At 66.0% G+C, this 57,081-nt stretch carries 47 protein-coding genes and 1 pseudogene; 24 read left to right on the forward strand and 24 right to left on the reverse strand.

Annotated elements, in window-relative coordinates:
- Nucleotides 1-188 precede the first annotated feature (188 nt).
- The 3 genes from I6F38_RS12365 to I6F38_RS12375 all read right to left on the reverse strand — a co-directional run bounded on the left by I6F38_RS12365 (nucleotide 189) and on the right by I6F38_RS12375 (nucleotide 2,549).
- A complete protein-coding gene (locus I6F38_RS12365; protein WP_225160512.1) occupies nucleotides 189-560 on the reverse strand; it encodes a LuxR C-terminal-related transcriptional regulator in 372 nt (123 codons plus the stop codon).
- A complete protein-coding gene (locus tag I6F38_RS12370) occupies nucleotides 557-1,423 on the reverse strand; it encodes a S1C family serine protease (RefSeq protein WP_225160513.1) in 867 nt (288 codons plus the stop codon). Before I6F38_RS12370 ends, I6F38_RS12365 begins: the two co-directional genes overlap by 4 nt.
- A gap of 97 nt (nucleotides 1,424-1,520) precedes the next feature.
- Nucleotides 1,521-2,549 (reverse strand): AraC family transcriptional regulator, encoded by a 1,029-nt coding sequence (locus tag I6F38_RS12375; protein ID WP_225160514.1) that lies wholly within the window; start codon nucleotides 2,547-2,549, stop codon nucleotides 1,521-1,523.
- Between the two features lie 263 nt (nucleotides 2,550-2,812).
- On the opposite strand from I6F38_RS12375, the gene I6F38_RS12380 reads away from it, so the two are divergent.
- Together I6F38_RS12380 and I6F38_RS12385 are read left to right on the forward strand one after the other, a co-directional pair.
- Nucleotides 2,813-3,262, forward strand: coding sequence for a cupin domain-containing protein (locus I6F38_RS12380; RefSeq protein ID WP_050386854.1), 450 nt, complete (start codon nucleotides 2,813-2,815; stop codon nucleotides 3,260-3,262).
- A gap of 121 nt (nucleotides 3,263-3,383) precedes the next feature.
- On the forward strand, nucleotides 3,384-4,877 hold the full coding sequence (locus I6F38_RS12385) for an NAD(P)/FAD-dependent oxidoreductase (protein ID WP_225160515.1): 1,494 nt from the start codon (nucleotides 3,384-3,386) through the stop codon (nucleotides 4,875-4,877).
- Between the two features lie 197 nt (nucleotides 4,878-5,074).
- Here I6F38_RS12385 and I6F38_RS12390 read toward each other — a convergent pair whose 3' ends face one another.
- Complete coding sequence (locus I6F38_RS12390) at nucleotides 5,075-5,800, reverse strand: alpha/beta hydrolase (RefSeq protein ID WP_225160516.1); 726 nt, start codon at nucleotides 5,798-5,800, stop codon at nucleotides 5,075-5,077.
- Between the two features lie 152 nt (nucleotides 5,801-5,952).
- Here I6F38_RS12390 and I6F38_RS12395 point away from each other — a divergent pair, with 152 nt between their 5' ends.
- Together I6F38_RS12395 and I6F38_RS12400 are read left to right on the forward strand one after the other, a co-directional pair.
- A complete protein-coding gene (locus I6F38_RS12395) occupies nucleotides 5,953-6,933 on the forward strand; it encodes a helix-turn-helix domain-containing protein (protein ID WP_225160517.1) in 981 nt (326 codons plus the stop codon).
- 20 nt (nucleotides 6,934-6,953) lie between these two features.
- Nucleotides 6,954-8,021 (forward strand): maleylacetate reductase, encoded by a 1,068-nt coding sequence (locus tag I6F38_RS12400; RefSeq protein WP_225160518.1) that lies wholly within the window; start codon nucleotides 6,954-6,956, stop codon nucleotides 8,019-8,021.
- Nucleotide 8,022: 1 nt separating this feature from the next.
- On the opposite strand, the gene I6F38_RS12405 is transcribed toward I6F38_RS12400, so the two are convergent.
- Nucleotides 8,023-9,477 carry a GH1 family beta-glucosidase gene (locus I6F38_RS12405; RefSeq protein WP_225160519.1) on the reverse strand — a complete coding sequence of 485 codons (1,455 nt, stop codon included), beginning with the start codon at nucleotides 9,475-9,477 and terminating at the stop codon, nucleotides 8,023-8,025.
- A gap of 250 nt (nucleotides 9,478-9,727) precedes the next feature.
- Here I6F38_RS12405 and I6F38_RS12410 point away from each other — a divergent pair, with 250 nt between their 5' ends.
- The 7 genes from I6F38_RS12410 to I6F38_RS12440 all read left to right on the forward strand — a co-directional run bounded on the left by I6F38_RS12410 (nucleotide 9,728) and on the right by I6F38_RS12440 (nucleotide 21,533).
- Nucleotides 9,728-12,394 (forward strand): M1 family metallopeptidase, encoded by a 2,667-nt coding sequence (locus I6F38_RS12410; protein ID WP_225160520.1) that lies wholly within the window; start codon nucleotides 9,728-9,730, stop codon nucleotides 12,392-12,394.
- Between the two features lie 78 nt (nucleotides 12,395-12,472).
- Nucleotides 12,473-14,125 carry an acetolactate synthase large subunit gene (locus I6F38_RS12415; RefSeq protein ID WP_225160521.1) on the forward strand — a complete coding sequence of 551 codons (1,653 nt, stop codon included), beginning with the start codon at nucleotides 12,473-12,475 and terminating at the stop codon, nucleotides 14,123-14,125.
- Between the two features lie 245 nt (nucleotides 14,126-14,370).
- Nucleotides 14,371-16,011 carry a phosphoglucomutase (alpha-D-glucose-1,6-bisphosphate-dependent) gene (pgm, locus tag I6F38_RS12420; protein ID WP_225160522.1) on the forward strand — a complete coding sequence of 547 codons (1,641 nt, stop codon included), beginning with the start codon at nucleotides 14,371-14,373 and terminating at the stop codon, nucleotides 16,009-16,011.
- A 23-nt stretch (nucleotides 16,012-16,034) separates the two neighbouring features.
- Nucleotides 16,035-16,991, forward strand: coding sequence for an NAD(P)-dependent oxidoreductase (locus I6F38_RS12425; protein WP_225160523.1), 957 nt, complete (start codon nucleotides 16,035-16,037; stop codon nucleotides 16,989-16,991).
- Nucleotides 16,984-17,859 (forward strand): dihydrodipicolinate synthase family protein, encoded by an 876-nt coding sequence (locus I6F38_RS12430; protein WP_225160524.1) that lies wholly within the window; start codon nucleotides 16,984-16,986, stop codon nucleotides 17,857-17,859. The genes I6F38_RS12425 and I6F38_RS12430 overlap by 8 nt, the downstream gene beginning before the upstream one ends.
- 98 nt (nucleotides 17,860-17,957) lie before the next feature.
- A complete protein-coding gene (locus tag I6F38_RS12435; protein WP_225160525.1) occupies nucleotides 17,958-19,046 on the forward strand; it encodes a trypsin-like peptidase domain-containing protein in 1,089 nt (362 codons plus the stop codon).
- A gap of 159 nt (nucleotides 19,047-19,205) precedes the next feature.
- Complete coding sequence (locus I6F38_RS12440; protein ID WP_225160526.1) at nucleotides 19,206-21,533, forward strand: xanthine dehydrogenase family protein molybdopterin-binding subunit; 2,328 nt, start codon at nucleotides 19,206-19,208, stop codon at nucleotides 21,531-21,533.
- Nucleotides 21,534-21,631: 98 nt separating this feature from the next.
- Here I6F38_RS12440 and I6F38_RS12445 read toward each other — a convergent pair whose 3' ends face one another.
- The 3 genes and pseudogenes from I6F38_RS12445 to I6F38_RS12455 form a co-directional block, all read right to left on the reverse strand.
- Nucleotides 21,632-22,828 carry an acyl-CoA dehydrogenase family protein gene (locus I6F38_RS12445; RefSeq protein WP_225160527.1) on the reverse strand — a complete coding sequence of 399 codons (1,197 nt, stop codon included), beginning with the start codon at nucleotides 22,826-22,828 and terminating at the stop codon, nucleotides 21,632-21,634.
- A 13-nt stretch (nucleotides 22,829-22,841) separates the two neighbouring features.
- A pseudogene (locus tag I6F38_RS12450) lies at nucleotides 22,842-23,986 on the reverse strand (acyl-CoA dehydrogenase).
- An 8-nt stretch (nucleotides 23,987-23,994) separates the two neighbouring features.
- Nucleotides 23,995-24,849, reverse strand: coding sequence for an enoyl-CoA hydratase (locus I6F38_RS12455; RefSeq protein ID WP_225160528.1), 855 nt, complete (start codon nucleotides 24,847-24,849; stop codon nucleotides 23,995-23,997).
- A 160-nt stretch (nucleotides 24,850-25,009) separates the two neighbouring features.
- On the opposite strand from I6F38_RS12455, the gene I6F38_RS12460 reads away from it, so the two are divergent.
- The 3 genes from I6F38_RS12460 to I6F38_RS12470 are packed head-to-tail and all read left to right on the forward strand — an operon-like array spanning nucleotide 25,010 to nucleotide 27,042.
- Complete coding sequence (locus I6F38_RS12460) at nucleotides 25,010-25,627, forward strand: LemA family protein (RefSeq protein WP_028334935.1); 618 nt, start codon at nucleotides 25,010-25,012, stop codon at nucleotides 25,625-25,627.
- A 21-nt stretch (nucleotides 25,628-25,648) separates the two neighbouring features.
- Nucleotides 25,649-26,545, forward strand: a complete 897-nt coding sequence (locus tag I6F38_RS12465) for a YgcG family protein (RefSeq protein ID WP_225160529.1) — start codon at nucleotides 25,649-25,651, stop codon at nucleotides 26,543-26,545.
- Between the two features lie 2 nt (nucleotides 26,546-26,547).
- Nucleotides 26,548-27,042 carry a TPM domain-containing protein gene (locus I6F38_RS12470; protein ID WP_225160530.1) on the forward strand — a complete coding sequence of 165 codons (495 nt, stop codon included), beginning with the start codon at nucleotides 26,548-26,550 and terminating at the stop codon, nucleotides 27,040-27,042.
- A gap of 132 nt (nucleotides 27,043-27,174) precedes the next feature.
- Here the strand turns inward: I6F38_RS12470 and I6F38_RS12475 are convergent, their stop codons facing one another.
- The 3 genes from I6F38_RS12475 to I6F38_RS12485 form a co-directional block, all read right to left on the reverse strand.
- On the reverse strand, nucleotides 27,175-27,789 hold the full coding sequence (locus I6F38_RS12475; RefSeq protein WP_225160531.1) for a glutathione S-transferase family protein: 615 nt from the start codon (nucleotides 27,787-27,789) through the stop codon (nucleotides 27,175-27,177).
- A gap of 138 nt (nucleotides 27,790-27,927) precedes the next feature.
- Nucleotides 27,928-28,737 (reverse strand): MBL fold metallo-hydrolase, encoded by an 810-nt coding sequence (locus tag I6F38_RS12480; RefSeq protein WP_028334939.1) that lies wholly within the window; start codon nucleotides 28,735-28,737, stop codon nucleotides 27,928-27,930.
- Complete coding sequence (locus I6F38_RS12485) at nucleotides 28,734-29,108, reverse strand: cyclic nucleotide-binding domain-containing protein (RefSeq protein ID WP_018273297.1); 375 nt, start codon at nucleotides 29,106-29,108, stop codon at nucleotides 28,734-28,736. Before I6F38_RS12485 ends, I6F38_RS12480 begins: the two co-directional genes overlap by 4 nt.
- A 204-nt stretch (nucleotides 29,109-29,312) precedes the next feature.
- Between I6F38_RS12485 and I6F38_RS12490 the strand changes: the two genes are divergently transcribed.
- From I6F38_RS12490 to I6F38_RS12500, 3 genes are all read left to right on the forward strand, one after another.
- A complete protein-coding gene (locus I6F38_RS12490; RefSeq protein ID WP_225160532.1) occupies nucleotides 29,313-30,386 on the forward strand; it encodes a hypothetical protein in 1,074 nt (357 codons plus the stop codon).
- A gap of 194 nt (nucleotides 30,387-30,580) precedes the next feature.
- Nucleotides 30,581-32,128, forward strand: coding sequence for a hypothetical protein (locus I6F38_RS12495; protein WP_225160533.1), 1,548 nt, complete (start codon nucleotides 30,581-30,583; stop codon nucleotides 32,126-32,128).
- 99 nt (nucleotides 32,129-32,227) lie between these two features.
- Nucleotides 32,228-32,392: a hypothetical protein gene (locus I6F38_RS12500; protein ID WP_225160534.1), complete on the forward strand. Its 165-nt coding sequence runs from the start codon at nucleotides 32,228-32,230 to the stop codon at nucleotides 32,390-32,392.
- Between the two features lie 26 nt (nucleotides 32,393-32,418).
- Here the strand turns inward: I6F38_RS12500 and I6F38_RS12505 are convergent, their stop codons facing one another.
- Nucleotides 32,419-33,624 carry a CoA transferase gene (locus tag I6F38_RS12505; protein ID WP_225160535.1) on the reverse strand — a complete coding sequence of 402 codons (1,206 nt, stop codon included), beginning with the start codon at nucleotides 33,622-33,624 and terminating at the stop codon, nucleotides 32,419-32,421.
- A 171-nt stretch (nucleotides 33,625-33,795) separates the two neighbouring features.
- A complete protein-coding gene (putA, locus tag I6F38_RS12510; RefSeq protein WP_225160536.1) occupies nucleotides 33,796-36,804 on the reverse strand; it encodes a bifunctional proline dehydrogenase/L-glutamate gamma-semialdehyde dehydrogenase PutA in 3,009 nt (1,002 codons plus the stop codon).
- Between the two features lie 114 nt (nucleotides 36,805-36,918).
- Here putA and I6F38_RS12515 point away from each other — a divergent pair, with 114 nt between their 5' ends.
- The 3 genes from I6F38_RS12515 (at nucleotide 36,919) to I6F38_RS12525 (ending at nucleotide 40,389) form a co-directional block, all read left to right on the forward strand.
- Complete coding sequence (locus tag I6F38_RS12515; protein ID WP_038386239.1) at nucleotides 36,919-37,380, forward strand: Lrp/AsnC ligand binding domain-containing protein; 462 nt, start codon at nucleotides 36,919-36,921, stop codon at nucleotides 37,378-37,380.
- 143 nt (nucleotides 37,381-37,523) lie between these two features.
- Nucleotides 37,524-38,108, forward strand: coding sequence for a hypothetical protein (locus I6F38_RS12520; protein WP_225160608.1), 585 nt, complete (start codon nucleotides 37,524-37,526; stop codon nucleotides 38,106-38,108).
- A gap of 205 nt (nucleotides 38,109-38,313) precedes the next feature.
- A complete protein-coding gene (locus tag I6F38_RS12525; RefSeq protein ID WP_225160537.1) occupies nucleotides 38,314-40,389 on the forward strand; it encodes a tetratricopeptide repeat protein in 2,076 nt (691 codons plus the stop codon).
- A 213-nt stretch (nucleotides 40,390-40,602) separates the two neighbouring features.
- Here I6F38_RS12525 and I6F38_RS12530 read toward each other — a convergent pair whose 3' ends face one another.
- The 5 genes from I6F38_RS12530 to I6F38_RS12550 form a co-directional block, all read right to left on the reverse strand.
- Nucleotides 40,603-40,803 (reverse strand): cold-shock protein, encoded by a 201-nt coding sequence (locus tag I6F38_RS12530; RefSeq protein ID WP_057019268.1) that lies wholly within the window; start codon nucleotides 40,801-40,803, stop codon nucleotides 40,603-40,605.
- A gap of 282 nt (nucleotides 40,804-41,085) precedes the next feature.
- Nucleotides 41,086-41,397 carry a cytochrome c gene (locus tag I6F38_RS12535; protein ID WP_225160538.1) on the reverse strand — a complete coding sequence of 104 codons (312 nt, stop codon included), beginning with the start codon at nucleotides 41,395-41,397 and terminating at the stop codon, nucleotides 41,086-41,088.
- Nucleotides 41,398-41,408: 11 nt separating this feature from the next.
- Entirely contained in the window at nucleotides 41,409-42,608 is a 1,200-nt protein-coding gene (locus tag I6F38_RS12540) for a molybdopterin-dependent oxidoreductase (RefSeq protein ID WP_225160539.1), read from the reverse strand.
- 208 nt (nucleotides 42,609-42,816) lie between these two features.
- A complete protein-coding gene (locus I6F38_RS12545) occupies nucleotides 42,817-43,044 on the reverse strand; it encodes a hypothetical protein (protein ID WP_225160540.1) in 228 nt (75 codons plus the stop codon).
- A 162-nt stretch (nucleotides 43,045-43,206) separates the two neighbouring features.
- Entirely contained in the window at nucleotides 43,207-44,943 is a 1,737-nt protein-coding gene (locus I6F38_RS12550; protein WP_225160609.1) for an adenylate/guanylate cyclase domain-containing protein, read from the reverse strand.
- A gap of 229 nt (nucleotides 44,944-45,172) precedes the next feature.
- On the opposite strand from I6F38_RS12550, the gene I6F38_RS12555 reads away from it, so the two are divergent.
- Complete coding sequence (locus I6F38_RS12555) at nucleotides 45,173-46,690, forward strand: glycosyltransferase family 39 protein (RefSeq protein ID WP_225160610.1); 1,518 nt, start codon at nucleotides 45,173-45,175, stop codon at nucleotides 46,688-46,690.
- A 114-nt stretch (nucleotides 46,691-46,804) separates the two neighbouring features.
- On the opposite strand, the gene I6F38_RS12560 is transcribed toward I6F38_RS12555, so the two are convergent.
- Nucleotides 46,805-47,836: a TIGR01620 family protein gene (locus I6F38_RS12560; RefSeq protein WP_225160541.1), complete on the reverse strand. Its 1,032-nt coding sequence runs from the start codon at nucleotides 47,834-47,836 to the stop codon at nucleotides 46,805-46,807.
- A complete protein-coding gene (locus I6F38_RS12565) occupies nucleotides 47,833-49,296 on the reverse strand; it encodes a YcjX family protein (RefSeq protein ID WP_225160542.1) in 1,464 nt (487 codons plus the stop codon). The genes I6F38_RS12560 and I6F38_RS12565 overlap by 4 nt, the downstream gene beginning before the upstream one ends.
- A gap of 193 nt (nucleotides 49,297-49,489) precedes the next feature.
- On the opposite strand from I6F38_RS12565, the gene I6F38_RS12570 reads away from it, so the two are divergent.
- Complete coding sequence (locus I6F38_RS12570) at nucleotides 49,490-50,185, forward strand: hemolysin III family protein (protein WP_028334953.1); 696 nt, start codon at nucleotides 49,490-49,492, stop codon at nucleotides 50,183-50,185.
- 253 nt (nucleotides 50,186-50,438) lie between these two features.
- Nucleotides 50,439-51,233: an SDR family oxidoreductase gene (locus I6F38_RS12575; protein WP_225160543.1), complete on the forward strand. Its 795-nt coding sequence runs from the start codon at nucleotides 50,439-50,441 to the stop codon at nucleotides 51,231-51,233.
- 113 nt (nucleotides 51,234-51,346) lie between these two features.
- Here the strand turns inward: I6F38_RS12575 and I6F38_RS12580 are convergent, their stop codons facing one another.
- Entirely contained in the window at nucleotides 51,347-51,961 is a 615-nt protein-coding gene (locus I6F38_RS12580) for a TetR/AcrR family transcriptional regulator (RefSeq protein ID WP_225160544.1), read from the reverse strand.
- Nucleotides 51,962-52,051: 90 nt separating this feature from the next.
- On the opposite strand from I6F38_RS12580, the gene I6F38_RS12585 reads away from it, so the two are divergent.
- Complete coding sequence (locus I6F38_RS12585; RefSeq protein ID WP_225160545.1) at nucleotides 52,052-53,596, forward strand: 4-hydroxyphenylacetate 3-hydroxylase N-terminal domain-containing protein; 1,545 nt, start codon at nucleotides 52,052-52,054, stop codon at nucleotides 53,594-53,596.
- 124 nt (nucleotides 53,597-53,720) lie between these two features.
- On the opposite strand, the gene mdlC is transcribed toward I6F38_RS12585, so the two are convergent.
- From mdlC to I6F38_RS12600, 3 genes are all read right to left on the reverse strand, one after another.
- Nucleotides 53,721-55,349: a benzoylformate decarboxylase gene (mdlC, locus tag I6F38_RS12590; RefSeq protein WP_225160546.1), complete on the reverse strand. Its 1,629-nt coding sequence runs from the start codon at nucleotides 55,347-55,349 to the stop codon at nucleotides 53,721-53,723.
- Nucleotides 55,350-55,613: 264 nt separating this feature from the next.
- Nucleotides 55,614-56,501, reverse strand: a complete 888-nt coding sequence (gene blaBJP, locus I6F38_RS12595) for a BJP family subclass B3 metallo-beta-lactamase (RefSeq protein ID WP_225160547.1) — start codon at nucleotides 56,499-56,501, stop codon at nucleotides 55,614-55,616.
- A gap of 128 nt (nucleotides 56,502-56,629) precedes the next feature.
- Entirely contained in the window at nucleotides 56,630-57,013 is a 384-nt protein-coding gene (locus I6F38_RS12600; protein ID WP_225160548.1) for a tautomerase family protein, read from the reverse strand.
- Nucleotides 57,014-57,081: the final 68 nt, after the last annotated feature.

A 57,081-nucleotide genomic window follows, 5' to 3' on the forward strand; every position in this document is an offset into this window, starting at 1 on the left:
GGCTGCATCGCTGGCGCTCCTTCGAATCAAAGCGCCAGTGAGAGAATCATACAACATGCTGCAGAGACGCCACTTCTTGCTGCACCGAGTCAATCTGTCGCGCCCCAAAACCGTGTAGACACGCTAGTGCTTTCGCAGGGACGACGAGAGATCTCAGCTCAGCGTCACTACAACAGACATTCCACCCATCACAAATTTATCACCCCGCGCCGTGCGGCATGGGCGACGGCGTCGGTGCGGCCGGTGGCGTCGAGCTTGTCGAGCAGCGAGCCGACATGAAACTTGGCGGTGTGGACGGAAATCCCGAGCCGCTGTGCGATCATCTTGTTGGACGCGCCTTCCGCCAGCAGCGCCAGCACGTCGAGCTCGCGCGGCGTCAGCTCGAAGTCGCCGCCCGCGGCCTCGCGGTTGCGTGCGACGACCGCAGCCGTGGCCTGTTCGCCCGGCGCGGCGAGCCGCAGGCCGGCGACGCTGCCGAGCAGGGTCGCCAGCCGGTCGGCGAGGACGGCGTCGTCGACCTCGAGCGCGATGACGATGTCGCTGGCCGGCTCACCGCTCACGTCTCAGGCCTCTCGCCGACCGTCACCTTGAAGTTCAGCGGCTCGCCGCCGCGATGCACGGTGAGCTCGACCACCGTGCCGACGCTCTGCGGTCCGAGGCCGCGCGACAGCGCCCGCACGCCGGACAGCTTCTCGCCATTCACGGCAATGATCACGTCGCCCTGCCGGATGCCGGCCGCGGCCGAGGGGCCGGCCTTGTCGACGTTCATCACCATCGCGCCGAGGCCGTCGTCGAGACGGACCGGCTGCAATCCGACGCCAAGATATCCGCGCGCGATGCGGCCGCTCTTCTCGAGCTGGCCTGCGACCCGCTCGATGGTCGTAGCCGGGATCGTCAGCACGCGGCGCGGGCCGAGCACGGCCATGCCGAACGGCTCGCCCGCGGCGTTCAGCGCGAGGCCACCCTGCTGGCTGTGCCGCAGCCGGACGTCGAGCTCGATCCGTGCATCGATTTCGCCGCCGCGCAGGCTGCGCCAGGCCGGGCCCGACAGTGCGACGATGCCGAGCCGCGCGGTCGGCGCGCCGCGGTCGGCGGCGACGATCACCGCGAGCGATCCCAGCGCGGGGTTCTCGGTCGAGAGCTTGACGGGGGCAACGTCGCCTTCGACGCGCAGCAGCGCGACGTCGGTGGTGTGGTCGCGTCCGACGACGGTCGCCGGCCTGCGGCTGCCGTCGGCGAACTGGATTTCGATCTCGCCCTCGTCGGCCAGCGCTTCGTCGGCGGTGACGACGAGGCCTACCTTCCAGACAAAGCCGGAGGCGCGCGCGCGATGCGAATGCACGGAGACGATGGCGGGCGCAGCGCGTGCAATGGTCTCCGCAAAGGCGGATGACAGCGATGACAGGATATTCGGTTCGGTCATGGGAAACTCCGTTGGCTTCCCTCAATCTGGGATGTCGCGGCTGACGGCGATACTGGCCGGATGGGCAGGGCGTGGCCGGGCCGCCCGGAACTGCCGCTCAGCTCAGCCGCTGCAGGGTCGCCTTCGGGCTCTCGCCGAACTTGGCGCGGTAGGCGCTCGCCATCCGGCTCAGATGGGTAAAGCCGAGGTCGAATGCAATATCGACGATGCGCTCGCCCGGCCGCGCCGTCTTGAGGCGGGCGTTGAGATGGGCGAGGCGGATGTCGAGCAGCATCTCGGACACGGTGGTACCGAAGTGACGACGGAAGCCGAGTTGCAGCGCGCGGATGCCGGTGCCCGCGATCTCCGCGAGCTCGGCGAGGTCCAGCGGCTCGGTTGCCCGGCTCTCCAGATAGGCGCGCACGCGTTTCAAGGCGGCCGGCTGGGCCTCGGTGCGGCCGTTGAAGACATCGATCGCCGAACTCAGGCTGTGCCGCTGCCCGTTGAGCAGGACGTTGAGAAACGACTCGCGCCAATCGGCCGCCGCGACCGCCGACAAAGCCTTGCGCGGCCCGAGCTGCTCGGCGGCCGTGACAAGATGCTCGATCCTGGCCGAGAGCGTCTGCCCGAGCGGCCCGCTCAGCGCGACGGCCGGATCGAACTCGACCGGCCTCACCGCCACGCCGCCAAGCGCCGCGGCGCGATGCTCGACCAGCTTGCGGTCGAGCAGCAAGATCAGCTGAGCGCAGTCGCCGCGCCAGGTCATCTCGGTCGGAATGGTCGGCGACAGCAGCGAGGCCGTGTGCCGTGGTCCGGTGGTGAGCTCGCGCGCGGCGGTCCGCACCGCGGCCGAGCCGGACAGCGGCATCTGCAGCAGGAAGAAGCGGTCGAGGCAGCCGGGATTGATCGCGACCGATCCGCCATAGGCGACATAGTTGACGGAGAAGCCGTCGAAGTCGGCGCAATTGTGATGCGCGGAGAAATCGCTCGCGGAATGATCGACCGGCGTCAGATCGTGCGGACAGAAGATGCGGCCGATCGCTTCCGCCGCGTCATCGACGCGCGCCGTCGCGACGCGTGCGAAATCCTTGAGCCTTGTGCTTGCCGGATTTGCGCTTGCCGAAACCTCGTTGCCAACAGCAGTCACGCCGGCCGTCCGGAGTTGTTTGAGGTCTAAAACATCAGGCAGCCTAGAGCATCCCGCGGCAAAGGGGAACGCCGTTTCGTCGTGCAATCTGCCCGATCGGCGGTCAGGACGATGCGACGGCATTGGGCAGCAGCCGGCCGGCGCAACGCTCCCGCATTGCAGCATGAAGGTGCCGGGTGTGGATTCGTTTATCGGCTAGACAGCCTCACCGGCCGGCGACAGGCTCCGTGCCGGCACTGCGCATCAAAACTGGAGAGGCTGACATGGGCACGCTCGAAAAAGGCATTACCCGAACCGGCACCGGCTACGGCGGCAAGACCTGGAATATCCTGGGCCAGGTCTACTATCCGAAGGCGGTCACCGACTCGACTTTCGCGTTCGAGACCAACAGCGATCCCGGCCAATTCGTGCCGGTGCACATCCACCCGACCCAGGACGAGTTCATCCTGGTGCAGGAGGGCGTGCTCGACCTCAAGCTCGACGGCGTCTGGGTGCAGGCCAAGGCCGGCGACCTCGTGCGCATGCCGCGCGGCATCCCGCACGGCTATTTCAACAAGTCGGACAAGCCGGCGCGGGCGCTGTTCTGGGTGTCGCCGATGCAGAAGCTCGAGGCGCTGTTCGAGAAGCTGCACAATCTGCAGGACCCCGCCGAGGTGGTGCGTATCTCCGCCGAGCACGAGGTGGACTTCCTGCCGCCGGAAGCCAACGACTAGCCCGGCGGTCAAACAGACAATACGCACACGAGGCGGCAATCGCCGGAGCTGGACTCCGGCGATGACGGGGACGCGTGCGCTTAACGAAATTGGACCTGTTCATTCAATTCGGAGCGGTTTCATGGTCAAGCAGAAGCATGTGTGCGTCATCGGCGCCGGCATTTCCGGCCTTGCTGCCAGCAAGGCCTTTGCCGGTCGCGGCCACAAGGTGACCATCATCGAGCGCAGCGGCGATCTCGGCGGGGTTTGGGAGCCGGCGCGCTCGTATCCCGACGTCCAGACCCAGAGCCCGAAGGAGCTCTATCGCTACACCGACAAGGCGATGCCGGAGTCCTATCCGGAATGGCCGAAGGGTCCTCAGGTCCATGCCTATTTGCGCGACTACGCCCGCAGCCACGGGCTCGACGGCGCGATGCGGTTCGACACCAAGGTCGAGACCATGACGCGCCGCACTGACGGCAGGCCGGGCTGGACGTTGGCGCTGCGCTCGACCGACGGCGCCACCGGCCACGAGGATTTCGACTTCGTCGCGGTCTGCACCGGGCAATTCAACGAGCCGCAGGCCTTGCCGCTGGCGGGCGAGGACGGCTTCAAGGCGCAGGGCGGGCAGATTCTGCATTCATCGCAATACGGCGATCCAACGCTTGCCAAGGGCCGCAAGGTGGTGGTGCTCGGCGGCTCCAAATCGGCGACCGACATCGCGGTGAATGCGGTCAATTCCGGCGCCAGCGAAGTCACCATCGTGTTTCGCGAGCCGGTCTGGCGGATTCCCTATTTCGTCGGCGGCCTCGTCAACTTCAAGCGCATCCTCTACATCCGCGCGCAGGAGCAGATGTTTGCGAGCTGGGGCATCGGGCCGATGGCACGCCTCGCGCATGTGGTGGCAAAGCCGTTCGTGTGGGCGAACTGGCGCGGGCTCGAGAGCATGTTGAAGATGCAGCTCAAGCTGAAGCAGTGCGGCATGGTGCCGAAGGAGCGGATCGAGGACGGCGTCAACTGCTCGGTGCCGATCGCAACCCCCGGCTTCTATCCGATGGTCGCCGACGGCCGGATCAAGGCAGTGCGCGGCACCTTTGACCATTACGACGGCAAGACCATCGTGATGAGCGGCGGCCAGCGCGTCGCGGCCGACGTCGCGGTGCTCGCGATCGGCTACAAGCTCGGCGTGCCGTTCCTGCCCGAGGAGTATCAGAACAAGCTGGTCGAGGCCGACGGGCAGTACCGGCTGTACCGGCTGATCGCCAATCCCGATCTGCCCGACATGGGCTTTGTCGGTTTCAATTCGAGCTTCTGCACCGTGCTGTGCGCCGATCTCGCCGCGAACTGGCTGGTGCGCTACGCCGACGGCCAGCTGACGCGGCAGCCGAGCGCGGCCGAGATGAATAGCAACATCGCGATGATGCTGAACTTCAAGCGCGTCGAGCGTCCGGCAGCGGGCGTCTATGGCGGGCTGTGCGTCGCGCCGTACCACTTCAAGCATTTCGACGAGCTGCTGGCGGACATCGGCACCAAGGCGTCGCGCCGCAACCCGCTTGTTGAAAAGTTCACCCCGCCGGATGCGGACGCCTATGCCCGCTTCCTCGCAACTGCGCCAGCATACAGAGCGGTGGCGTAGAGCATCACGGGATTGGGGCGAGCAGCAAGGGCGCTGCGCTCCCTCTCCCCGTTCTTACGGGGAGAGGGTTGGGGTGAGGGGCCGTCCCCGCATCTGCGGTGATAGCTGCGTTTGTGGAGACTCCCCCTCACCCGGAACGCATCTAATGATGCGTTCCGACCTCTCCCCGCACGCGGGGCGAGGTGAAACGGAGGCCGCTAATCGCGGCCGGCGTCGAGGAAGGCTTGTGCCAGCCGCTCGGGATTGGAGAAGCACAGCTCGTGGCTGCCCGGCACTTGGACCAGGCGGAACAGCCCGAGCTTCTCCGACAATCGCGGATGCCAGGGCAGGCTGTGCGGCATCGCGGTGTCCTCGGTGCAGTTCACGTAGGACTTTGCGATCGGCATCTCGGCAGGATTGGTGCGCAGCGCGATCTTGTCCTGGAAGGTCTTCAACGGGTGCGGGTTGAGCTTGTCATAGGCGCGCTGCGCCGTCTCGAGATCGGCGTCGTTGATGAAGGCCTCGCGCCAGATCGGGAACGGCAGCACCACCGAGCCGTCGCCCCGCTCGGCATGAATGGCGTCGAACAGGCCGCGATAGTGCGGCGGCACCATGTCGTTGAGGCATTCGCCATTGTTCGGGACAAAGGCGTTCCAGTAGACGAGGCGGCGGATGCGGTTCGCGGCGGCGTCGGCAACGCCGGTGATGACCATGCCGCCATAGCTGTGGCCGACCAGGACGATGTCCTTGAGGTCATGCTCGGCGAGATAATCCACGATCGACTGGATCGCCTCGGCGAGGCCGGAGTCCTTCCGGTCGCCGGGCCGGTTACCCCTGATGGTCGGGGTGTGGACGGCATGGCCGGCCTTGCGGATGGCGGCCGCAACCGGCTCAAACTCGGCGCCGGTATGCCAGGCGCCATGGACGAGAACATAGGTCGACATGTTGTACCTCCCTGTCTGGATTGCCGCGTCCGGACGACCCGGGATACGCGCAAGTTTCATCCGCTTCCTGATGGATATTGACCTGGATATTGACCTGGACCCGCGGAACGCGCTTGGCTGTGAGCGAACCGGACTGGGCTCGGAGTGAACTGATGCAGCAAATCGCCGCCGCGGATCGCTCGCGCAGGCTGAGCTGGAATACCGCGGACACGAGGCCCGGCGAGCAGTTCGCGTATTACCGCGAGGCGATCTGCCAGGCCTTCATGAACCTGACGCCGGAGCCGCCGGCGACGCTGGGCTTCCTCGCCCGCGTCGAGACCGTTGGGCTCGGCGATGGCGCGGTCAACCGGGTCAGCTTCCCGGAGCATGTCGTGCGGCGCTCCGCTGCCGACATCGCCGCGTCCAGCCGGCGCTGCTACTACCTCAATCTGAAGCTTGCCGGCCGCTGCCGGATCCAGCAGGCGGGACGCGAGATCAGCCTGTCGCAGGGGCAGGTCGGAATCTTCGACAGCGGCCAGCGCTTCGCGCTGCTGCACGACCGCGGCCCGGCGCTGCAGGTCGCCTCGTTCTGGGTGCCGGCCGAGGCGCTGGATGAACGGCTGCCGACGGCGCCCGAGGTCGCGCCGGCGCGGGTCTCGGATGATCCCTTCGTCGGCCATCTCATCACCGAGACGGCGCAGGTTCTGAACACATCCGCCCTCCGTGCTTCGGATGCGGACAACGCGCGGCTGTTCGGCGTGCTGCTCGATCTGGTCGCGCTCAGCCTGTCGCGCAGCGGCCGCGCCGGCGTCGCCGAGAGTGCCGGCCTTGCCGATGCGACGTGGCTTGCGCTGCGCCGCGCCGTGGACCGCAGGCTGCGCGAGCCCGGGCTCGGCGTTGCCGCCATTGCGGCTGCGATCGGCATCAGCGAGCGCTATGTCCACAAACTGTTCGAGCGCGCCGGCACGACATTCGCCAGCCATGTGATGGACCGCCGCCTCGACGGCGCCGCGCGCGATCTGAGAGATCCCGCGGTCGCCGGGCGCGCGATCGGCGACATCGCGTTCGACTGGGGCTTCTCCGACCTGTCGCATTTCACGCGGCGCTTCAGGCACCGCTTCGGCTGCACGCCGCGCGACTGGCGCCGCGGCTGACCAATGCTTCGGAAATCGCCATGACGCAGCCGTTCACCTACCAGGTCAGCCCGATGCGGGTCGTGTTCGGGGTCGGCACCGTCGCACAGCTGGCGGCCGAGCTCGACCGGCTCGGCATCAACCGCGCGCTGGTGCTGGCGAGCCGACGGCAGCAGGCCGAGCTCGGCGATCTCGCTGACCTGACCGGCGGCCGTGTGGCCGGATTGTTCGACGGCGCGGTGGTGCACACGCCGGTCGCGGTGACCGAACGTGCGATGGAGATCGTCCGCGAGCTCAAGCCCGACGGTGTGGTTGCGATCGGCGCCGGCGCCGCGACCGGCCTTAGTAAGGCGATTGCGCTGCGCACCGACCTGCCGCAACTGATCGTGCCGACCAGCTATGCCGGCTCCGAGATGACGCCGGTACTCGGCGAGACCGTCGACGGCGTCAAGACCACGCAATCCTCGCCGAAGATCCTGCCCGAGGCCGTGATCTACGACGTCAACCTGACGATCTCGATGCCGGCAAAATTCTCCGCGATCTCCGGCCTCAACGCGATCGCGCATGCCGCCGAGGCGCTGTATGCGCGGGACGGCAACCCGATCACCTCGCTGATGGCGGAAGAGGCGATTGCGAAGCTTGCCTCGTCTCTGCCGGATGTGATTGCGCAGCCGCGCGGTCTCGATGCGCGCGCGGACGCGCTCTATGGTGCGTGGCTGTGCGCAGTCTGTCTCGGCACCGTGGGCATGGCGCTGCATCACAAGCTCTGCCACACCGTCGGTGCGTTGTTCGACCTGCCGCATGCCGAGACCCATGCGGTGCTGCTGCCGCATACCATCGCTTACAACACGCCGGCCGCACGCGATCCAGTCAGCCGCGCGGCGAGGGCGCTTGGGGCGGCCAGCGCCGCCGATGGCCTGTTCGATCTGTCGGCAAGGCTCGGCGCGCCGCGCTCGCTCGCCGAGATCGGCATGCCCGAGGACGGCATCGCAAAGGCGGCCGCGCTCGCCACCAAAAATCCTTACTGGAATCCGCGACCGATCGAGGAGAGCGGCATCCGCGACCTGCTGAAGCGCGCGTGGTCCGGCGCGCGGCCGCAGGCCGGATAGATCAGACCCCGATCGCGTTGCGCGCGATCACGTCACGGTAGAACGCCGCGCTCAATTTCGGCACCCGGGCCTGGGTCTCGAAATCCACCCGGTAGAGGCCGAAGCGCTTCTCATAGCCGAAGATCCATTCGAAATTGTCCATCAGGCTCCACAGGAAATAGCCGTGGACCGGGACCCCGTCGGCGGTCGCGCGCTGCAATTGCGCAAGGTAGTTGCGCAGGAACATGATGCGGTCGAGGTCGTAGATCTGCCCGTCCGGATGCACCTTGTCCTCGCCGGACGTGCCGTTCTCGCTGATATAGATGCTCTTGATGTTCCACAGCTTGGCGGCGATCCGCGGCGCCCAATAGATCGTCTCTGGCGCGATCCGCAGCCATTCCGAGCTCATGTGCGGGAAGGAAGCCGGCATCGGCAGCAGCTTCCAGCCGGGGGCATGGTCGGTCGCAAGGATGTAGCATTGCGGCGCGTAGATGTTCAGCCCGACGAAATCATTGGGCTGCGAGATGATCTTCAGCTCGTCCGCGGTGAATTTGGGCGCATCCGCGCCGGCATATTGCAGGAAGCCTTCGGTGTATTTGCCTTCGAGGACGACGCCGAGAAAACCTGCGTTGAGCTCGCGTGTCGCGGTCTCGGTGGCGCGGATGTTCTCCGGCGTGTTGAAGGCGGGCACGCAGGCAGTGATGTTCTCGGCCGGCCCGACTCGCGTGCCGGCACGGCCCTTGGCGCGGATCGCCTGCACCGCAAGGCCATGCGCCAGCGCCACATGATGGCGCGCCTGGTTTACCTCGCCCGCCGGCAGCTTCAGCCCCGGGGCGTCGACGCCGAGCGCATAGCCGAAGGGGAGGAAACGTCCGACCTCGTTGAGGGTGAAGACGTTCTTCACGCGGTCGGTCAGTCGCTGCGCCACGTAGCCGGCATAGTCGCCGAATGCCTTCGAGGTGTCGCGCGAGCGCCAGCCGCCGACGCGGTCCTGCAGCGCCTGCGGCAGGTCCCAGTGATAGAGCGTGGCGTAGGGCTCGATGCCGTTCGCCAGCAGCTCGTCGACCAGGCGGTTGTAGAAGTCGAGGCCCTTCGGGTTCGGCGTGCCGGTGCCGTCCGGAAATACCCGCGGCCAGGCGATCGAGAAGCGATAGGCCTTGGCGCCGAGATCCTTGATGAGGCGAACGTCCTCCTTGTAGCGGTGATAGTGGTCGTTGGCGCGGTCTCCGGTCGAGCCGTCGTCGATCTTGCCTGACGTATGGGTGAAAGTGTCCCAGATCGACGGGCCACGGCCGTCCTCATTGACCGCGCCCTCGACCTGGTACGACGAGGTTGCGGTGCCCCAGATGAAGCCCGTGGGAAAGCTCGTGCCGTCCGGCCGTGACGCACGGTTTGCAGCCTCGGCAGGGCCGGTCAAACCGAGCGCCGAGAGGCCCGCAAGCCCCGCAAACTGCCGGCGCGAGAACTTTCCGAACATTGCTGTCTCCCGTCGCCGAACGCTGCGGTTGGAATGCGGGCCGTAGGTTAACCTTCCATCCCGCCGTTGAGCAACAAGGGTCAGCAGGCCCAAGCGCCGTGGCGAGCGGCGCACCAATCAATGCGAACCATTGTGACGTCAATGTCGCGGAGTTGTCAGTTTTGTGGCGACATTTTCTCTACTAGATTGCCTGCTACGTCCTTCCGCAATGACATCCGAACATCCCCGAGATTCCCGTGAGCTGCGCGCGATGAACAAGCCTGCAACCCATGTCCGAAGGGCGCTGCTGCGTCGTCTTGCCACTGCGATCGGCCTGCTGCTGACAATGGCCGCGGGCGCGCGGGCCGAGCAGACATTTTCGTTCGACCGCACGCCCGGAAAGCTACCGAAGACGGTCGTCCCGTTGCATTACGCGATCGAGCTGACGCCTGATATCACGGCCCTCGCTCTGCCAGGCGTCGAGACCGTCGACATCGAGGTACGCGAGGCGACCGCGCAGCTGACGCTGAATGCGGTCAACACGACATTCACCGAGGTCGCGATCGATGACGGCGCGCAGCGCGCGGAGGTCGCGACCGACGCCGCCGCGCAGACCGCAACGCTGACCTTCGCCAAGCCGCTTGCGGCCGGCCGTCACAAGCTGCGCATCGTCTTCATGGCGCAGATCAATAAATTCGGCACCGGCCTGTTCTCGGTCGACTATCCGACCAGGACCGGGATCAAGCGGATGATCTCCAGCAAGCTGGAGCCGGCCGATGCGAGGCGGATCTTCCCGTGCTGGGACGAGCCGTCGTTCAAGGCGAGCTTCGCGCTGACCGTCGTCATTCCGCGCAATCTGCTCGCGGTCGGCAACATGCCCGTGACGAGCGAAGAGCCGGTCGCCGGCGATCTCAAAAAGGTTGCGTTCGCGCCGACGCCGAAGATGTCGAGCTATCTGTTCGTGCTCACGGTCGGCGAGCTCGAGCGCGTCACAGCGGATGCCGGCGGCGTCACGGTCGGCGTGGTGACGACGGAGGGCAAGAGCGGGCAGGGCCAGTTTGCGCTCGACAGCGCGGTGAAGCTGCTCGCCTATTACAACGACTATTTCGGCGTCAAATATCCGCTGCCGAAGCTCGACCTGATCGCCGTTCCCGGCGGGTTCGGCGGCGCGATGGAGAATTGGGGCGGCATCACCTTCTTCGAGAGCCGGCTGCTGTTCGATCCCGCGACGTCCGCGGAGACCGCGCGGCGCGGCATCTTCGCCATCATCGCGCACGAGATGGCGCATATGTGGTTCGGCGATCTCGTCACCATGGCGTGGTGGGACAATCTCTGGCTCAACGAGGGCTTTGCCAGCTGGATGGCAACCAAGGCCTCGGAGCAGTTCTATCCGCAGTGGCAGGGCTGGCTGAACGGCTACGGCGCGAAGCAGTTCGCCATGGCGCTCGATGCCCGGCGCACCTCGCATCCGGTGCAGCAGCCGATTGCCGATCACAGTGAAGCAGTGACGGCATTCGACGCCATCACCTACAACAAGGGGCAGGCGCTGATCCGCATGCTCGAGACCTATCTCGGCGAACCGGCGTTCCGCGACGGCATCCGCAAATACATGGCCGCGCATGCCTACAGCAACGCGACGACCGCTGATCTCTGGCAGGCGCTCGAGAGTAGCGGCGGCAAGACCATCACGGGTATCGCCGCCTCCTTCACCGAGCAGGACGGCGTGCCGCTGGTCGTGGCCGAGGCGGCCTGCGACGGCATGGCGCAACGCCTGACCTTGCGGCAGGACCGCTTCGTGATCGCGCCGGCCAACAATCCGCCGCTGCCGGCCCGCAACTGGCAAATCCCGGTTGCGGTCGGGCCGGCGCATGGCAAGCCGTTTGACGAGATATTGCTGAAGGGGAGCACCAATATCCCGGCCGGCGCCTGCGGCGATGCGATCAAGGTCAACCTCGGCGACGTCGGCTACTTCAGGGTCGAGTACGGCCCGAAGAACCGTGCGGCGTTGCTGAACGCGTTCCCGCAAATGCGGGTCGCCGACCGTCTCAATGTCGTTACCGACAGCTGGGCGCTGGTGCAGGCGGGCCGCGCGGAGGCGCCGTCCTATCTCGCGCTGCTCGATGCGCTCGATGCCGGTGACCATCGCGCGGTGTGGGACCAGGTGATCTCGACATTCGCGGCGCTGAACCGGCTGTCGCGCGGCCGCACCGAGCGGCCGGTGATCCAGGCCTATGCCCGCGCCAAGCTGCGCCCTGTGTTCGATCGGATCGGATGGGACGGCGCGGGTTCGGGCGACGATGACACTGCGTTGTTGCGTGCTAGCCTGATCTCGACGCTTGCCGATCTCGGGGATGCGGCCATTGTGGCGGAAGCGAAGCGGCGCTTTGCGGGATTCGTCGATGATCCCAATTCGCTTCCGACCGCATTGCGCGATGCCGTCACGCATGTTGTCGGTGTGACCGCCGACCGGGCGACCTACGGCCAGCTGCTGGCGCTGGCGCGCAACAGCACGGCGACCAATGAACGGCTGCGTTATTATCTCGCCGCGGCAAGCGCCCGCGGTGTCGAATTGGCGCGGGCGACGCTGGCGTTGACGCTGACCAACGAATTGCCCGATACGATCGTGACGCGGATGATCAACGCGGTTGCGTCCTCAGGCGAGCACCCGCAGCTCGGCTGGGACTTCGTCCGGACCAATTTCGATACGTTGCTGGCAAGGCAGGGGCCGAACTTCCGCGACCAGTTCGTGCCGAACTTCATGACCAATTTTACCGATGAGGACCACGCGGCGGAACTGGCCGCGTTTGCTCCGTCGCAATCGACCACCGGCGGACGGGTGATGGTGGCGCGATCGGTGCAGGCGATCGCGATCTCGGCCGATCTTGCCGCGCGCGTGCTGCCCGCCGCCGACGCCTGGATCAGGGCGCACAAGCCGTGAGCTCGCGAAGCAGTTTCCGGCGGCGCGCGATGCGGCTATGCTCCGTGCGCGGCATGCAATCAACGATGCGAGGCTGAGATGGTCAAAGGTTCCGATTTGCTGGTCGCGGCCCTCGAGAATGAGGGCGTGGAGCGGGTGTTCGGCGTCCCCGGCGAGGAGAATCTCGATGTCGTCGAGAGCCTGCGCAAATCCTCGATCAAACTGATCGTCACGCGCCACGAGCAGGCGGCGGCGTTCATGGCGGCGACCTATGGCCGGCTGACCGGAAAGCCGGGCGTCTGCATGACGACGCTCGGTCCCGGCGCGCTCAACCTGACCACCGGCGCCGCCTACGCACTGCTCGGCGCGATGCCGATGGTGATGCTGACCGGACAGAAGGGCATCTTGAGCAGCCGGCAGGCCAAGTTCCAGATTGTCGACATCGTCAACACGTTTCGCCCGCTGACCAAATTGTCGCTGCAGATCGTCAGCGGCGCGACCATTCCGACGCTGGTTCGCGACGCCTTCCGAATTGCGACGCAGGAACGGCCGGGGCCGGTGCTACTCGAACTGCCGGAAGATATCGCAGGCGAGGAGATTGCGCCGGTCGAAATGATACCGCCGCATCCGATCGAGATTCCGATCGCGCACGCCGCCGCGCTCGACCGTGCCGCCGACATGATCCTGAAGGCGCAGCGCCCGCTGATCATGCTTGGTGCTGCGGCATCGCGTCCGCGTTCGACTGCCGGGATCGGTGACTTCGTGCGGCGCACGAAAATCCCGTTCATCACGACGCAGATGGGCAAGGGCACGGTATCCGGCGGTACCAATCAGTACATGGGAACCGCCGCGCTGAGCGAGCGCGACTATGTGCACGAGGCGATCGACCGCGCCGACCTCATCATCGCGATCGGTCACGACACGGTCGAGAAGCCGCCTTTCATCATGGGCCCGAAGGGGCCGCAGGTGATCCATGTCAGCTACATGCCGGCAACGGTCGAGCAGGTCTATTTCCCGCAATGCGAGGTGATCGGCGATGTCGGGCCGAGCCTCGAATTGCTGGCCGATCGGGTCGAGGGGAAGCTACCGCATGCCAGCGCGCTCCTCAGCCTGCGCCAGAGCATTCTGGCGAAGATCACCGATCGCGCCACCGAGGGCCGCTGGCCGCCGACGCCGCAGCGCATCGTGCACGATGTGCGGCAGGTGATTCCCGAGGACGGCATCGTCGCGCTCGACAACGGCATGTACAAGATCTGGTTTGCGCGCAACTACCGCACGCTGCTCGCCAACTCGCTGCTGCTCGACAACGCGCTCGCGACCATGGGCGCCGGCCTGCCGTCGGCGATGATGGCGGCGATGCTGTATCCGAACAACCGCGTGCTCGCGGTGTGCGGCGACGGCGGCTTCATGATGAACTCGCAGGAGCTCGAGACCGCCGTCCGCCTCAAGCTCAATCTGGTGATCCTGATCCTGGAAGATTCCGCCTACGGCATGATCCGCTGGAAGCAGGCGGTCGATCATTTTCCGGATTTCGGCCTGACCTTCGGCAATCCGGATTTCGTCAAATACGCCGAAAGCTACGGCGCCAAGGGTTCGCGGATCGCGAGCACGGATGCGATCGTTCCGACCCTGGAACGGGCGTTTTCCGGCGGCGGCGTGCATCTTGTCGTGGTGCCGATCGACTATACCGAGAACAAGCGGGTGCTGGTCGACGAATTGCGCGAGAAGGTGCAGCAGATCGATGTGTCGTAGAGCATGATCCGGACCCGAAGGGCCGCGTTAGCGCAAAGTGCGAAGCGGTTTTCCCTCGCGACAAACGCAAAGCGTTTGCGCGGAGATCATGCTCAAACAAGAAGCTGAAGCATTGCTGCGGTGGCCAAGGAACGAAAAGCCCTCGGCTTGATTGAACGTAAGCCGCCATGGTAGCACGCCAAGATATCACGCGACGGCATCACTCGTTGTGCTGATGGCCGGCGATACCAGATCTGAGAGGTCACGTGACTGCACCAAATCCTGCCGCCGGCAAACCCATCGATCCCGCTGCGCTCGCCAATGTGCCGCGGCTGGTCACGGCCTATTTCGCCGGCAAGCCCGATGCCACCGATCCCGCTCAGCGGGTTGCGTTCGGCACCTCGGGCCATCGCGGCTCGTCGCTGAAGAATTCCTTCAACGAGGACCATATCCTCGCCACCACGCAGGCGATCTGCGATTACCGGCGCGAGAAGGGCCTCACCGGGCCGCTGTTCATCGGCATCGACACCCATGCGCTGGCCGAACCGGCGCTGGCCAGCGCGGTCGAGGTGTTCGCGGCCAACGGCGTCGAGATCATGATCGACGCGCAGGGCGGCTACACCCCGACGCCGGTGATCTCGCATGCGATTCTGAGCTACAACAAGGGCCGCAGCACGGGCCTTGCCGACGGCGTCGTCATCACGCCGTCACACAACCCGCCGGAGGACGGCGGCTACAAATACAATCCACCGCATGGTGGTCCGGCCGACACCGACGTCACCGCCGTGGTCGAGAAGAACGCCAACCGTTATATCGAGGCCGGCCTCAAGGGCGTCGCGCGGCTGTCCTATGATCGCGCGCGCAAGGCCGCGACCACGCATCTGCACGACTACATCACGCCCTATGTCGCCGATCTCGGCAACACCGTCGATCTCGCGCTGATCAAGTCTGCCGGCGTCAAGATCGGCATCGACCCGCTCGGCGGCGCGGCGGTGCACTACTGGCAGCCGATCATCGCGCGCTACGGCATCGACGCGTCAGTCGTCAACGGGGCGGTCGATCCGACCTTCCGCTTCATGACCGGGGACTGGGACGGCAAGATCCGGATGGACTGCTCGTCGCCTTATGCGATGGCGAGCCTGATCGGGATGCGCGACCGTTTCGACGTCGCTTTCGCCAACGACACCGACGCCGACCGCCACGGCATCGTGACCCGCTCGAACGGGCTGATGAACCCGAACCACTTCCTCGCCACCGCGATCGCCTATCTGTTCGCGCACCGGCCGCAATGGAGCAAGGACGCCGCGATCGGCAAGACCATCGTGTCGAGCTCGATCATCGATCGCGTCGCGAAGAAGCTGGGCCGCAAGCTGGTCGAGACGCCGGTCGGCTTCAAATGGTTCGTCGATGGGCTTGGCAGCGGCGGCTTCGGCTTTGCCGGCGAGGAGAGCGCGGGCGCATCGTTCCTGAAGCGCGACGGCTCGGTGTGGACCACGGACAAGGACGGCATCATCCTCGGCCTCCTGGCGGCCGAGATCATCGCCAAGACCGGCCGGGATCCGAGCGAATTGTTTGGCGAGCTGACCGCCGAGCTCGGCGTTCCCTATTACGAGCGCATCGATGTGGCGGCGACGCCGAAGCAGAAGAACGCGCTGAAGGCGCTCGGGCCCGATCAGCTCAACATGACGCAGCTCGCCGGCGATGCCGTGCGGGCGGTCAGGACCAAGGCGCCGGGCAACGACCAGCCGTTCGGCGGCATCAAGGTCGAAACCGAGGCGGGCTGGTTCGCCGCGCGTCCCTCCGGCACCGAGGATGTCTACAAGATCTACGCCGAAAGCTTCCGCGGGCCGGATCATCTGAAGCAGATCCAGGGCGACGCGCAGGCCGCGATCGCCAAGGTGTTCTGAAAGGCGCGGGCCGGGCGGACCTCATGCGAATATTGTTGACCGGCTCCTCCGGCTGGCTCGGCCGTTTCCTCGCGCCGCGGCTTCGACAGGCCGGCCATGATGTGGTCGGCCTCGACGTCGTCCCGGGCGAGGCGACCGATGTCACAGGCTCGGTAGCCGAACGATCGGTGGTCGAGCGCGTGTTCGCGGATTACGGCATCGAGGCCGTGATCCATGGCGGCGCGCTGCACAAGCCTGATATCGCGCGGTTCGCGCCGCAGGCCTTTGTCGACGTCAACGTGTCAGGCACGCTTAACTTGCTGCAGGCAGCAGTGGCTGCCGGCCACGACCGTTTCGTCTTCACCTCGACGACGTCGCTGATGATCTCGCAGGCGATCCGCGACGAGGAGGGCCATGCTGCGGTGTGGCTCGACGAGACGACAGGGCCGCTCGAGCCGCGCAACATTTACGGAGTGACAAAACTCGCCGCTGAAGGGCTGTGCCGTCTGTACAGCCGCGAGCACGGGCTGAACTGCGCGGTGCTGCGCACCAGCCGCTTCTTCCCCGAGGATGACGATACCATCCGCGACATCCATGGCGAGAACCTGAAGGCGACCGAGCTGCTGTACCGCCGCCTTACCGTCGAGGACGCCGCCGATGCCCATGTCGTGGCGCTGGACAAGATCCGCGGCTTCGAGGTCTTCGTGATCAGCGCGCCGACGCCGTTTGCGCGCAGCGATGTCGCCGACCTGAAGACCGACGCGGCCGGGGTGATCGCGCGCACCTTCCCCGATGCGCCGACGCTGTTCGCGCGGCGCGGCTGGCGCCTGCCGAAATCGATCGGCCGGATCTACGACGCCGGCAAGGCCGAACGGCTGCTCGGTTTCCGCGCCGGCACGGATTTCGCAGCCGTGCTCGGCGCCTTGCGCAGCGGCGCGCCGCTTCCCTTTGCGCACGATCCCGATTATGTCTCGCCGTCAACGAGGCTCGCAAATGGCTGATTTTCACGGCGTCTTTCCGTACCTGGTATCCCCGGTCGACCCCGCCGGCCATGTCCGCACCGAGGTGCTGGCCCGGCTCTGCGACGATCTGGTCAAGGCCGGCGTCCACGGCTTGACGCCGCTCGGCTCGACCGGCGAGTTCGCCTATCTCAACAATGCGCAGCGCATGCAGGTGGTGCAGACCACGATCGAGGCCGCGCAGGGCCGCGTGCCGGTGGTCGCCGGCGTCGCCTCGACCTCGACGGCGGATGCGGTGGCGCAGGCCAAGGCCTACCAGAAGCGCGGCGCGACCGGCATCCTCGCGATCATGGAAGCGTATTTTCCGGTCGGCGACGCGCAGGTGGAAGCCTATTTCCGCGCCATCGCTGATGCCGTCGACATTCCGGTCGTGATCTACACCAATCCGAATTTCCAGCGCTCCGACCTCACGCTCGACGTCATCGCGCGGCTCGCCGGGCATCCGCGCATCGGTTACATCAAGGACGCGTCGACCAGCACCGGGCGGCTGCTGTCGATCATGAACCGTTGCGGCGACAGCCTGAGAGTGTTCTCGGCCTCCGCCCATATTCCGGCCGCGGTGATGCTGATCGGCGGCCACGGCTGGATGGCGGGCCCGGCCTGCATCATCCCGCGGCAGAGTGTCGAGCTCTACAATCTGTGCCGCCGCACGCGCTGGGATGAGGCGATGGCCCTGCAGCGCAAGCTGTGGCGCATCAACGAGGCGTTTGCCCGCTTCAACCTCGCCGCCTGCATCAAGGCCGGGCTCGCGAGCCAGGGCTACGACGTCGGCGATCCCGTGCCGCCGCAGGCGCCGCTCACGGCCGAGCAGCGCAAGGTGGTCGAGGCGGCGTTGCGCGATCTGGGCTGAGGCCGTCGGGGGGCTGCGCGGCAAAATGCCGGGCAATCCGCCTTGGCCATGCCGGAAACCTCCGCTTGGTCAGCGCGTTTGTTGCGTGGAGCACAGCAATGAATCGGCGTACCGTCCTTGTCCTGGCCGTGATCGCGGCCGTTCTGCTGATATTCGCGGCCGGCAGCATCCGTCAGGCGCCGTGGAGCGGCCCGGCTGCCCGCGCGGTCGCCGAGCGCGGCGCGCTGTCGGATGCCGAAAAGGCCAATGTCGAGATCTTCGAGAAGGTCTCGCCGTCGGTCGTGCAGGTGGTGACGCAAACCGCCGCCAATCCGCTGAGCGAGGAGCAGGAGGGCGGCGCGGCGTCGGGCACCGGCATTGTCTGGGACAATGACGGCCATGTCGTCACCAACAACCACGTGGTGCAGAACGCAAGCCAGGTCGCCATCCGCTTTGCCTCCGGCGAAGCGGTGCGAGCCGAAATCGTCGGCACGGCGCCGAACTACGATCTGGCGGTGCTGCGCATCCGCAGCGCGCGCAAGCTGCCGCCGTCACTGGCGCTCGGCAGCTCGGCCGATCTCAAGGTCGGCCAGTTCGCCTATGCGATCGGCAACCCGTTCGGGCTCGATCAATCGATGTCCAGCGGCATCATCAGCGCGCTCAAGCGCCGGCTGCCGACCTCGAGCGGCCGCGAGATCTCCAACGTGATCCAGACCGACACCGCGATCAATCCGGGCAATTCGGGCGGCCCGTTGCTCGATTCCGCCGGGCGGCTGATCGGCGTGACCACGGCGATCCTGTCGCCGTCGGGCTCGAATGCCGGCATCGGCTTCGCGATCCCGGTCGACATCGTCAATCGCGTGGTGCCCGAGCTGATCCGCAACGGCCGCGTGCCGACGCCGGGGATCGGCATCGTGACCGCGAATGAGGCGGTCGCCACGCGTATCGGTGCCGAAGGATTGATCGTGGTGCGCACGACACCGGGGTCGCCGGCCGAGCGCGCCGGGATACGCGGGGTCGACATGTCGACCGGTGAGCTCGGCGACGTGATCACCGCGGTCGACGGCAAGCCGGTCCACCGACTCTCCGATCTGGCCGACCAGCTCGAGCAGATCGGGGTCGGCAAGAAGGTGCGGCTCAGCGTGAACCGCGACGGCTCGGCGCGCGATGTCGAGGTCGCCATCGTCGATATCGGCCGGGCGCAATAATGTCGTCACTGGCTTGACGCGTGCCACCGGATTGTGCTTTCGCGCGCCGCGCGACGAGACGCCTGTCCTCCGGCCGGCGCGTGGTTGTCAGGCCGCCAAAATCCGCTAAAACCCCCGCCAAATTCTCTGGAAATTCTTGGAAGCTCGAAGGACCCTCTGATGAACATTCTTCCCGGCAATATGCGTTTTGGTGCGGGCCAGCCAGTCAAGCGTCTGGAAGACCAGCGGCTGGTCACCGGGAAGGGGCATTTCATCGACGACAAGCCGCAGGACGGTGCGCTCTGGCTGCACGTGCTGCGCTCGCCGCACGCCCACGCCAACATCAAGGCGATCGACGCCAGGGCGGCGCTGGAGATGCCGGGCGTCAAGGCCGTCTATACCGGCGCCGACCTCGTCAAGGACGATATCGGCACGCTGCCGACGCTTGCGATCTTCAAGCGGCCCGACGGCTCGCCGATGACCGTGCCGCCACGGCGCCTGCTGGCGCATGATGTGGTGCGTTACGCGGGCGAGGGCGTCGCGGCGGTGGTCGCGACCTCGCGGGTGCTGGCGCAGACCGCGGCCGAGGCGATCGAGATCGATTACGGGGTGCTGCCCTCGGTGGTCGATCCGGTCGAGGCGATCAAGCCCGGTGCGCCGGCGGTCTGGCCGGAGGCGCCCGACAACATCGTGGCCGCGATGAGCTATGGCGATGCCGCCAAGGTCGAGGAAGCCTTCGCCAATGCCGCGCACAAGGTGTCGCTCGATCTGGTCAGCCAGCGCTTGGTGCCGTCGGCGATGGAGCCGCGCTCGACCATTGCCGAGATCGAGAAGAAGACCGGCCGGCTGATCCTGCACGTGCAGTCGCAGACCCCAGGCTCGACCCGCGACCTGCTGGCGGAATCGATCCTCAAGCGGCCGAAGGACAGCGTACGCGTGCTGGTCGGCGACATCGGCGGCGGCTTCGGCCAGAAGACAAGCCTGTATCCGGAAGACGGCATCGTCGCCTATGCAGCGACCAAGCTGAATGAGAAGATCCGCTGGCGCGGCGACCGCACCGACGAGTTCGTCGGCGGCACCCATGGCCGCGACCTGACCTCGACCGGCGAGTTCGCGCTCGACGCCAAGGGCCGTGTGCTGGCCTATCGGGTGCGCTCGATCGGCGGCACCGGCGCCTATTCGTCGGGTACCGCCAACATCATTCCGCTGGTGCTCGGCCCGTTCGTGCAGACCGGCGTCTACGATTTGCCGCTGGTGCATTTCGAGGTGAAGTCGGTGATGACCCACACCGCGCCAGTCGGCGCCTATCGCGGCGCCGGCAGGCCCGAGGCGGTGTTCATCGTCGAGCGGCTGTTCGACGCCGCCGCGCGCCAGATCGGCATGGACCCGCGCACCATCCGCAAGGTCAACTACATCAAGCCGGCGCAGCTGCCCTACACCAATGCGGTCGGGCAGGTGTACGATTCCGGTGCCTTCGCGCACATGCTGGAGCGCGCGTCCGATTTGGCCGACTGGAACGGCTTTGCCGCGCGCAGGAAGGCGGCGAAGAAGAAGGGCCTGCTCTACGGCCGCGGACTGACCAGCTACATCGAATGGACCGGCGGCCGCGCCCACACCGAGAACGTCTCGCTGCATGCGACCGCCGAAGGCCGCGTCATCCTGCATTCCGGCACCATGGCGATGGGGCAGGGCCTCGCCACCACCTACACCCAGATGATCGCTGATACGCTCGGCATCGCCATGGACAAGATCGATGTGATTCAGGGCGACACGGACCTCGCCACCGGCTTCGGCAGCGTCGGCTCGCGTTCGCTGTTCGTCGGCGGCACCGCGGTTGCGGTCTCCAGCAACGACATGATCAACAAGGCGCGCGACAAGGCCTCCAATTTGCTGGAAGCCTCTGTCGAGGACATCGAGTATCGCGACGGCTTCCTCACCGTGGTCGGCACCGACAGGCGCATCAGCCTGTTCGAGATCGCGGCCAAGGAAAACGGCGCAAAGCTTTCGGTCGAGAGCGAGGGCAATGTCGACGGGCCGAGCTGGCCGAACGGCACCCATATCTGCGAGGTCGAGATCGATCCCGAGACCGGCGTCACGCGGGTGGTGCGCTACACCACGGTCGATGACGTCGGCGTCGCGGTCAATCCGATGCTGGTGACGGGGCAGGTGCATGGCGGCGTTGTCCAGGGCATCGGCCAGGCGTTGTACGAAGGCGTGGCCTACAGCGAGGAAGGCCAGCTGCTGACCGCGAGCTATCAGGACTATTGCATCCCGCGCGCGGATGACATTCCGCCGATCACGGTGACGCTCGATGGCTCGGCGCCGTGCAAGACCAATCCGCTGGGTGCCAAGGGCTGCGGCGAGTCCGGCGCGATCGGCGGGCCGCCCTGCATCACCAACGGCGTGATGGATGCGCTGAGCGAGGTCGGGATCACCCAGCTGAACACGCCGCTGACGCCGTCGAAGATTTGGCAGGCGATCCGCGACGCCAAGGTGACGGCCGCTTAGCCGTCATTCCGGGGCGCGCGCCAGCGCGAACCCGGAATCTCGCGCCACAACTTCGAGGTTCCGGGTTCATCGCTTTGCGATGCCCCGGAACGACGGGGCTACAGCCCCAGCACCATCTTCGCGATGATGTCGCGCTGGATCTCGGACGATCCGCCGAAGATCGTATAGGCGCGGCCGTTGAGATATTCCGGCACCACCGGCAGTAGTTCTTCGGGGATCGCCGGCTCGTGGTTGAGCCGGTAGAACGGCCGCGCCGGCTCGACGGCAAGCCTGTCCTGGCCGATCACGTCGACGCCGAGCCGCGTCACTGCCTGGCGGATCTCGCTGACGCGGAGCTTGATCAGTGACGACACCGCGCCGGGATTCTGCCCGGTCTGCAGCGCCGACAGCACCCTGAGCTCGGTCATCTCGAGCGCGTCGATATCGACCTCGACCTCCGACATCCGGACCGCGATATCGGGATCCTCGATGGCGCGGCCGGTAACCTCGGAGCCAGCGAGATCGGTGATCGTCTTCAGCGCCTCGCGCAGCTTGGCCGACGCGATGCCGGAGCCGCGCTCGAATTCGAGCAGATATTTGCCGTAGGTCCAGCCCTTGCCTTCCTCGCCGACGCGATTGACGACGGGAACGCGGACGTCGTCGAAGAACACCTGGTTGACCTCGTGGTCGCCGCCGATGGTCAGGATCGGGCGCGTGGTGATACCCGGCGCCTTCATGTCGATCAGGATGAAGCTGATGCCGTCCTGCTGCCGCTCGCCGTCGCTGGTGCGCACCAGCGCGAACATGCGGTTGGCGTGGTGGGCGTGCGTGGTCCAGATCTTGGTGCCGTTGATGATGTAGTCGTCGCCGTCGCGCACCGCGCGCGTTTTCAGCGAGGCGAGGTCGGAGCCCGAGCCCGGCTCGGAATAGCCCTGGCACCAGTAATCCTCGCCGGAGAGAATCCGCGGGAGGTAAAAGTTCTGCTGCTCGGGCGAGCCGAAGCCGATGATGACGGGGCCGACCATCTTGACGCCCATCACGTTGACATTGGGCACGCCGGCGCGGGCGCATTCGGCCTCGAAGATCCAGCGCTGTGCCGGCGTCCAGTCCGGTCCGCCATGTTCCACCGGCCAGCCCGGCGCACCCCAGCCCTTCTTGTGCAGCGCGCGCTGCCAGGCCATGCCGATATCGGGGTCGGAGAACACCGATGGCGTCAGCGCGGTGGCGCGCTTCATCTCCGGCGTCAGGCTCCCGGCAATGAAATCGCGGACTTCCTGCTCGAAAGCGCGTTCCTCGGCGCTGAAGGTGAGATCCATGGTGCGCTCTCCGTTAGGCGTGGGCGCGGCCGCTGAGCGCGGCGTGGCGGCGATAATGATGGGCGCTGTTGCCGAACAGCGTGTCGAAGGCGAGCAGCCGCTTGAAATAGGCGCCGATGTCGAGCTCCTCGGTGACGCCCATCGCGCCGTGCAGCTGCACCGCCTGTTCGGCGACGAAGCGCGCGCATTTGCCGATCTTCGCCTTGGCGCCGGACGCCGCACGGCTGCGGGCCACAGGCTCGGCATTGGCCATCAGCGCGGCGCGCAACGCCATCGAGCGCGCCTCGTCGACCTGCATCGCCACGTCGGCGAGGCGATGGCGGATCACCTGGTTGGCCGATAGCGGCCGGCCGAACTGCTTGCGGATCTTGGTGTATTCGAGCGTGGTGTCGAGCAGCGTCTGCATGATGCCGACGCCTCCGCGCCGAGCGCGGCCATCGCGCGGTCGACCACGGTTTCGATCGCGGGCAGCGCATCGCTGCCGTCGCCGAGCAGCGCATCGGCGGGCAATTGCACATCCTTCAGATCGAGATTGCAGCCGCGCCCGCCGCCGAGCCGCGCGTAGTCGCGCAGAGTGAGCCCGGGCGTTTTCGCCGGCACCAGGAACAGGCCAAGCTTGCCGGACGCACCATTGGCGTTGGCGATACGGGCCGAGACGATGATCTGGTCGGCTGCCGCGCCGTCGAGCACGGCGATCTTGCTGCCGTTCAGGCGCCAGCCGTCGGCGGTCTTGCCGGCCGTGGTGTCGACATGGGCGAGATCGAAGCGCGCGGCGCGCTCGGAATGCGCGAAGGTGAGCGTAAGCTTGCCCTCGGCAACGTCAGGCAGGATCGCCTGCTTCTGCGTCTCGGTGCCGCATTCGGCAACCAGCGCGGCGCCGATCACGACCGTGGAGAGGAACGGCTCGGACACCAGCCCGCGGCCGAATGCTTCCATCAACAGTCCGATCTCGATCGCGCCGCCGCCGAGCCCGCCATGGGCTTCGCTGATCGGCAGCGCCAGCCAGCCGAGCTCGGCGAACTGTTTCCAGATCGCGGGCGAATAGCCCAGCGGATCGTTCGCCGATTTCTTGCGATGCTCGGGGTTAAAGGTTTCCGCCACGAAGCGGTCGGCACTTTCGCGCAGCAGGCGCTGCTCGTCGCTGAGGGTGAGGTCCATCTGGCTTGCTACACGTTGGCGGTTTTCTTGACGGAGGGATGCAGACCCGCGGGGTCCACCACCATGCCGAATTCCTGAAGGTTGTGGGCGTGGCAGAGCTGATGCAGCGCGAAGGCCTGATCGATCGCGGCGGGCTGCCCCATGATGTCGATCGAGCGGTTCACCGCCTCCTTGGAAAGCTTCAGCGCTAAGGCGGGCTTTGCGGCGATCCGCCGCGCCAGCGCCAGCGTAAAGGATGAGAGATCGCCGCGCGGCACCACGTGATTGACCATGCCGAGGCGATGCGCCTCGTTGGCGTTCCAGACGTCGGCGGTGAACAGCATCTCCTTGGCCTTGCGCGCGCCGAGCTCCCAGGGATGCACGAACCACTCGACGCCACAGACGCCCATCGTCACCACGGGGTCACAGAACTCGGCATCGTTGCTGGCAACGATCAGGTCGCAGGCCCAGGCCAGCATCAGTCCGCCGGCGATGCACTTGCCGTGTACCTCGGCGATGGTCGGCTTTGCCAAATTGCGCCAGCGCCTTGTGATCTGCAGGTAGATCTCCTGCTCGCGCGCGAAGCGGCCATGGGCGTTCGGCTCGGCGAAGCCGCCCCAATTTCCGACTGGCGGGAAATCGGCACCGGCCTGGTTCTTGGCCCCTGGCCTGAGATCGTGACCGGCCGAAAAATGCGGGCCGTTGCCGGCGAGGATGATGACCTTGACCGCGTCGTCCTGCACCGCCCGGTCGAAGGCGGCGTTGAGGTCGTAGGTCATCTGCAGGTTCTGGGCGTTGCGGGCCTCGGGGCGGTTCATCACGATCCGCGCAATCGCGGGCTCGGGCCGTTCGACAACAATCGTCTCGAATTGTTCAGACGCCAATGGATCCTCCCGCGATCGATTTTTTCGCCATGATGAACGGCGCGGGCAGGGATAGGCAAGCGTCATCATCCGCAAAAGAAGCCGCGAAATCCGCCGCACGGGATTATCCGGCGAAAATCTGTTACGCTGACGCAGAATCCACCCGGGGAGGACCATCTTCATGCGCAAGCTTTGGACCGTGCTCGCAGCGCTGGCGACATTGAGCCTGACCAACTGCGGCTACAACGCGATCCAGACCAGTGACGAGCAGGTCAAGTCGAGCTGGTCGGAGGTGGTGAACCAGTACCAGCGGCGCGCCGATCTCGTGCCCAACCTGGTCAACTCCGTGAAAGGCTTTGCGCAGCAGGAGAAGGACGTGCTGCTCGGCGTCACCAACGCGCGCGCCAAGGTCGGCAGCATCCAGGCAACGCCCGAGGTGCTCAACGACCCGGCCGCGTTCCAGAAGTTCACACAGGCGCAGGGAGAATTGACCAGCGCGCTGTCGCGGCTGCTGGTCGTGACTGAAAATTATCCGCAGCTGAAATCGGACGCGCTGTTCCGCGATCTGATGGCGCAGCTCGAGGGCACCGAGAACCGCATCACCGTGGCGCGCAATCGCTACATCAAGGCAGTGCAGGACTACAACGTCGGCATCCGCACCTTCCCGAACAATCTGACCGCGATGGCGTTCGGCTACAAGGAGAAGCCCAACTTCACGGTCGACAATGAAAAGGAAATATCGACCGCGCCGAAGGTCGATTTCAATAATCCGTCACCGGCCCCCGCGCCGTCGAAATAGCGCCGGCGCGCGCGCATCGCGATGACCGCCGCACGCGTCATCCTGCTCGCTTTCCTGCTGGGCTTCGTGTGCCCGGCGTGGGCCGAGGTCGCGGTGCCTCCGCTCACCGGCCGCGTCGTCGACCAGACCGGGACGCTGTCGGCGAGCGATGTCGCGACGCTGACCGACCGGCTGAAGGATCTGGAGGCCCGCAAGGGCAGCCAGATCGCGGTCTTGATCGTGCCGACCACGGGCGAGGAAACCATCGAGCAATTCTCGATCCGCGTGGCCGAGGCCTGGAAGATCGGGCGCAAGAAGGTCGACGACGGTGCGCTCCTTGTCGTCGCCAAGAACGACCGGCACTTGCGCATCGAGGTCGGCTATGGCCTCGAAGGCGTGCTGAGCGATGCCGTCACCCATCGCATCATCGACGAAGACATCACGCCGAAATTCAAGGCCGGCGATTTCGCCGGCGGCATCTCGGCCGGCGTCGACCGGATGATCCGCCTGATCGATGGCGAGCAATTGCCGGCGCCGGAGCCCGAGCATTGGCAAGGGCCGAACCTGGTCGACTTCGCCAATCCGGTGACGATCTTTATCGTCATCATCGTGGCCGGCGTGTTGCGCGGGATACTGGGGCGGTTGTTGGGCTCGGTCGCGACCGGCGGTGTCGTCGGCGTCTTCACCTGGATGGTAGCCGGCTCGCTCGCCACGGCGCTGGTGGTCGGCCTGTTCGCCGCCGTCGCGGCGCTGATCTTCGGCGGATTGAACTTCGGCGGTCCGGCGGCAGGCTCGGGACCGTACCGGCGCGGCGGCGGTTATTCCGGCGGCTGGTCCGGCGGCGGGGGCTGGAGCAGCGGCTCGAGCTCGAGCGATAGCGGCGGCTTCAGCGGCGGAGGCGGCAGCTTCGGCGGCGGCGGCGCCTCGGGGAGCTGGTAGGCATGGGCATCAAGCGCATCGGCAAGCATCTGCTCGAACACCGCTGGCGGGTGCGGCGTGATTTTCCGCCGCGCGTGCTCGACGCCATCGAGCGAGCGATCAAGGCCGGCGAGGCCACTCATTCCGGCCAGATCCGTTTCGTCGTCGAGGGCGCGCTCGACGGTGTGCCGCTGTTCCGCAATCAGCCTGCACGGGAGCGCGCGCTCGACGTGTTCTCGCATTTGCGGATCTGGGACACCGATCACAACAATGGCGTCCTGATCTATCTGTTGCTCGCCGACCGCGACGTCGAGATCGTCGCCGACCGCGGCATCGACGCGAAGGTCGGCCATGCCGGCTGGGAGGCGATCTGCCGCACGATGGAAACGGATTTCCGGGCCGGCCACTTCGAGCAGGGCGTGATCAAGGGGATCGAGGCGGTGTCGCGCGAGCTGGCAAAGCATTTCCCGCCTCCGGCCGGCCCGAATGAGCTGCCGGATAAGCCGGTGGTGATTTGAGTTCGTCATTCCGGGGCGATGCGAGAGCATCGACCCTCAGATGCGCAATCGCGCATCGGGGAATCCAGAGGTAATGGCTTGAGATTCCGGGTTCGCGCTACGCGCGCCCCGGAATGACGGTAGAGAGAGCGTCTACGCCTTCACCGATGGCCGCGCGCCGACGCGGTTGAACCAGGCAACGATGTTGGCGTTCGACTGGTCCAGCGGCTGGCCGACCTGGTTGCCGAAATCGAGCCAGCAATAGAGCAGCATGTCGGCGAGCGTGAAGCGCTTGCCGCAGATGTAGTCGCGGCCGTCGGCCATCTGGTCGTTCAGCCACTTGATACGGTTGGCGGCGATCATCTTCAGGCCGGGTGAGGCTTCGGGCGCAACGGGAATGCGCTTCTCGAAGAATTTCAGCGCTTCGCCGAAGCGGTAGCCGTTGGCGAGCGGCTCGGCGATGTTGAGATCGACGCGGCGCGTCCACATCCGGCATTCCGCGCGCTCTTCCGGCGTGGTGCCGATCATCGCGGGCGAGGGGTGCTTCTCCTCGAGATATTCGCAGATCGCCGTGATCTCGGAGAGGAAGTTGCCGCAGTCGAGCTCGAGCGCCGGCATCTGGCCGTGCGGATTGCGCTTCAGGTGTTCCGTCTCGCGGTTCTCGCCCTTGCGCAGGTCGACGGCCTGTTTGGGTATCTCGATGCCCTTCTCCGCCATGAACATGCGCACGATGCGCGGATTGGGTCCGATCGAGTCGTAAAGCTTCATGATCCTCGCTCCCGTTTCTTCAGCGTTGTTGTTGCCGCTGTTGAACAGGCCGCGCGCGGATTTGTCAAATGTGAAGGCGCTCGGTCGCCCGAACGTCATTGCGACCCGTTGGCTCGCAACGACGGGGAGGAACTGAGCTCAATCGTCGAGCTTGTTGAGGTCGCGCACCGACTGCATGATCGGCTCGAAATTCGAGCGCGCATCGAGCGCGTCGAACAGTTGCGCGGTGTCCTCGAGCAGGCCGTGCGAGCGCTGCAGCGCGATCCGGACATCGTCCTGTGGTGTATCGGACAGCCGGCCATGTCCCGACAGCAGGATCTTCGAGTTGAGGCCCTTCAGCCGCTCCAGCGACTGGATGTAGTCGGCGATCGAGCCGGAGCCGAACACGCCGCCCATCACGCCGCCGGGCATCAGCGTGTCGGCGGCGAACAGCAGGCCCTTGTCCTGGTCGAACAGCGTGATGCAGGCCGAGGTGTGGCCGGGCGTGTACATCACGTTGAGGCGAAAATTGCCGAGGTCGATCAGGTTGCCTTCCTCGAGCCAGATGTCGATATCGATCGGCACGTTCGGCTCGTTGAACATCTTGCGCAGCATCGAGAAATCGTCGCGCAGCATGATCTTGTTGGCGGCGAGCCGGTGCGCGGCGATGTAGGCGCTGCCGTGGAAATGGTACGCCGCGCCGATGTGGTCGAGATGCTCATGGCTCAGCACCACCATGTCGATCATCTCGGGCGTCACCCCGAGATGGTTGAGACAGGCGACGAGCGACGGATAATTGCTCGACAGTCCGACGTCGATCATGATGGTCCGCTTGCTGCCGCGCACCAGATAGGCGTTCGCCGCACGGTTCTTGAAGCGGATCTGATAGACGTCGTCGGCGGCCTGGATCAGCGTTGCGACCTCGGCGTCGAACAGCGTCTTGAACGGGCTTGGCTTGCGGTCGCTCATGGGGTTGCCGCCGTCCGGTAAGTCACCGCGTTGGATGCGCGCAGGCGCTTCGAGAGCGCATCCATCACCATCAGCGCGAACGCCGGCTGCTGGCTGACCAGGTAGACGAAGCGGGCGTGGTTGATCCGCATCACCCGCGTTGCGGGCGCGGAAGCGATCGCGGTCGCCGAGCGCGCCGAGCCGTCGATCACGGCCATCTCGCCGAAGAACTCGCCCTTGCCGAGGCTGACGATAACAGTCTTGTTTCCGCGATCGATCTTGGCGATGTCGACCTTGCCGTCGAGCACGACAAACAGCTCGCGGCCGGTCGAGCCTTCCTCAAAGATGACGTCATCGACACCAAATTCCTTGATGCATTTCTCGATCGTCATGGTGCTCTCCTGCCTTCTGGCTGGAAGATGACGGTATGTTAATCGGGAAAGCGCCGCGCGCAAACGGAAGCGGCGCAGATTGCCGCAGGGCAGCATCGCCCAAATCCGGCCCGGAAAACTCCCTAAAATTTAGGTAATGGCGGAGCGGGGTAACCATTTCGCAAGCAATAAAAGTTACCGAATTGTCAACCTAGTCTGGAGACTTTGAACGTGAGTGAGCAGCAGAGCGAGCCGGTCAGCGGTCAAACCGGCGCCGAAATGGCGGCGAAAAGCGAGCCCGTGATGGCCGCGACCGGTGTCGAAGCTCCCCGACTTGCGCCCGAGCAGGAAGAGACGTCGCCAAAGGCGGACGGGCCCCGGATGGACGCTCCCAAGGTTGAACCCTCGAAGGTTGAACCGCCCAAGATCGAGCCCAAGATCGAGTCCATGATCGAGCCGAAGGTCGAGGCCAAGGTCGAGCCGACCAATATGGACGTGCCCAGGGTCGCGACCGGCAAGCGGGAAGAGCCGCATTTTCCGGGCAAGCTGATGATCATGGCGCCGGGTGACCGCACCTGGGACCATGAGGCGACGGCATCCAGGCCAGGCGCCGAACAGGCGGCCAAGGCGGCGGGCAAGCCGGCCGGCACGCGCCGGATCGGCGCGATGGCCGCGGTGATCGCGCTGGCGACCGTGGCCGGCGCCATCGGCGGTGCGCTCGCGACCGCGGGGCTGGGCCATCTCGCCGCCCCCGCTGCTGCCTCCGTCAGGGATGTGGCTGCCAAGGACGCCGCCGCCAACAAGGAGGCGGCCGATGCCGCGCTCGCCCGGATCGAATCCGATGTCGCCGCGCTGAAGGCCAGCGTCGAGCAGACCGCCAAGGCCGGCCAGGCTCAGTTCAGCAAGACCAATGACCGGATCGAGAAGGTCGAGAAGGCCCAGGCCGAGCCGATGGCCAAGCTCAACAAGCTCAGCGAGGCGGTCGACAAGCTCCGCGCCGCGCCGCAGACCACCGTCGCCGCGGCGACGCCCGCCCGCGAGGTCACGGGCTCGATCACCCCGGCGACTGCCGCGGCGGCGCCGCCCGCCCCCAGGCCCGAGGTCGGCCGCCTGCCGGTGGTCGACGGCTGGTCGCTGCGCGACGTCGGCAATGGCGGCGCGCTGATCGAAGGCCGCGGCGGCATCTACGAGGTTTACGCCGGCGACCCCGTCCCGGGCCTCGGCCGTGTCGACGCCATCCGTAAGCAGGATGGCCGTTGGGTGGTCGTCACCAGCAAGGGCCTGATCGTTTCGCGCTAGAGCATTTTCGGTTCTGATTGAATCAGAACCGAAGCTCTAGCTCATCGTTTGGACGCGTTTTCTTCACGCGAACCGGGGTCCACTTCGCTCGAAAACGCTATGATCTCCGCAACACGACAACACCAAGGCGCTTCACCACGATGTGAAGCGCCTTTTTTCTTGAATAGGGTTTGCCGCGCGGTGTTAGTGGGGGCATGAGCCGCGCGCTGAAATGCCTTCTGGTGATGTCCGTTCTGCTCTGCAGCGCCGCGCCTGCACGTGCCGCCGAGGATCGCGCGCTCGAGCGCGGCGCGGCGGTCATCGATCCCGCCATCCTGCGCGAGCTCGATCACGGCCGCTTCAACCTCGGCCGGATGCTCGCGCCGGAGCGTTCCGCCGACACGCCGCTGTCCAACCGTGATCTGTTCGGGCTCGCCGCGATGGTTCCGGTGCGCGAGGCGCTGGATCGCGAATTCGATCGCTACGTCGCAAAACATAAGGCAAGCCTGCCGAACGAGAACATTGGCGTCGGCGACGGCTTTGCGTTTCAGCTGTTCGACCGGGCGCTGCTTGAATCCCCCGACGTCCGCTTCGTGCTGTCAGGCATCGTCAACCGCATGGACCGCGCCTATGTGGCGCCGAAAGATTGCGGCGAGATCCGGCTGATCTACCGGCTGACCCGTACCGATGTGCCGCCGATCGGCGAGAACGCGGTGTCGCAACGGCTGCCGATGACGCTGAACCTCGTGCTGAAGGCGAAGGGCGACGGCAACGACGCATCGCTCGGCTGCCGCGAAATCGCGCGACGCTGGCTCGCGACCGGCAGCGCGCCGCCGGCGATAGAGAAGTTGCTCGGCAAGGATGGTCCGCTCGACCTGATCGATGCGCGCAATATCGATCGTATCGAGACCAATCTGCAGATCGCGCACGCGCCGAAATCCGCGGTGCGCGATTTCCGCACCGACTATCTGCTCAAAGTGTTCGATTATGACGGCGCGGCAAAGCGGTTTGCCGAAGCGCCGCTGGAGAACCAGATCGATCGCGACCGCATTCTGGCGGACGGGGCACTGAGGCGCGACTTCAAGGCGTGGCTGCTTGACCCCAAGCATTTTGCCGAGCTCGATCGCGGCACCTTGCTGATCCCCGATCGCTTCCTCGCGACCGCAGCAGTCGCGCCAACGCCGACCGGTTTCGATGTCAGCGAGCCGGAGCCCGAGTTCGGCATGGTGCAGGGCGAGGGCACGGCCGGCAATGCGGTGTTCTCCGATGGTGACGTCGTCGGCGCCCTGCAGAAGGCTGCGGCCGACGGAACAAAGCTGCAGAATATCCAGTCGCTGGCCGGCTTCGAGCGGCGCCTCAACGATGTCACCTGCGCCGGCTGTCACCAGACCCGCGGCATCGGCGGCTTCCATTTTCCCGGCGTCGACTGGATGGCGGCTAAGCCGTCGAACTCCACCGTGGTGCCGGCCTCGCCGCATTTCTTCGGCGACCAGCCTCGCCGCCGCGATATCCTTGCAAGCTTCCGCGACGGCAAGGCGCCGGACTTTTCGCGCGGCTTCTCCAACCGGCCGCAGCTGCGCGGCAGCACCGAGCTTGCCGGCACCGAATACAGCGACGGCTGGGGCGCGCATTGCTATCTGCCGGGCGCGAGGCCCGCCGAGAGCGACCGCAGTTTCCGCGGCTGGACCTGCGCCGACGGCCTTGCCTGCCAGGTGGCCGGGAAGGCCTCGCACATCGGCATGTGCTTCGTGAAGGGGCGGTGATTTCCGCCGGAACCGAAGCGGCTGCGCGTCATTATTTGATGCTACATTCCGCGTCGCGACCACGCCCCGGACAGCCCAGCCTTGAGCGGAGACCGGCCGATGAGTGCTCCCGAGGACGACAAGCAGCGCGACCGCGAGATCGCGGCCAACGAGGCCGAGCGTCAGGCGGTCAGCGCCGTCCGCGTCAGCAGCTGGGCGATCGGGCTCGCGGTCATCCTCGGCATCATTGTGGTGGCCCTGGTCTGGGCCTGGATGAAGCGCTGAAGCGACGCTCGACGGAGATCGATCCGCTACGCCACCGCGCCTGACGCGCGCAGCTTCTGGATCGTGGCCTCGTCGTAGCCGGCTTGGCGCAGGATTTCGTCGGAATGCTCGCCGACCTCGGGCGGCTTGCGCGGCTGCACCTTCCTCGCGCCGTCGATGAAGATCGGGCTGTTGACAGTCAGCATGGTGTCGTTCTCGAACCGCACCAGCACCTCGTTCTCGATCATCTGCTTGTCGTTCGGGATGTCGTCGAGGATGCCGACGACGCCGAACACGAGACCATTGCCGTCGAGGATATTGCGCCATTCGGCGAGGTCCTTGCCGGCGAACACCTCGTCGAAGATCTTGATCAGCTCGACCGAGCGCGCATGGCGGTCCGCCTTGGTGGCGAAGCGGGGATCGGCGACGAGGTCCTCGCGGCCCATGCAGCGCGCCAGCGTCGGCCATTGCCGGTCTTCGTTGAGCAGCGACAGGATCAGCCAGCGGCCGTCCTTGCACTTGTAGTGGTTGGTGACCGCGTTCAGCGCCTCTTCGCGCGGCTTGCGCTTCTTGAACTTGGCGCCGGCGAGCTTGGCCTGCGCCAGCACGCCATTGGCCCAGACGCCGTTGGCCATCAGATTGGTCGAGACGTGCGAGCCCTTGCCGGTCTTCTCGCGCTGGAACAGCGCGGTGACGATCGCGCCGTAGAACGCCATCGCGCAGGGATGATCGCCCATGCCGGCGACGGAACGGGCCGGCGTGGTCTCCTCGTCGGCGCGCACCAGATCCATCAGGCCGGAGCGGGCCCAATAGGCGTTGGAGTCGAAGCCGGGCTTGTTGGCCTCTTCGCCCCTCTCGCCATAGCCGGTGAAGGACGCGTAGATCAGCCGGTCGTTGAGATGGGCAAGATGGTCGTAGGTGATGCCGAGCTTCTGGCGCACCTGCGGCGGCATGTTGGTGATGAACACGTCGGCCTCGGCGACGAGCTTGTACAGCACCTGTTGCGCGTCAGGCTTGGTGAGGTCGAGCGCGAGGCTCTTCTTGTTGCGGGCCTCCAGCATCCACGCGAAATTGTGCTCGCTCGATGGATAGCCGGGCAGATTGGGCAGATTGCGATAGGGATCGCCGGCGCCGGGCGGCTCGATCTTGATGACGTCGGCGCCGAAGTCGGACAGCACGGTGGCGGCCGCGGGTGCCGCGATGAAGCTCGCGCAGTCCAGGACCTTGAGCCCGTCAAAAATGCCTTTTTCCATCGTGCCGTCGCTCCCGTGGCGCTTGTTGGTGTTTTTCCGGTAGCTGGAATTATCGCAAGCAATGATCCCGATCGGACCGCCATTTGACCCATCTGGGGGGCACGATGCAACCAAGTCATTCCGGACCTGGCGCCCATGCACCATGCCGGAATGACATGTCGGTGATGAGTATTACTCCACCCCCGCCATCAGCGCCGCATTGCCGCCCGCGGCGGCGGTGTTGATGGTGATCGTCTGCTCGGTGGCGAAGCGCGCGAGGTAATGCGGACCGCCGGCCTTGGGGCCGGTGCCGGAAAGACCGCTGCCGCCGAACGGCTGCACGCCGACCACCGCGCCGATCATGTTGCGGTTGACATAGATATTGCCGACCTGGAGGCGGTCGATCACGTGCTCGATCGTGTCGTCGATGCGGGAATGGATGCCGAGCGTCAGCCCGAAGCCGGTCGTCTCGATCGCGCTCAGCACCTCGCCGAGCTTGTCGGCGCGGTAGCGCACCACGTGCAGGATCGGGCCGAACACCTCTTCCTTCAATTGCCCGGCCGCCGACAGCTCGAAGATGTGCGGCGCGACGAAATTGCCTGCCGGCGCCTCGCCGGCGAGATGCACGCGCGCCTCCTGCTTCATTTGCGCGATATGCGCATCGAGCCGCTGCTTGGCGTCGGCATCGATCACCGGTCCGATATGCGTCGACGGTTCGGAGGGGTCACCGATCTTCAATTCGCGCGCGGCGCCGGCGATCATCTCGATCATGCGGTCCGCGACGTCGTCCTGTACGAACAACAGCCGCAGCGCCGAGCAGCGCTGGCCGGCGGAGCGGAACGCCGAGGTCACGACGTCGTCGGCGACCTGCTCGGGCAGCGCGGTGGCATCGACGATCATGGCATTGATGCCGCCGGTTTCCGCGATCAGCGGCACGATCGGGCCGTCCTTGGCCGCGAGCGTGCGGTTGATCGACCGCGCGACCTCCGTCGAGCCGGTGAAGACGACCCCGGCAATGGCGGGATGCGCCACCAGCGCGGCGCCGACCGCGCCCTCGCCCTGGACCAGATGCAGCGCCGATGGCGGCACGCCGGCCTGATGCAGCAGGGCAACCGCTTCGGCTGCGATGCGCGGCGTCTGCTCGGCCGGCTTTGCGATCACCGCATTGCCCGCCATCAATGCCGCCGTCACCTGGCCGAGGAAGATCGCGAGCGGGAAATTCCACGGCGAGATCGCGACGAACGCGCCGCGGCCGTGCAGCTCCAGCACATTGCTTTCGCCGGTCGGGCCGGGCATCGTCTCGCCTTCGCCGAACAGCTTTTGCCCCAGCGCGGCATAATAGCGGCAGAAGTCGATCGCCTCGCGCACTTCCGATAGCGCGTCGTCGAGCGTCTTGCCGCCCTCGCTTTGCAGCAGAGCGAGGAAATGGGCGCGGCGCTGCTCGAGCAGGTCGGCGGCCTTGTCCAGGATCGCCGCGCGTTTTGTCGCCGGCGTGGCGTTCCAGGCCTTGAAGCCGCGGCGCGCCGCGGCAACGGCGGCATTCGCCTGCTCGGTGGTTGATGGGGTGACGGAAGGCGGGACGTTCCGCTCGGCCGCGATCGCCGATGTCATCGTGTCGAGCGCCTTGCGCTCGCCGAACTCGATGCCGTGCGAATTCTCGCGCTGCGGCCGATAAAGCTCGGCCGGCAACGGAATCGCTGCGTGCGACGCCTTGTCGTCAGCGCCGATGATCTCGGCTGGGCGGCGCAGCAGGTCCAGGATGGACACACGATTGTCCGCGGCCAGTGCCACGAAGGACGAGTTGGCGCCGTTCTCGAGCAGCCGCCGCACCAGATAGGCGAGCAGGTCGCGGTGGCTGCCGACCGGCGCATAGGTGCGGTGGGCGATCTCCGGCCTGTCCTCGCCGAGCTGGGCGTAGAGTGCCTCGCCCATGCCGTGCAGCCGCTGGAATTCGAAGCTCAAGGAATCGTCGGCGAGTTCGAGGATGGTCGCGACCGTCAGCGCGTTGTGGGTGGCGAATTGCGGAAACAGCCGCGGCCGCAGCGCCAGCAGCTTGCGCGCGCAGGCGACGTAGTTCATGTCGGTCATCGCCTTGCGGGTGAACACCGGATAGCCGTCGAGCCCCCGCTCCTGTGCGCGCTTGATCTCGGTGTCCCAATAGGCGCCCTTGACCAGGCGCACCATCATCCTGCGATCCAGCGCACGCGTCAGCGCGTCGACATAGTCGATGACGGCGGCGGCGCGCTTCTGATAGGCTTGGATCGCGAGGCCAAAGCCGCTCCAGCCGGCGAGCGAAGGGTCGGCGAATGCGGCGGCGATGACGTCGAGCGACAGCTCCAGCCGGTCGGCCTCCTCGGCATCGACGGTGAAGTTGAGGTCGAATGCCTTGGCGCGGCGCGCGAGATCGATCAGTTGCGGCACCAGCTCGGTCATCACCCGCGTGTGGCTCACCGCCTCGAAGCGTGGGTGCAACGCGGAGAGTTTCACCGAGATGCCGGGCCGGTCGGGCAGGGGCTGGTCGCCGGCCGCCTTGCCGATCGCCTCGATCGCGCGGGCGTAGGATTCGAAATAGCGATGGGCATCGTCGGCGGTGCGCGCACCCTCGCCGAGCATGTCGAACGAATAGCGCGAGCCGCGCGCCGTGTGCGATTGCGCGCGCGACAGCGCCGCCTCGATGGTCTCGCCGAGCACGAAATGGCTACCCATCAGCCGCATCGCCTGCCGTGTCGCGGCGCGCACCGCCGGCGCACCGAGTCGCTTCGTCAGCCGCCCGATCGTGCCCTGCGGCGTCTCACCGGGCTGGATCACGCGCGCCGACATGCCGAGCGCCCAGGCCGAGGCGTTGACCAGGAACGCGCTCGATCTGGTCTCGTGGTTGACGAAGTCGCCCTGACCGAGCTTGTCCTCGATGAACTGGTCGGCCGTACGCGCGTCCGGTACCCGCAGCAGCGCCTCCGCCAGCACCATCAGCGCCAGCCCCTCCTTGGTCGACAGCGCGAACTCCCGCAACATGTCCTCGACCCCGCCGAGCGGATCGTCATTGGCCCGGATCGCCTCGATCAGGCGCGTCGCGGTGCGGTCGATCCGTGCCTCCGCCTCCGCGCCGAGCGTCGCGTCCTGGCGCAGGCGGGCGGCGATGGCGCTGTCGTCTGGCGCATACGGCGCGCTGAACGGGGGCGGGAGCGGCAACGGGTCTGGCATGGCGGTTCCTTGAGATTGTGTGGGAACACGTACGCGTTAGTGAACTGTAGTTCGATAGACAAATTAGCAGATTTGCCTTAGAAAATCAGGATCAATTCGAGAATTACCGTAGATATGACAGAAATCGACAAGACTGACCGCAAAATCCTCTCGATCCTGCAAGGGGATGGCCGGATTGCCAATGTGGAGTTGGCGGAAAGGATCGGCCTGTCGCCGACCTCGGTCGGCGAACGGTTGAAGCGGCTGCAGCGCGACGGCTTCGTCGAGGGCTATGGCGCCCGGCTCAATCCGCACCGGCTCGGGCTTGGTCTGCTGGTGTTTGTCGAGGTGCTGCTCGACAAGACCACGCCCGATGTATTCGAGAAGTTCGCCAGGGCGGTCCAGACCGCGCCGGAAGTGCTCGAGTGTCACATGGTGGCCGGCGGCTTCGACTATCTGGTCAAGGCGCGGGTCGCCAACATGACCGCCTATCGCAGGTTTCTCGGCGAGACCCTGCTGGCGCTGCCGGGTGTGCGCGAGACGCGAACCTACGCGGTGATGGAGGAAGTCAAGCGCGACGCGCCGCTGCCGGTCTGATCCACAGCCATGCGCCGGATGTCTTGGCATCGCGACACGCCCGCGATAATCCTTTGGTCGAGTTGGGGCGGTGGTTCATGAAAGACGCTGATCAGCCGATACGAATGAAGCGGGCCGGATTTGCCGGCGCGCTTGCTGTGCTCATGCTGTCGTTGCCGTCGGCCATGCCGGCCCGCGCGGCCGAGCTCAGCTCCGGCATCCTGCAGCTCTACACCTCGGTCTCGATCTATCCGCCGTCGGCGACGGGGATGACCGTCTGTTACGGCTTCGTCTGCCGGCGTCGCGAGATGCTCGACTTCAGCGCAGCCGACCGGGCGGCCCTGGCCAAGATCATGGCAACGGGCCGCGCCAATGCCGCCGCCGAACGCGCGGCCGTGCAAAAGGCCGTGATCTGGTTCGACCGGCGCATGGGGCCGATCCTCGGCACCGACAAGCGCGTGGCGAAAGCGGATTTCCGCGCCAACGACGACAAACACAATTATGATTGCTGGGACACGACGCGGAACACGACCAGCCTGATGCTGGTGATGCAGGCGTGGAACCTGTTCAGGTTTCATGACGTCGGGGATCCCCACTACCGCGGATTTTCGTTGGCGCAAACGCCGCACAACACCGCCGTTCTCGTCGAGCGCGCGACCAAGGTGGAATGGGCGGTCGATCTCTGGCCCCGCGGCTATCTGCAACCGCCTGATGTCATGACCGTCGCCAAATGGGTGACGGAAGATTGAACGGCTGAGCGTCGCAGCTGCGTTCCGCGCTGTTCCATTCTCATTGATCGCAGGGATAGCGCCGCGTGACGCTGGGAACCGAATGCCAGGATTCGAACAATAGCTTCGCACGATATGGTTCCAAAAAATACGTTCAGTGCCGATCACCATAAGAACCAAGTGACGCGTTAACACCGGCAGCATTCGGTCAACCCGAGGCTACCATATGCGTTCACGTTCGATCTGCATTGATGCCGCCACCCGCGGCGTTCGTTTCCCACAGCTGCTGGCGCTTGCGCTGCTACTTTGGCCCGTGCTCGCCGGTCCGGCCCGCGCGGGCGATGTCGAGGATTGCAGCGGGCCGCCGACGGACAAGGCCGAGGCGGCGTGCTCGGGCATCATCAACGATACCGCACGCTCCACGGAGGACCGCACCAAGGCCTTCACCGGCCGCTCGCGATTTCACATCGCGCGCGGCAAGATCGATCAGGCGCTCAGCGATGCCGATGCGGCGGTGCAGCTGAATGGACAATTCGTGCCGGCGCTGATCGCGCGCGGCTATGTCCAGCAACGCAAGGGTAGCGCGGATCAGGCCCGCGCCGACTTCGATCGCGCGATCGAACTCGAGCCGAAGAACCCGTTCGGCTTCCTGGCGCGCGGCAATCTGCGCGCCGACCAGCACGCCTGGAGCGATGCGATCTCGGATTACGACCAGGCGATCACGTTGCGGCAGGATCTTCCCGCTGCCCGTGTCGGGCGTGCGCGGGCCTATGTCGAAACCGGACAGCCCGATGCGGCGCTGGCCGACGCCAACACCGCGATTGCCGTCAACGCCGGCACGCCGAATGCGTTCTACTGGCGGGGTCAGGCCTATCGCCGCAAGGGCGACATGGATAAAGCGATCGAGGATTTCTCGCGTGCGATCGCGCAGGCGCCGCAGGCCGAGCGCAACGCCTATTTCGCCCGTGCCCAGCTCTACAGCGCCAAGGGCGACTATGCCCGCGCGATTGTCGACTTCGACCGACTGTTGACGGTTCTTCCCGACAACAAGGAGATCCAGCTGCAGCGCCAGCAGGCGGCCACGATGCAGGCCGAACTCGCCAAGGCAGCAGGCGGCGCCGCGCCGCCGCAGCTGGCCGCACCGGCTCCAGGCGCGTCGCCGGCGCGGCCAGCTGCGCCGGCGGCGGGTAACCAGCAGGTCGAGCAGGCCAAGCAGCTCGTCGCACAGGGCAACTACGCAGGCGCCGTTGCCAATCTCACCCAGGTGCTGGGCGGCGATCCCCGCAACGAGGCTGCGCTGCGCCTGCGTGCACTGGCCTATTCAAAGCTCGGCCGGTCGGCGGACGCGCGCAACGATCTCAATGCCCTGCTCAAGGTCAAGCCGGACGATCCGCAGCTGCTGGCGGCCCGCGCGCTCAATGCCGCCGGCACGCGGCAGTTCGATCAAGCGATGGCCGACGCCGGCCGTGCCATCACGCTCGATCAGAACAATTCGTTGGCGTATCTGGCGCGCGGCCTCGTCAAGGCCGGCACCGGCAAGGTGCAGGACGCGCTCGCCGACTACGATCATTCGATCTCGCTCAATCCCAAGGAGACGCTCGCTTTCACCGAGCGTGGGCTCGCTCATATCGGCCTCAACCAGCTCGACAAGGCGCTCCTGGATTTCGATCAGGCGCTAGCGCTGGTGCCGACCAATCTGATCGCCAAATCGTGGCGCGGCCTCGCGTTGATGCTCAAGGGGCGCGCAGATGAGGGACTGGTCGATATTGACGCTGTGCTGGAGCGAAGCCCGAACAATCCGACGGCACAGCTCGGCCGCGGGCTCGCGATGTTGACCTCGTCCCAGTACGACCGCGCCATTGCCGCCTTCGACCAGATCATCACGCGGGCGCCCAACGATGCCTTCCCGCATGTGCTGCGCGCCCGGGCCTATCTCGGGCTGAAGAAGCCGGATAACGCGATGAAGGATCTCAACTTCATCCTCTCTGCGCGACCCGATTATCAGCCGGCGTTGACATTGCGCGGCATCACCTGGTCGGCGTTGCGCAACTACGACAAGGCGGTCGAGGATCTCGACCGGGCGATTGCGCAGAAGGAGACGGTTGAGGGCCTGTTCGCCCGCGCCAAGGCGCATGAGGCGCTCAACCATGTCGACAAGGCGACCGAGGACTTCCGCAAGGCCACGCAGCTCACCCCGTCAAGCGTGTTCGACGTGCTGGCGCAGGCCGAGTCGAAGCGCAAGGTTCAGCAGCTGTCGAAGCGGGTGCCGTGCGGCAACGGCCAGAGCGGCACGTGCCTGTGATGCTGCAATGCGCAGCCGCGCGCTTCCCGGCGCAAAAGGCAGTCGTCGGCGCGCGAGCGGTGGCCGCCGAAATAGTTCAACGCCATATAGTTCAACGCCATGGCGCGCGGGCATCGTGCCCGCCCCGCCGAACGTCACGTTGTCTGGTGTGTGGATCGGCCCCCACTCCCGGATGGCGTCCGAGAGTGCGCCGCCGGATCTGGCGCTGTGACGCTAGACCTTGAGATTTTCGGCTGACGTCTTGCCGCGATTTGCAATCTCTTCGTATTCAACCGACTGACCTTCGTTGAGGGTCTGAAGGCCAGCCTTCTGAACTGCTGAAATATGAACGAAAATGTCCTTGCCGCCCGATGCGGGCTGGATGAATCCATAACCCTTGGTCGGGTTGAACCACTTCACTGTACCTTTGGGCATTCCAGTCGTCTCCGCGGAATCAATCGAAAACAGACCAGTCGGTCCCCGCAAAACCGGCTTGTCCGCAACGACAGGATAGCAGTTTGAAAAAAGCTGGGTAGATCAAACGACGGTGTGTTTTTGACCGGAAACAACCCGCTTTGCGGGGGTTTTACGCCGGATTGCCCGTTTCGTGGTCAATTGATGCGCTGCAAAAACGGATCGGTTCCAATGTACCGAACTGGATCGATCGTCCCGCGCGCTGCCTTTTCGGCCGGCGCGCGGGGATCGACCGTCGGCGTCTCAATAGGTCGCGGAGAGGTATTCGACGATCTTGCCGACGTCGGCTTCGTCGATCGGCGCACCGTAGACCTTGATCATCTTGGTCACCTCGGCCTGCCAAAAATCCTTCTTGAACTTCTCGCCCTGAGGCTGGGTCTTGATGTAGTCGGCCGAGTGGCAGGCGGTGCAGTTGTTTTGCACCACCTCGAGGTTGGGGCCCGGCTTGAAGGTCGCGGTCTCCTCGGGGACCGTGTAGTTCACGGGCGCGGCGATGGCGGCGCCGATCGACAGCGCGGCGATCGCGGCGAGGGATGGAAGCAGCTTGCTGGTCATGATGCTTCTCCTCACGCTGCGGTGACGCGCACGGTTTCGACGACGTTGCGCAGATAGCCGGCCGGATTCCACAACGGATCCGTCGGCTGGGTGTCGCCGGCATTGTTGGTGGCGCGCACCTTCAGCTCTGCGGGACCGGCCGCGAGCTTCACCGGCAACTTCCATTCGCGGAAGGCGTATTTGCCGAGGTCCTTGCCGAGCTTGGCCGGCGTCCAGCTCTTGCCGCCGTCGGTCGAGACCATCACCTCCTTGATGCCTTTACCGCCGTCGAAGGCGATGCCGCGCAACATGGTGCGGCCGGCCTTCAGCTTGGCGCCGTCGGCAACGCTGGTGATGAACGAGCGCACCGTGAAGCGATTGATCGGGATCGTCGCCTTCGGTGCGGTGCCGGGCTCGACCGCATTGTTCGGCGTATCCGGTATCCGGTAGGCGGACTTCATCCAGAAGCCCTCGAACACGTTGTCGATCACGGCGATCTCGTTGAGGTGCTTCACCCAATAGGTGCCGTAATAGCCGGGCACCACGAGGCGGAGCGGGAAGCCGTTGAGGAACGGCAGGTCCTCGCCGTTCATGCCCCAGGCCAGCATCACCTCGCCGTCGCGTGCGTGGTCGATGTCGAGCGCCTTGACGAAATCCGGCGTCTTGTCGCTGACCGGACCATCCATGCCGTTGAAGGTGACCTGCTTGGCTCCGGCCTGCACGCCGGCCATGTCGAGCACGGTCTTCAGCGGCACGCCGTGCCAGCGCGCGCAGCCCATCGCGCCGTTGCCGAGCTGGCCGCCGGCGACGCGCGGACTGAAGAAGCCGCGGCTGTTGCCGGAGCACTGGTTGACGGCAACGATATCGGTCGCCTTCAGCTTCCTGATGTCCTTCAGCGACAGCTTCAGCGGCTTGTCGACCTTGCCCTTGATCTCCAGCGTGAACTTGTCCGGATCGAGATTGTAGGGGAGGTCTGCCAGATGATAGCGCACGAAGAACGCATTGTTCGGCGTGATCGGGCCGTCGTTGAAGACCGCAAACGGCGTTTCCAGCTGCGGCGGGCGGGCGGTCAGGCCGATCATCGGGCGCTTTTGCGGGTAGCGCACCAGCGGCCGCTCGCCATTGCCAAAGGGTAGCGTCACGGTGTCGAGGGCGAATGCGCCCCTTGATCCCAGCCCCGTCACCAAAGCGGCCAATCCGGCGCGCTTCATCAAGTCTCGTCGATCGAGCATTCCGCTTCCTCCGAAGCTGTTCTGTCGTGAGCCGGTCATCACCAGGCCCAGATCGCCTTGCGCGCCTTCGCATCGCGGAATGCGCGCTGTCCAAATGTCGCACCGGGGAACGGCAAGTCAATTGAGCTTTCGCAGCGTTGCGTCGCAACAACGAAAAGCCCCGGTCGCGTGGACGACCGGGGCGTTTCCATCCCAGTAGAAGGTTCGATCAGTAGCAGACGTTCACGGTGCGATAGCGATAGCCGTAGGGCGTCAGCACCAGGCGGGTGGCGTAGCAGCCGGAGTCGACGAAGCCGACGGCAATGCCCGGGCCACCCCAGAAGTGATGGTGATGCGGATGCCAGAAGAACGGCTTGGCGGAAGCTGCGGTCGGCGCCAGCGCGGCGGCACCGAGGGTTGCGACAGTGGCGAGAGCGAGCGTGACTTTGCGAAACATGGTCTTCTCCTTCAGATGCGCGTTGAGCTCTGTCGCGGCGCGGTTGCAGTGTTACCCATCGCCAGTCAGTCGCATCCGGCACCGGGCACGTTCGAGCATCTCTGCTGAACGCACCGTCGGATGTGCGGCAGGTCACATTGGGCTGAAGCGGAGATGAACCGGTCAGGCCGCGACGGCACGCCGGTCGTCGACCAGCGTCGACAGGAGCTGCGTCTTTTCGACCGTGCGCACGGTCATCGGCTCGTTGCGGCCGCGGATCGCGACCTCCTGCGCCGGCAGGGCATCGTCGGCCAGCCCGGCGGTGACGCGCACCTCGTCCGAGATGATCGCCTCGCAGGCCAGCGCCTTGGTCATGTCCTGCAGCCGTGCCGCGACGTTGACGGCATCGCCGAGCGCCGTGAACACCATGTGGTCGCGATAGCCGATATCGCCGACGATCACCTCGCCGCCATGGATGCCGATGCCGAAGCGGATCGGCTCGCGCAGATCGTGGCTCAGGAACTGGTTCAGCTCGTCGATATGGGTTGCGATCAGCGCCGCCGCGCGCAACGCCTGGCGGCAGGCCACCTGCCGGTCGGTGGCAAGCCCGAACAGCGCCAGCATGCCGTCGCCGATGAACTGGTTGGGCCGCCCGCCTGCCTCCAGCACCGCCTGCGACACCGCGCCGAGGAAGCGGTTGACGATGAACACGGTGTCGAACGGCAGCCGCTTCTCGGCAAGCTGCGTCGAGCCGCGCATGTCGACGAACATGCTGACCAGATAGCGCTCCTGGCCGACCCGTGCCGGATTGGCGGCGTGCGCGTTGGCCGACGTCGTGCTCGGCAGGAACAGCTGGAAGAAATTCAGGTCGGCGGTGGGCCGCAACTGGCAGGCCAGCCGGATCGACGGATCGTCATTGCCGACCCGGTGCAGCACGAAGGCTTCGCGCGGCGAGGGCTCGGGCAATCCTGCGTGATCGCCGATGATGCGGATGCGGCAGGTCGAGCAGCGTGCGCGGCCGCCGCAGACGCTCGCATGCGGCACGTTGTAGCGCAGGCTTGCTTCCAGCACGCTCAATCCCTTCGGTACCCGCAGCGTGCGGCCGTTGCCGTAGGACAGCGCGATCATGCCGCCGCGGCGCTCCAGCAGGGCCCGCGCGCCGCGCGCCAGCAGCACGAGGCCGAGCAGGCCGAGATAGCCGATGGTCAGGCCGTCAGTGATCTTCTCGAGCGTGGTCCCCTGCGCCGCCGTGCCGAGCTTCTGCACCGACAGCTCCTCGCGCCGCCAGTCGGGATCTTGATAATCCGCGATCGTGGCGCGGCCGCCCTGGTAGATGCCGAGCATCGCCAGGGTCGGGATCAGCACGGCTCCAGCGAGCAGGAACGGCGCGGCGCGCTTGAAGAACGGACGCAGCCGCAGCCAGAAATACAGGCCGATGCAGCCATGCACCCAGGCGATCACCAGCACCGCCAGCATCTGCCACAGCCGGTTCGGCGAGGCGATGAAGAAGGTGTACAGCTCCTGGGGGTAGAGCTTCTCTTGCCCGTACAGGGTCTGGCCGAGCCGTACGCCGACGACGTGGGCGACGATCAGCATCGGGATGCTGAGACCGAGCGTCAGCTGCAGCGGCTCGATCGCCTTCCAGTGGAACTCGCGGCGCTGGTAGAGCGCCCAGATGCCGAGCCCGGTATGCACCAGGCAGGCGCCGTAGAACACGATCGCGACCGGCAGGAACTGCCAGAATTCGGTGTGGTAGTAGACCCCGATCGCCATCGCCTCCGTCGAGATATTGCCGAGCGCGTGGTTGAGGAAATGGCTGATCAGGTAGGCGAACATGATCGCCCCCGTGACGATGCGGACCTGCCGCAGGCCGATACCGCGGGCCATGTCCTGCAAATGCTCGCGCGAGGGGGAGGCCATGTGATTCATGATCGGCAAGTCTAGTGGTTAATTCCCGCGCTGAACACCACCGCGGGTCCGGACCAGCCGTGAGAGCGGGCCGCGCGGCACGTTGACACTCCGTTAAGAGTCGAACAAAAAGCGCGCCGTGACGATAGCCCAAGCCGAACCTGGAGCCGATAACAACAGCGTTAAGCCGGCCCGTTCGCGCGCGCCGGATTGGCGGGGCGTCATCGCCGTGATCGTTGCGATGACCGCGATGCGGCTGGTCTACGCCCATGCGCTCGATCTGCGCACCGACGAGGCCTACTACTGGACCTGGTCGAAGGAAAACGTGCTGTCGTTCCTCGACCATCCCCCGATGGTCGCCTGGTTCATCCGCTTCGGCACCGCGATCCTCGGCGACACCAATCTCGGCGTCCGCCTCGGCGGCATCGTGGCGATGCTGGCCACCCAGCTCCTGCTCGCCGACATCGTCCGCCGCGTGACGGCCAACAACGTCCGCGCCGTGATGCTGGCGCTGCTGCTGCCGGAGGCGGCGCTGTATTACGGCCTCTTGATGGCCAAGGTCGCGCCCGACACGGCGCTGATCCCGTTTTCGGTCGCGATGCTGTGGGCGCTGGTCCGGCTTGCGCAAAGTGGTGACGGTCGCTGGTGGCTCGCCGCGGGGCTGTTTGCCGGGCTGGCGCTGCTGTCGAAATTCACCGCGATCATGTTCGCGCCGGCGGTGCTCGCCTTTGCGCTGGTGCCGGATTGGCGCTGGCGCTGGCTGCGCAGCCCGTATCCGTATCTTGCCGCGCTGATCGCGATTATCGTGTTCGCGCCGGTGCTGATCTGGAATGCCGGGCACGACTGGGCCTCGTTCCGCTTCCAGGCGGTGCGCGCCACCGCCGAGCGCGCCTTCACGCTGCGCACCGTCGGCGAATTCGTCGGCATGCAGTTCGGCCTGGTCGGCTTCGTGCTGCTGCCGGTGACGCTGTTCGGCACCGCGCTGACGGCATGGCGCGGCTATCGCAAGCGCGAGCCGGTTGCGATCCTGCTGGCGACCGCGGTCTTGGTGCCGTTCATCTACTTCCTCTGGAAGTCCTTGACGCTGCGGGTCGGCGACACCTGGCCGATGTTCCTGTGGCCGGCCGGCTTCGCGGCGGTTGCCATCAACGTCACGCGGATGCCGTCCGAGGGCTGGTCGGTCGGGCTTGTCAAATCGACGGTCTATTGGGCGCGGACCGCGATCACCACGGGCATCGTGTTCGTCGTCTGCGTCTTCCTCTATTACATGTTTGCGCCGTGGAATCTGATCGGCCGCACCGATCCGATCGGCACCGAGGCGGGCTACGATGTGGTGGCTGCGCGCACGCTGGCGCAGGTTGAGGCGACCGGCGCGACCTGGGTCGCGACAACGGATTACCGCACCTATGCGATGCTGCGCTGGTTGCTGCGCGGGAAGGTGACGGTCATCGAAATCAACGAGCGCGGCCGCTTCCAGGGCTTTGCCGATCCCGGCATGAGCAAGATCCGCGATCACGCCGGCATTTATGTCGGGCGCGAGCCCGAGAACAATCTGCCGCTGTGGAGCAAGACATCAGCGGTGCGCCAGCCGCTGGAGCGCGTGACGCGCAGCTGGCGTGGCATGGTGATGGACACCTATGCGCTGGAGAAGATCAGCGGCTGGACCCCCGATCTGTCGCCGCCGCCGGACACCACCTTCTTCCGCTGGCGCGTGCTGGCCTCCTCCTTCTCCCCGCTTGCGGGGAGAAGGTCGGGATGAGGGGGGTCTCCACGGGGACGGCAAGAGTTGGTCTCGCGGAGACTCCCCCTCACCTGGAATTTGCGCTTCGCGAAAATTCCGGCCTCTCCCCGCAAGCGCGGCGAGGCAAGCACCTCATTCCTCTTCCTCGCGCTTGCGGATCAAGTCTTTCGCGAGATCCGTTAGCGCCGGGCGCGGCAGGGCGTTGAAGGGAAGCGGGCGGGTGACGTCGATCGCGGCGAGGCCGAGCCGGGCGGTCAACAGGCCGTTGAGCATGCCTTCGCCGAGGCGTTGTGACAGTTTTGCCGCGATGCCGTGACCGAGCATCTGCTGGATCAGGCTGTCGCTGGCGGCCATGCCGCCGGTGATGGCGAGATGCGCGATGACGTGGCGCAGCAGGCGGATCATGCCGAGCGCGCCGGGCCGGCCGCCATAGAGCCGCGCCAGCTGCCGGATCATCCGCAAGCTCGCCACGAACACGAACAGCACGTCGAACAGCGCGCGCGGGCTGACCGCGGTGACGACCGAGACGCGCTGCGCGGCTGAAGACACCAGCCGCCGCGCCTCCTCGTCGAGCGGCGTCATCAGCTCGCGCTCGGCGAGGCGGATCATGTCGGCGCCGTCGATGATGTCGTCGGTGTGGCTCTGCAGCGCGCTGCGGGCGCGGGCAAGCTGCGGAGTCTGGTGCGCGAGCTTGAGCAGGTCGGCAACGATCGCGCGGCTCGCGGCCCGGTCGTCGCTGATCAGTACCTCGGCGGCGCGCAGATGCAGCTTCTCGATCGTCGCAAGCCGCGCCAGACCGACGAGCTCGCGCGTGGTCACGACGGCGAGCGCAACCGCGGCGATGACGGCGAGTCCCAGCCCGAGGACGCCGAGGCCTTCATTGCGTGCGAACAGATCCTCGACCAGGTTGATCACGCCAAGTCCGGTGCCGAGCACCACGAGGCCCGCGACCGCGCTCCAGAACAGCGTCCCCCAGCGGAAGCCGCGGCGCGCCGGCACCAGCGGCATATCAACCGGGACCGGGAGCTGCGCGGGCTCGGCCTCGGGCACGATCTGGATCGTGCCGCGGGTGAGGCGGCTGCCGTCGTCCGGATCCATCACGACCACGCCGGGATCGTCGAGCTTGAACGTCGCCGGCCGCCGCGGGGGCGTCTTCTCGTTCATTGCAGTCTGTCTCCGATCAGGAACTGGAGAGCGCGGTCAAGGCGGATGTGAGGCAGCGCCGGCTCTGCATCGCCGTTTCGTTCCAGCTTTGGCGGACGGAAGCGCAGGAAGCGGTAGTCCGCGGCCTCTGTGTCCGAGCTTGAGAGGCCGCGGAAGCCGCCGTTGAACAGCTCCTCCGGATTGTCGGGCAGGTCGCCGGGAAAGGTCGCAACTTCCGTCTCGCCGTCGAGCCGCTCGCCATTGGCGACCTCGCCCGGCGCCGGCGTGCCGAGGATCGACGGCAGCCGGTCGCGCCCGCGCTGGACCTGCGCCTCGCGCGTGGCGCGCACCGCGGCGAGTGCGACGACGTCGATGTCGGCGCCGGCATACTCGGCGCGCTCGGCGGCCTTGGTCACGATCCGCCGCAGCACGGCCTCCAGCCGGTCGTGGCTCTGGTGGTGCAGATGGTCGGCCTTGGTGGCCGCGAACAGGATGCGGTCGATGCGCGGCCGGAACAGCGCGCTCAGGATCGTGCTGCGGCCGATCCGGAAGCAGTCGAGAATGCCGGCGAGCGCGGCCTCGAGATCGTGCAGCGCCTCGGGGCCGGCATTGAATGCGGCGAGCGCATCGGCCAGCACGATCTGGCGGTCGAGCCGCGCGAAATGGTCGCGGAAGAACGGCCGCACCACGACGTCCTTGTAGGCTTCAAAGCGCCGCCGCATCATCGCCCATAGCGAGCCGTCACCCGCGCTGCCGCCTGCGGGCACGTCGAGCGGCGCAAAGGTGAGTGCCGGCGTGTCGGCGAGATTGCCGGGCATCAGGAAGCGGCCGGGTGGCAACAGGCTCATCGCGAAGCGCTCGTCGCGGCAGGCGCGCAGATAGTCGGTGAACAGGCGTGCTTCGGTGAGCGCGGCCTGCTCGTCCTCCTTGGCCTCGGGCTTCAGCGTCGCGAGATGGGCGTGCCAGGGTGCCGCGAGTTTTGCGCGCAGCGGCTCGCGCGACAGCGCAAGGCTCTCCGCCGACCATTGCTCGTAGCTCTTGTTGAGCAGCGGCAGATCGAGCAGCCACTCGCCGGGATAGTCGACGATATCGAGGGTCAGCGTGCGGTCCGCGCCATTTTGCCGCTGATACTCGATCACGAGACGGAGCTCGGAGATGTCGGTGGTCGAGCTCGGCCAGCGTCGCTCCTCGACCAATGTCCGGACATGGTTCTCATAGGCGAAGCGCGGCACCGCATCGTCGGGCTGCGGGGCGAGATAGGCGCGCGCGATCCGCCCCGAGGCATAGGCCTCGAACACCGGGAAGCGGCCGCCGCGGGTCAGGCCGTGCACCAGCGCGGTGATGAACACGGTCTTGCCGGCGCGCGACAGGCCGGTGACGCCGAGCCGCACCGTCGGGTTGAAGAACCCCTCGCCGTAGTCGAGCAGCGCCCGCGCCGAGAGACGGGCTTCGTCGACGATATCAGAGAAGCTGGGGGGCATGGAGGGTTAACGAAAACCCGGCAGGAGGGACCAAAAGGGGCGGGCGATCACCCGCAAGGTGGCGATTATCGGGCCAAAATCAAGCTTCACATTTCCGGCGCCTTTGCAGGCGAGGGGTTGTCGGGGGCACGGGAATTGAACGCGTCACACCACCCGCGCTCCCCATCGTCCATCGGCCCACGGGAAAGCCTGCATGACGGTCTTCCGCCTGAAGCAACTTGCCTCGACCTCGATCCACGCGGCCGGCGCCGCGCTGTGGAACTACGACCGTGCCGAGCTGATCGCCGACGGCGTCGTCCATCTCGTCGGCGTCGCTTTCGGGCTGGTCGCCGCCACCGCGCTGATCGTGCTGACCGCGGTCTATGCCGGCCCGTTCGACATCGCCGTGGTGTCGGTCTATGTCGCCGGCCTGCTCGCGATGCTGGTGCTGTCGGCGACCTATAATCTGTGGCCGGTCTCGCGCGCCAAATGGGTGCTGCGCCGCTTCGATCACTCCGCGATCTATCTGCTGATCGCCGCGACTTACACGCCGTTCATCGTGGAACTGAAGGACAGCACCTTCGCGATCGCGCTGCTGGTCGGGGTGTGGTGCGTGGCGATCGTCGGGATCTGGCTCAAGCTGCGCTATCCCGGCCGCTTCGACCGGCTCTCGGTCGGACTCTACCTTGCGATGGGCTGGAGCGGCATCATGCTCTACGACCGCGTCGTGAAGGCGCTGCCGGCGATGGCGCTCGGCTTCGTGCTGGCCGGCGGTATTCTCTACAGCCTGGGCGTGATCTTCCACTCCTGGCGGCGGCTACGCTTCCAGAACGCGATCTGGCACTGCTTCGTGCTGCTCGGGGCTGCCTGCCACTACACGGCGGTGTTTGACGTCGTGCTGGCGAGCTGAAGTTCTCGCCATCTGCGGCGAATGGGCTATCATGTTTCGTGATAGGCGCATTCAGCCCTCACACCGTCACCCCCGCGCAACGGCGAAGCCGTTGTCGCTGGAGGAGCCGCGCAGCGGCGTCTCGAAGGGTCGACGGCCCCCAGCCGGGCCGTTCATCCTTCGAGACGCGCGTCGCGCTCCTCAGGATGACGGAAGGCGCAGGGCAGCATGGGCAAGGCAACAACGTACGAGCAAAGATATCGGGAGGATAGCCATGCAGGTGGCAGGTAAGGTTGTGGTGGTCACCGGCGGTGGCAATGGCATCGGCAAGGCGCTGTGCGAGGCGTTCCATGCCGCGGGCGCATCGAAGGTCGTGGTCGTCGACCTCGATCATGGCGCGGCCGAGAAGGTCGCGGCCACGGTCGGTGGTGCCGCCTTCAAATGCGACGTCGGGCAGGAGAAGAACATCCTGCATGTGATCGACGAGACCGAGCGCATGTTCGGCCCGATCGCGCTGTTCTGCTCCAATGCCGGCATCGGCGGCGGCTTCGATCCGCTGTCGGTGAACGCCGGCGGCACCTCGGACGAGCCGTGGTCGCGGAGCTGGGCGATCCATGTGATGGCGCATGTCTATGCCGCGCGGCATCTGGTGCCGCGCATGAAGACGCGCGGCGGCGGCTATTTCCTCAACACGATCTCGGCCGCGGGCCTGTTGTCGCAGGTCGGCAGTCCGGCCTATTCGACCACCAAGCACGCCGCGGTCGGCTTTGCGGAAAACCTCGCGATCTCGCACCGCGCCGACAACATCAAGGTCTCGATCCTCTGTCCGCAGGGCGTCGACACCAGCATGCTGCGCTCGATTCCGAAGGGCCCGCAATCCGGCGACGGCGATCTTTCCGCCGAGCAGGTCGCGCAGGATGCACTCAAGGGCATCGAGCAGGAGACCTTCCTGATCCTGCCGCATCCGCAGGTGCTCGGCTACATGCGCAAGAAGACCGAGAATTACGACCGCTGGATCGGCGGCATGGCCAAGATCCAGGCCAAGATGCGGGAAGCGCACGGTAAGTGAGACCTGTAGCCCGGATGGAGCGAAGCGTAATCCGGGTCGAACGTGCGCGCGTGAATCCCGGATTTTGCTGCGCTTCATCCGGGCTACGATATCGGCCTCGCAACTGAGGCGCCTCACTCCTTTGCGATCTGCGCGATCCTGTCGCGCAGATAGGCATCCATCAAATCGGGCGCCGAGGCGCCGAACATCCTGATGCGGCCGGTGTGCAATAGCAGCAGGAGGCCGGTCGCATGCGCGAAGCAGTCCACCATCACCGTGTTCGCCTTCGACCTGGAAGCGCCGAGCGCCTCTGCGGCTTCGGCGATCGGATGCAGCGCCGCCTCCAGCGCGGCGTTCAGCGCGTGATCGCGGTCATGGCCGAGCCCGGCCGGCTTCATGCCGCCGCGGAACAAATAGAAGCCGAGATCGAGGTCGCGCGGGTTGTCCGCGTAATAGCGGAAGAAGCCCATGCCTGCGGCGTGCAGCTTCTGCTTGGCGCCGCGCGTTGTTGCGACTGCCGCACTGACGGCTTCGCCGAGCGAGGCCAGCGATTGCCGCAGCACCTCGGCATAGATCGCCTCCTTGGAATCGAAATGGAAGTACAGCGCCGCCGGCGTGTAGCCGGCCCGCATCGCGATCGCCCGCAGGCTCGCGCCCTCGAGGCCTTCCTCCGCGAACACGCTGCGCGCTGCGTCGAGGATCAGCTCCCGCTTGTGGCGGCTGACCGCTTCCTTCCTGCTCTCGCGCATCTGCATGGCCCGGCGAATCCGTCTTGACTCAATTCCAACAGCGTTAGATAATTTAACAACGTTAGAATAAATGAGCAAGGGAGAAGCGCCATGCTGATGACGGCTGCGGACTACCGGGAATCCCTGCGCCGCTACAAGCCGCGTGTGTTCGTCAACGGCGCGGCCGTGGCGAGCGTCGCGGACGAGCCGTTGCTGGCGCCGGGCGTGGCGGGCGTCGGCGTGACCTATGATTTCGCGCTGCAGCCCGAGCACGTGCCGATCATGACGGCGCGGCAGGGTACCTCGGGCAAGACCGTCAACCGCATGCTCCACATCGATCGGAGCTCGCAGGACCTGCTCGACAAGCTCGAGGCGGTGCGGCTGGTGTGCAGGACGTCGGGCTGCGCACAGCGCTACCTGACCCATGATGCGCTGAACGGTCTCTATCAGGCGACCAGGCTGACCGACGATCGCCACGGCACCGATTACAGCCAGCGCTTCCTCAACTATCTGCACGAGGTGCAGGACCAGGATCTGACGCTCGGCATCGCCATGACCGATGCGAAGGGCGACCGCTCGAAGCGTCCCGGCCTGCAGGTCAATCCGGACGTCTACGTCCACATCAAGGAACGCCGGCCCGACGGCATCGTGATCCGCGGCACCAAGGCGATCGTGACCGGCGCGCCTTACATGCACGAATTCCTTGTCATGCCGTGCCGCACCCACGTGCCCGCCGACAAGGATTTTGCGGTCTGTTGCGCCGTGCCGGTCGATGCGCCCGGCGTCACCATCGTCGCGCGTCCGGCCGGCCGGCCCGGTGATGCCGCGGCGAAACTTTCCGCCAAGTACGGCCAGTCGGTCGGCGTCGTGATGTTCGACGACGTGTTCGTGCCGCATGACCGCGTGTTCCTCGCCGGCGAGACCGAGGAGGGCGGCTTCCTCACCACCTCATACGCGACGCATCACCGGCATTCCTGCATCGGCGCCCGTGCCGGCTTCGGCGATCTCTTGATCGGCGCCGGCGCGCTGATGATCGAGGCCAACGGGCTCGATGCCGAGAAGCATGCGCACATCCGCGAGGCGATGGTCGAGCTGATTACCATCACCGAGAGTTTCTATGCCTGCGGCGTCGCCTCCTCGGTCTACTGCACGAAGGATCCGGCGGGCTCGGTGATGCCGGACGCGGTGTTCTCCAACATCGGCAAGCTGCTGCTGGCGACCAAGATCTACGACATGCACCGCGTCGCGCATTACGTCTCCGGCGGGCTGATCGTCGCGCTGCCGGGTCCCGACGAGGATCACAATCCGGAAACGCGCGCCTCGCTTGCCGCTGTCATGGGCGGACGTCCCGATATCCCGGCCGAGCAGCGCGCCGAGGTGGCGCGGTTGATCGAGGACCTCACCGTCTCGCACGAAGCCGGCTGGTATTCGGTGATCTCGCTGCACGGCGGCGGCTCGCCGGAGGCAATGAAGCGCGAGATCTGGCGCAACTATCCGGTGATGGAGAAGGCCGAGCTGGTCGAGAATCTGCTCGGCCGCGACCTCGTCGACCAGGGACAACGGGTGTCGAAGCAGCCCGGGCGCTGCTGCGCAACCGGCTGCGAGGTGCCGACGCCGTCAGCGGCGGCCATGCTCGGCGATCCAATGCCCTCGTAATAAGGTTGCGAATATATGTCCAGCCGTCATTGCGAGGAGCGGCAGCGACGAAGCAATCCATATCTCCACTTGCCGAAAGATGGATTGCTTCGCTTCGCTCGCAATGACGTGGCGAGATTGCCGCTCAGCTCTTCTGTGTGTAAAGCAGCGGCACCGCGGAATCGACCATCACCTCGATCAGGCTGGTGCCTTGGTGCGACAGGGCGCGCTGGTAGGCGCCCGGAAGCTCGGCTGATTTCGTCACCCGCACGGCGTCGCAGCCCAGGCCTTCGGCGAGCTTGACGAAATCGATGCCGGGCAGATCGAGGCCCGGCACGTTGCGCACCTGCATCACCTGGCTGAACGAGCGCATCGCGCCGTAGCCGGAATTGTTCAGCACGACGACCGTCAGCGGCAACTTGCGCTGCGCCGATGTCCACAGCGCCTGGATCGAATACATCGCCGAGCCGTCGCCGATCAGGCAGACCGTGCGTCCCTGGCGTCGACCGAGCGCCATGCCGACCGCGGCCGGCAGGCTGTAGCCGAGGCCGCCGCTCGCCATGGTGTAGAAGCTGTCCTGGCCGTGCATCGGCATCGCCTTCTGCATCAGCGGGCGGTGCGACGGTATTTCCTCGACCAGCGCATCATGCGGCCCCATCGCGGCCGAGAGCGCGTGCAGCGCGTATTCGGCAGGGATCGGGTCGCCGGCGGCCGGAGCCGGCGGCAGGACACGGCCAGCCGGCGCGGTGCGTTTCGTCTCAAGCAGCATCTCGAGCAGCGCCGTCAGCGCGGGCTTCATGGTCGCGACGATGCTGTGGCCGGTCGGCGTCATCGCGGCGGCGTCCGGATCGTCGGTGATCTGGAAGATCGTGGTCGAACCGTCGAAGATCGCGGCATGGCCCTCGACATGGAAGGTGAAGACCGGCGCGCCGACCACGACGACGAGATCGTGCTCGCGCAGCGCATCGGAGAGCTGGCCCGGCGCGGCATGCAGGAAGCCGGCGAACTGCGGATGCCGTTCGGGGAACGAGCAGCGCGCCGAGAACGGGCTGGCCCAGACCGCGGCTTTCGATTTCTCGGCCACCTTCACCATGAGATCGACCGCCTCGGCACGATCGACGGCCGGGCCGACGACGAGGGCAGGGCGCTTGGCCTCGCCGAGCGCGGCCACCAATGCCTGCATCGCCGACAGATCGGGGCCGATCTCGCGGCTGACCTGGCGCGCGTCGAGCGGCTGGGTCGCATGCGCCCAGTCGTCGATCGGCACCGAGACGAAGGTCGGCCCGCAGGGCGGCTGCATCGCGACATAATAGGCGCGCGCGATCGCGGCGGGCACGTCTTCGGCGCGCGCCGGCTCGACCGCGAATTTCACGTAAGGCCGCGGGAATTCGGAGGCCCGCTCGGCATAGAGGAAGGCCTGCAGCGGCATGATCGAGCGCGCCTGCTGGCCCGCGGTGATCACCAGCGGGGTCTGGTTGCGATAGGCGTTGTAGATGTTGCCGAGCGCGTTGCCGACGCCGGCCGCCGAATGCAGATTGACGAAACCGGCATTGCGCGTCGCCAGCGCGTAGCCGTCGGCCATGCCGACGACGGATGCCTCCTGCAGGCCGAGCACGTAGTCGATGTCGTCGGGCCAGTCGCTCAGGAACGGCAGCTCGGTCGAGCCGGGATTGCCGAACACCTTCTTGATGCCCCACGCGCGCAGCAGGCCGAAGGTGGCGTCCTTGACGGTGACGGTCGTGCCTTTGCTGGCGGCGGGTTTGCGCGAGGACATCGGGCGGCTCCCATTTCTGTCTTGTTACGTTCCGTCATTGCGGGCGGCAAAAGCGGAAAGGCAATCCACCTGTCGATGGATTGCCTGACGATGTCAAGCCGCTGGGCCCATAGTTGCCGCGGCAACGGCTGCAAATTTGCGTAGGCGGCTATCCCGTCATCCTGAGGAGCGCGCTTGCGCGCGTCTCGAAGGATCGACGGCCACGGCGGGGCCGTTCATCCTTCGAGACGCGCTACGCGCTCCTCAGGATGACGGGGTGACTACCTAATTGGCCTTCTGCAGCGCGGCGGTCTGCTTGGCGAGCTGCTTGTCGAAATCCTGCTCCAGCCCGGCCACGTAGGTGGCATTTTCGCCCGGCTTGACGAACGGGTTCGGCGCGCCGTCCTTCATCTGCGCCCGCTTGGCCTGCATGCCGTAGACCTCCGGATGCGGCCCGAGCAGCACGTCGACCTTCATCGCCTTGACCTTGCTGAAGGTCGAGCGGTAGTCGTCGACGATGCCGGGATAGGTCGGACGGCCGACCAGCCGGTTCAGTGCCACCGTTCCGCTACAGAAGAACAGCACGTTGCGCGCCTGGCTGCCATCCTTGACCGTGATCTCCCAGCTGGTGCAGCCGGGCGAATGGCCGTGGGTGGTGTGCGCGGTCAGCGTGGTGTCGCCGAGCGTCACCTTGTCGCCTTCCTTGACGGTGCGGTCGACCTTCACCGGCGTAAAGGCAAGATCGCTGTTGTTCTCGTCGCCCGGATAGTAGCCGCCTTCGAGCAGCGGCTTGTCGCGCTCGCCGGCGATCAGTTGCGCGCCGGTCTCCTTCTTGATCTCGGCAAAGCCGCCGGTGTGGTCGAGATGGGCGTGGGTGTTGAGGATGATCTTGATGTCGCCCTCCTTGAAGCCGAGCTTGGCGATGTTGTCCTTGATCATGCCGGTCGACTGCTGCATCGCCGTGTCCATCAGGATCAGCCCTTGCGACGTCTTGATGACGTAGACCGCGATCCCGTCAGTGCCCACATAGTAGATATTGTCGATGAGCTGGAACGGTTCGAACGGCGCGGTCCATTTCTTCATGACAACAGCCATGAAGTCCTTGAGCGTCTGTGCCTGCGCACCGGTTGCGATCAGCGTGAGCGCGCACAGCGCGGCTGCGATCGTCCTCATGGTTGCCTCCCTCTTTGTTGTTGTTCGTGCACGGGCGGCACTATGCGTGCTGGCGACGCCGGCCGCAAGCTGCGCACGGCAAGCCGCCGGGCAAGCGGCCGTCCGTCCGGCGCATTCCTGTTCTGCGTTCAGCTCGCGTATTGCGCGATGCCGTGGCCGAACGACCAGTTCTCCTTGGCGACCTCGACGAGGTTGATGACAACATCGTCCGGCCGTCCCTGCAGCTGGCTCTGATAGTCGTCCACGATCCGCTTGTAGAACGCCTTCTTCATCTCGACGGTGCGCCCGGCATTCATGGTGATCTGGATGAAGATGAGGTCGTCGCTGTAGGTGTTGCCGAGATAGTTGTCGGCGTAGTTCAGGTCGCTACGGTCGTGCTCGGTGATGACCTGAAACTTGTCATTCTCGGGCACGTTGATCACCTCGCGCATCGCCTTGTAGACGATCTCGCCAAGGGTCTTGCGATATTCCGCGGGCTTTCCGCGCTTCAGGTCGATACGAACGAATGGCATGGTGGTCTCCTGTGTGATGCGGGGCTCGGCCCCGCGTGATCGGGACGTGCGACGGTGCAAACGGGCAT

The organism is Bradyrhizobium sp. BRP56, assembly GCF_020194035.1.
In the GTDB taxonomy this organism is placed as follows: Bacteria; Pseudomonadota; Alphaproteobacteria; order Rhizobiales; family Xanthobacteraceae; genus Bradyrhizobium; species Bradyrhizobium australafricanum.

Bases quoted from the DNA above. Each gene is read 5' to 3' on its own strand.
- I6F38_RS12370 (WP_225160513.1), bottom strand. From the start codon at position 1,423: ATGACCGAACCGAATATCCTGTCATCGCTGTCATCCGCCTTTGCGGAG.
- I6F38_RS12380 (WP_050386854.1), top strand. From the start codon at position 2,813: ATGGGCACGCTCGAAAAAGGCATTACCCGAACCGGCACCGGCTACGGC.
- I6F38_RS12385 (WP_225160515.1), top strand. From the start codon at position 3,384: ATGGTCAAGCAGAAGCATGTGTGCGTCATCGGCGCCGGCATTTCCGGC.
- I6F38_RS12390 (WP_225160516.1), bottom strand. From the start codon at position 5,800: ATGTCGACCTATGTTCTCGTCCATGGCGCCTGGCATACCGGCGCCGAG.
- I6F38_RS12395 (WP_225160517.1), top strand. From the start codon at position 5,953: ATGCAGCAAATCGCCGCCGCGGATCGCTCGCGCAGGCTGAGCTGGAAT.
- I6F38_RS12400 (WP_225160518.1), top strand. From the start codon at position 6,954: ATGACGCAGCCGTTCACCTACCAGGTCAGCCCGATGCGGGTCGTGTTC.
- I6F38_RS12405 (WP_225160519.1), bottom strand. From the start codon at position 9,477: ATGTTCGGAAAGTTCTCGCGCCGGCAGTTTGCGGGGCTTGCGGGCCTC.
- I6F38_RS12410 (WP_225160520.1), top strand. From the start codon at position 9,728: ATGAACAAGCCTGCAACCCATGTCCGAAGGGCGCTGCTGCGTCGTCTT.
- I6F38_RS12415 (WP_225160521.1), top strand. From the start codon at position 12,473: ATGGTCAAAGGTTCCGATTTGCTGGTCGCGGCCCTCGAGAATGAGGGC.
- I6F38_RS12425 (WP_225160523.1), top strand. From the start codon at position 16,035: ATGCGAATATTGTTGACCGGCTCCTCCGGCTGGCTCGGCCGTTTCCTC.
- I6F38_RS12430 (WP_225160524.1), top strand. From the start codon at position 16,984: ATGGCTGATTTTCACGGCGTCTTTCCGTACCTGGTATCCCCGGTCGAC.
- I6F38_RS12435 (WP_225160525.1), top strand. From the start codon at position 17,958: ATGAATCGGCGTACCGTCCTTGTCCTGGCCGTGATCGCGGCCGTTCTG.
- I6F38_RS12440 (WP_225160526.1), top strand. From the start codon at position 19,206: ATGAACATTCTTCCCGGCAATATGCGTTTTGGTGCGGGCCAGCCAGTC.
- I6F38_RS12445 (WP_225160527.1), bottom strand. From the start codon at position 22,828: ATGGATCTCACCTTCAGCGCCGAGGAACGCGCTTTCGAGCAGGAAGTC.
- I6F38_RS12460 (WP_028334935.1), top strand. From the start codon at position 25,010: ATGCGCAAGCTTTGGACCGTGCTCGCAGCGCTGGCGACATTGAGCCTG.
- I6F38_RS12465 (WP_225160529.1), top strand. From the start codon at position 25,649: ATGACCGCCGCACGCGTCATCCTGCTCGCTTTCCTGCTGGGCTTCGTG.
- I6F38_RS12470 (WP_225160530.1), top strand. From the start codon at position 26,548: ATGGGCATCAAGCGCATCGGCAAGCATCTGCTCGAACACCGCTGGCGG.
- I6F38_RS12475 (WP_225160531.1), bottom strand. From the start codon at position 27,789: ATGAAGCTTTACGACTCGATCGGACCCAATCCGCGCATCGTGCGCATG.
- I6F38_RS12480 (WP_028334939.1), bottom strand. From the start codon at position 28,737: ATGAGCGACCGCAAGCCAAGCCCGTTCAAGACGCTGTTCGACGCCGAG.
- I6F38_RS12485 (WP_018273297.1), bottom strand. From the start codon at position 29,108: ATGACGATCGAGAAATGCATCAAGGAATTTGGTGTCGATGACGTCATC.
- I6F38_RS12495 (WP_225160533.1), top strand. From the start codon at position 30,581: ATGAGCCGCGCGCTGAAATGCCTTCTGGTGATGTCCGTTCTGCTCTGC.
- I6F38_RS12500 (WP_225160534.1), top strand. From the start codon at position 32,228: ATGAGTGCTCCCGAGGACGACAAGCAGCGCGACCGCGAGATCGCGGCC.
- I6F38_RS12505 (WP_225160535.1), bottom strand. From the start codon at position 33,624: ATGGAAAAAGGCATTTTTGACGGGCTCAAGGTCCTGGACTGCGCGAGC.
- putA (WP_225160536.1), bottom strand. From the start codon at position 36,804: ATGCCAGACCCGTTGCCGCTCCCGCCCCCGTTCAGCGCGCCGTATGCG.
- I6F38_RS12515 (WP_038386239.1), top strand. From the start codon at position 36,919: ATGACAGAAATCGACAAGACTGACCGCAAAATCCTCTCGATCCTGCAA.
- I6F38_RS12520 (WP_225160608.1), top strand. From the start codon at position 37,524: ATGCTGTCGTTGCCGTCGGCCATGCCGGCCCGCGCGGCCGAGCTCAGC.
- I6F38_RS12525 (WP_225160537.1), top strand. From the start codon at position 38,314: ATGCGTTCACGTTCGATCTGCATTGATGCCGCCACCCGCGGCGTTCGT.
- I6F38_RS12530 (WP_057019268.1), bottom strand. From the start codon at position 40,803: ATGCCCAAAGGTACAGTGAAGTGGTTCAACCCGACCAAGGGTTATGGA.
- I6F38_RS12535 (WP_225160538.1), bottom strand. From the start codon at position 41,397: ATGACCAGCAAGCTGCTTCCATCCCTCGCCGCGATCGCCGCGCTGTCG.
- I6F38_RS12540 (WP_225160539.1), bottom strand. From the start codon at position 42,608: ATGCTCGATCGACGAGACTTGATGAAGCGCGCCGGATTGGCCGCTTTG.
- I6F38_RS12545 (WP_225160540.1), bottom strand. From the start codon at position 43,044: ATGTTTCGCAAAGTCACGCTCGCTCTCGCCACTGTCGCAACCCTCGGT.
- I6F38_RS12550 (WP_225160609.1), bottom strand. From the start codon at position 44,943: ATGGCCTCCCCCTCGCGCGAGCATTTGCAGGACATGGCCCGCGGTATC.
- I6F38_RS12555 (WP_225160610.1), top strand. From the start codon at position 45,173: ATGACCGCGATGCGGCTGGTCTACGCCCATGCGCTCGATCTGCGCACC.
- I6F38_RS12560 (WP_225160541.1), bottom strand. From the start codon at position 47,836: ATGAACGAGAAGACGCCCCCGCGGCGGCCGGCGACGTTCAAGCTCGAC.
- I6F38_RS12565 (WP_225160542.1), bottom strand. From the start codon at position 49,296: ATGCCCCCCAGCTTCTCTGATATCGTCGACGAAGCCCGTCTCTCGGCG.
- I6F38_RS12570 (WP_028334953.1), top strand. From the start codon at position 49,490: ATGACGGTCTTCCGCCTGAAGCAACTTGCCTCGACCTCGATCCACGCG.
- I6F38_RS12575 (WP_225160543.1), top strand. From the start codon at position 50,439: ATGCAGGTGGCAGGTAAGGTTGTGGTGGTCACCGGCGGTGGCAATGGC.
- I6F38_RS12580 (WP_225160544.1), bottom strand. From the start codon at position 51,961: ATGCGCGAGAGCAGGAAGGAAGCGGTCAGCCGCCACAAGCGGGAGCTG.
- I6F38_RS12585 (WP_225160545.1), top strand. From the start codon at position 52,052: ATGCTGATGACGGCTGCGGACTACCGGGAATCCCTGCGCCGCTACAAG.
- mdlC (WP_225160546.1), bottom strand. From the start codon at position 55,349: ATGTCCTCGCGCAAACCCGCCGCCAGCAAAGGCACGACCGTCACCGTC.
- blaBJP (WP_225160547.1), bottom strand. From the start codon at position 56,501: ATGAGGACGATCGCAGCCGCGCTGTGCGCGCTCACGCTGATCGCAACC.
- I6F38_RS12600 (WP_225160548.1), bottom strand. From the start codon at position 57,013: ATGCCATTCGTTCGTATCGACCTGAAGCGCGGAAAGCCCGCGGAATAT.